Here is a 57671-nt window from a genome sequence, read left to right as displayed (position 1 = left end):
TGCTCGCGGTACATGCCATCGATGGTGTGTTTCTGCCCCAGCAGCGCCGCGCCGATTTCCAGGGTGGTGAAGTGCAGGGCCATCAGGATCACGCCCTTGCCTTCCAAGTGTGCCTGTTTGAGGTGTTCCAGCCCTTCGACATGGGCCAGTCGCGCCAGGCGCGGCTTGGGCCACCACCAACTCATGGCCATTTCAAAAAAGGCGATACCGGTGGAGGCAAAGTTTTCCTTGAGCAGGCGTTTGCGCTCCTGCACGGATTTTTCCGGGAAGCACAGCTCAAGGTTACGCGCCGCGATACGGCGGCGATCGCCAGCCACGCGGTACATGCCCGCACCCAGCAGGCGACCAATGGTCAACAACGCCCGGTACGGCAACTGGGTGACCAGCCACAGCAGGCCGAGCCCCAGCCATAGCAGCCAAAAACGCGGGTGAAGAAATACAGCTCGAAAACGCGGGCGATCCATTACAGATTCCGGTAAAGACAAGGGCCGCGCATTCTACAACGGTTCGACTCGGCTTGCGGCGGGTGAGTGTTCTCGTTATAAGTCTCGACACTTTTCGTGACAAGCCGCTTTCGCCGACCATGAGCCAAACCGAACCGCTAGACCAAGATCCCGTGTTCCAGCTAAAAGGCAGCATGCTCGCCATTACCGTGCTGGAACTGGCGCGCAATGACCTTGATGCCCTGGACCGCCAACTGGCCGCCAAGGTTGCCCTGGCGCCAAACTTTTTCAACAACGCCCCGCTGGTGCTGGCGCTGGACAAGCTGCCGGCCGGCCAGGGCGTGATTGATTTGCCCGGGCTGATGCGCGTGTGCCGCTCCCATGGCCTGCGCACCCTGGCGATTCGTGCCAGCCGCATCGAAGACATTGCCGCCGCCATCGCCATTGAACTGCCAGTACTGCCTCCGTCCGGTGCCCGCGAGCGTCCCTTGGAACCGCTGGTCGGTGAAGAGAAGAAAAAACCGGAAAAACCACCCGAGCCTGCGATCAAGCCGACAAAGATCATCACCTCGCCGGTACGCGGCGGGCAGCAGATTTACGCCCAGGGCGGCGACCTGGTGGTGATCTCCTCGGTCAGCCCGGGGGCGGAACTTCTCGCCGATGGCAACATCCATGTATACGGCCCGATGCGCGGGCGTGCCCTCGCCGGCATCAAGGGTGATACCAGAGCGCGGATTTTCTGCCAGCAGTTGACCGCTGAGCTGGTTTCCATCGCGGGTCAGTACAAGGTTTCCGAAGATTTGCGCCGTGATCCGCTGTGGGGGGCTTCGGTACAGGTCAACCTGTCGGGCGATGTGTTGAACATCATCCGGCTTTAACGGATACTGCCGCATTTTCCAAGCATCTCTAGACTCTGATAGCAAAGCGAAACCGGCAAGACTTGTGTAGGACTTTTTGGAAGTTGGTGTTTCTCCATGGAAACTCCTTCTTTTTCCTGCAAAGGCTGTCCGCCTGCAGCGAGTTTCAAGAGATGTTTTTCAGGGACCGAAAGTCCTTTTTCCTTAGGGGTGAAACACCTTGGCCAAGATTCTCGTGGTTACATCCGGCAAGGGTGGTGTGGGTAAGACCACCACCAGCGCCGCTATCGGTACCGGCCTCGCACTGCGCGGCCACAAGACAGTCATCGTCGACTTCGACGTCGGTTTGCGTAACCTCGACCTGATCATGGGCTGCGAACGCCGCGTGGTGTACGACTTCGTCAACGTGGTGAACGGCGAAGCCAACCTGCAACAGGCCCTGATCAAGGACAAGCGCCTTGAGAACCTGTATGTACTGGCCGCCAGCCAGACCCGCGACAAAGACGCGCTGACCAAGGAAGGCGTGGGCAAGGTTCTCGCCGAGCTCAAGGAAACCTTCGAATACGTGGTGTGCGATTCCCCGGCCGGTATCGAAACCGGTGCTCACCTGGCGATGTACTTCGCCGATGAAGCCATCGTGGTGACCAACCCGGAAGTTTCCTCGGTACGTGACTCGGACCGTATGCTGGGCCTCTTGGCCAGCAAGTCCAAGCGCGCTGAAGAAGGCCAGGACGCGATCAAGGAGCACCTGTTGCTCACCCGCTACAACCCGGAGCGCGTCAACAATGGCGAGATGCTCGGCGTTGAAGACGTGAAGGAAATCCTCGCCGTGACCCTGCTGGGCGTGATTCCGGAGTCCCAGGCCGTACTGAAGGCATCCAACCAGGGCGTGCCGGTGATTCTTGACGACCAGAGCGACGCCGGCCAGGCGTACAGCGATGCAGTCGATCGCTTGCTGGGCAAGACCGTGGAACACCGCTTCCTCGATGTTAAGAAGAAGGGATTCTTCGAGCGTATCTTTGGAGGCAACTAAACAATGAAATTTCTCGACTTCTTTCGCGCCAACAAAAAGCCAAGTACCGCGTCGGTAGCGAAAGAGCGTCTACAGATCATCGTGGCGCACGAACGCGGCCAACGCAGCACGCCGGATTACCTGCCAGCCTTGCAGAAGGAACTGGTCGAGGTGATCCGCAAGTACGTCAATATCGGCAACGATGACGTGCATGTCGCTCTGGAAAATGACGGCAGCTGCTCGATTCTGGAACTCAATATCACCCTGCCCGATCGTTGATCGAAAGGGCGGTCGCCACGGCGGCTCGATCACCTTGATCCTTCGGGAACCAGGTGGGCGAGCCGCCGTTGGCGTTTGTTACGAGGCTGTTTAATGCCGCTGTCCAATATACATATCCTGCATCAGGACGACGCTGTCCTAGTGGTGAACAAGCCGACCCTGCTGCTCTCGGTGCCTGGTCGCGCCGACGACAACAAGGATTGCCTGATTACCCGCCTGCAGGAAAACGGCTACCCCGAAGCCCGTATCGTCCATCGGCTTGACTGGGAAACCTCGGGGATCATCCTGCTGGCCCGGGATGCCGACACCCATCGCGAACTGTCCCGCCAGTTTCACGACCGCGAAACAGAAAAAGCCTACACCGCCCTGGCCTGGGGCCAGCCGGAACTGGACAGCGGCAGCATCGACCTGCCCCTGCGCTACGACCCGCCGACCAAGCCACGGCATGTGGTGGACCACGAGTTCGGCAAGCACGCCCTGACCTTCTGGAAGGTGTTGGAGCGTTGCGGCGACTGGTGCCGCGTGGAGCTGACGCCGATCACCGGGCGTTCGCACCAGTTGCGTGTGCATATGCTGTCCATCGGGCATCCGTTGCTGGGTGATGGTTTGTATGCTCATGAACAAGCCTTGGCTGCCTGGCCGCGGCTGTGCCTGCATGCAAGCATGCTCAGTTTCACCCATCCACAAAGCGGCGAGCGCTTGCGCTTCGAGTGCCCTGCCCCCTTTTAAGCTGCGAACACAGGTAAATGTGGGAGGAGGCTTGCCCCCGATGGCGGAGTGTCAGTCACTGTATTTGCTCACTGACACACCGCAATCGGGAGCAAGCCCCCTCCCGCATTTGTTCTGTGCACTTCTGGCCATCGAACGGTAAACTCCGCGCATTGCTGTCTGGAGCTATTTATGCGCGAAGCGTTGAATCAAGGCCTGATCGACTTCCTCAAGGCCTCCCCTACTCCTTTTCATGCCACTGCGGCCCTCGCCCAGCGCCTGGAAGCGGCTGGTTACCAGCGTCTCGACGAGCGCGACACCTGGGCCACCGAGGCCAACGGTCGCTACTACGTGACCCGCAACGACTCCTCGATCATCGCCTTCAAGCTCGGCCGCCACTCGCCGTTGCAGGGCGGCATCCGCCTGGTCGGCGCCCACACCGACAGCCCGTGCCTGCGGGTCAAACCCCAGCCTGAGCTGCAACGCCAGGGTTTCTGGCAGTTGGGCGTGGAAGTCTACGGCGGTGCGCTGCTCGCGCCGTGGTTCGACCGCGACCTATCCCTGGCTGGCCGCGTCACCTTCCGCCGCGACGGCAAGGTCGAAAGCCAATTGATCGACTTCAAGCTGCCGATCGCCATCATTCCCAACCTGGCCATTCACCTGAACCGTGAGGCCAACCAGGGTTGGGCGATCAATGCCCAGACCGAGCTGCCGCCGATCCTTGCGCAATTTGCCGGTGACGAACGCGTGGACTTTCGCGCCGTGCTCACCGAGCAGTTGGCCCGCGAGCATGGGCTTAACGCTGATGTGGTGCTCGACTACGAGCTGAGCTTCTACGACACCCAAAGCGCGGCGGTCATCGGCCTCAATGGCGATTTCATCGCCGGTGCGCGCCTGGACAATCTGCTGTCGTGCTACGCCGGCCTGCAAGCCTTGCTGACCAGCGAGACCGACGAAACCTGCGTGCTGGTATGCAACGATCACGAAGAAGTCGGCTCCTGCTCGGCCTGCGGCGCCGATGGCCCGATGCTGGAGCAGACCCTGCGCCGCCTGTTGCCTGAAGGTGATGAGTTCGTACGCACCATTCAGAAATCACTGCTGGTATCGGCGGACAACGCCCACGGCGTGCACCCCAACTACGCCGAGAAGCACGACGCCAACCACGGTCCGAAACTCAATGCCGGGCCGGTGATCAAGGTCAACAGCAACCAGCGCTACGCCACCAACAGCGAAACTGCCGGGTTCTTCCGTCACCTGTGCATGGCCGAGGAAGTGCCGGTACAAAGCTTTGTGGTGCGCAGTGACATGGGCTGCGGCTCGACCATCGGCCCGATCACCGCCAGCCACCTGGGTGTACGCACCGTGGATATCGGCTTGCCGACGTTTGCCATGCACTCCATTCGAGAGCTGTGCGGCAGCCATGACCTGGCGCACCTGGTGAAGGTGCTGGGGGCGTTTTACGCGAGCCGCGACCTGCCCTGATTTGACGGGCAAAATGTGATCGAAATGTGGGAGGGGGCTTGCTCCCTCCCACATTTGGTTCGATGTACTGCCAAACTGACTTGTATCACCTGCACTTCCTGCAATCGCGCCTAGACTTGTCAAAACTTCCACTGCGACAAGGCTATTGCTCCCATGATTTCAATGTCCTCATTCCACGCCATGCTCATCCCCATCGTGATCGGCATGATCATGCTCGCGGTCGGTTTCAATTTTCGCGACAAGCCCCTCGGCGTGTTCGGCATGTGGGTTGGTATGCTGCTGATCCTGGGCACCGTGGTCTACAAGATCCTCGCCAAACTGGCGCAATGACAAATGCGCTCGCATTGGGCATAGCGGCCTCGTACACTCGGTCAATTCGTTGCTTTGAAGGTTGACCGCCTCGTGCTTTCCCGTCTGTTTGCCCTGCCCTGCTACCTGTTGATCGCCCTGCTCACGCTGCTGCCGCTGTCATCCGCCCAAGCCGTAGGCTTGCCCGGAATGCTGGGTGGTTCCAGCAAGACCCAACCCCAGGCTGAAGTGCCCCTGGGGCAGTCGCTGGACGAGGTGATCAAGACTCTCGAAAACGACCAACAGCGCACCCAGTTGCTGAGCGACCTGAAAAAGCTGCGCGCCGCCACGCAAAAGGCCCAACCTGCTACTGAGCAAGGTGTGCTCGGGTTGATCGGCAGCACGCTATCGGGCTTTGAACAGCAGTTTTCCGGCGCCGACAGCCCATTGGGGCGCTGGTCCAATGAAGTCGACCTGGCCAAGGATGAACTGGGCGCGCTGATGCTGCCGGCCAACGAATGGCTGCCGATCATCTTTGGTTTTGCCGTGATCCTGGCAGTGTGGAGCCTGCTGGCCGCCGCGCTGATCTGGCTCAGCCACCGGGTACGCGAGCGTTTCGGCCTGCCCGAAGAGTTACCGCAACACCCGCGCACCTGGGACATGCTGCGCTTTGCCCTGCGCAAGCTGGGCCCCTGGTTGATCGCCCTGGTGATCACGGTTTACCTGAGCTACGCCCTGCCTTCCTCCCTGGGCAAATCCCTGGCGATGGTGCTGGCTTATGCCTTGGTGGTCGGCACCTGTTTTTCGGCAATCTGCGTAATTGCCTTCTCCGTACTCGACGGCCCGCACCGCCACCGCGCCCTGTATATCCTGCGCCATCAGGCGTTCCGCCCGCTGTGGTGGATCGGCAGCTTTGCCGCCTTCGGTGAAGCCTTGAGCGATCCGCGCCTGATCGAGGCGCTCGGCCAGCACCTGGCCCACACCGCCGCAACCGTAGCCAATGTAATGGCGGCGCTGTCCACCGGCGTGTTTATCCTGCGTTTCCGCCGACCGATTGCACACCTGATCCGCAACCAGCCGCTGTCGCGCCGCCTGACCCGCCGCGCCCTCACCGACACCCTGTCGATCATCGGTACCTTCTGGTACATCCCGGCCTTGCTGCTGGTAGGTATCTCACTGTTCGCGACCTTCCTGTCGGCCGGCGACACCAGCACCGCCCTGCGCCAGTCGCTGCTGTGCACGGTGCTGCTGGTGTTGTGCATGGTGATCAACGGCCTGGTGCGCCGCCACGCCCTCAAGCCACAGCGCGGGCACAAACGCCATGCGCTGTACTCCGAACGCCTTAAAGGGTTTGTCTACACCCTGGTGCACCTGGTGGTGTGGCTGGCGTTTATCGAGCTGGGGCTGCGGGTGTGGGGCCTGTCGATGATTCGCTTTACCGAAGGTGACGGCCATGAAATAGCCGTGAAGCTGTTTGGCCTAGGTGGGACCTTGCTGTTTGCCTGGCTGATCTGGATCCTCAGCGACACCGCCATCCACCACGCCCTGACCCGCTCACGCAAAGGCCTGGCCAACGCGCGTGCGCAAACCATGATGCCGCTGATCCGCAACGTGCTGTTCGTGACCATCTTCATCATCGCCGCCATCGTGGCGCTGGCGAACATGGGCATGAACGTCACCCCATTGCTGGCCGGTGCGGGTGTAATCGGTATCGCTATCGGCTTTGGTGCGCAGTCGCTGGTAGCGGACTTGATCACTGGCTTGTTCATCATCATCGAAGACTCCCTGGCCATCGACGACTACGTAGACGTTGGCGGCCACTTGGGTACGGTGGAGGGCCTGACCATCCGCACCGTGCGCCTGCGCGATATCGACGGCATCGTGCACACCATCCCGTTCAGCGAGATCAAGAGCATCAAGAACTACTCCCGAGAGTTCGGCTACGCGATCTTCCGGGTGGCAATCCCCTACAACATGGAAATCGACGACGCAATCAAGCTGATGCGCGATGTCGGCCACGCCATGCGCAATGACCCGCTGCAACGCCGCAATATCTGGTCGCCGCTGGAAATCCAGGGCGTGGAGAGTTTCGAATCCGGCAGCGCGATCCTGCGCGCACGCTTCAAGACCGCGCCGATCAAGCAGTGGGAAGTCTCGCGAGCGTTCAACCTGTCGCTCAAGCGGCACCTGGATGAAGCAGGGCTCGACCTGGCAACGCCGCGCTTGAGCGTGCAGGTGCTGACCGCCGGCAGCGTGCAGGAGAAAGATCCACAACAATAAGCAAGCAGAGGTTGGTATGCGAATGAACGGTCTGACACACCAATGGGTTTTGGGTTTGCTCTGCGCGGTCACGAGCAGTGCAGTGATTGCCGCCAGCAGCGGCCAGGACGGTGCCAGGGAAACCATTGCCTCCCAGGCAAAAATACTCGAACCCAGCCTGTTGGAAACCCGCCGCGACATCCACGCCCATCCGGAACTGGGCAATACCGAAACCCGCACCGCCGAGTTGGTCGCCAAACAATTGCGCGAACTCGGCCTTGAGGTGAAGACCGGGGTGGCCCGCACCGGCGTCGTTGCCATATTGAAAGGCGCGCTGCCCGGCCCGACCGTGGCCCTGCGCGCCGACATGGATGCGCTGCCGGTCAAGGAAGTCGCCGACCTGCCCTTCGCCTCCAAAGCCAAGGGCACCTACCTGGGCAAGGAAGTCGATGTGATGCACGCCTGCGGTCACGACGCCCATACCGCCATCCTGCTGAGCACTGCGAAGATTCTTACCGGGATGCGCGACCGCCTGCCCGGCACCGTGGTGTTTTATTTCCAACCGGCCGAAGAAGGCCCCAGCGATTTTATCCCCGACGGCAAGAACACCTGGGGCGCGAAGATGATGGTGCAGGAAGGCGTGATGAAAGCGCCCAAGCCTGACGCGGTGTTCGGCCTGCATGTGTGGGCCGGTGTGCCTGCCGGGCAAATCGCCTACCGCCCAGGCCCGACCCTGGCCAGCTCCGACGACCTGCGCATCAGGATCCTCGGCAAACAGACCCACGCCGGCCGCCCCTGGGACGGTATCGACCCGATCACCGTTGGCGCGCAAACCATTGTCGGCCTGCAGACCGTGGTCAGCCGCCGTACCGATATTTCGTCATTCCCCTCTGTCGTGAGCATCGGCACCATCAACGGTGGTACCCGCTACAACATCATCCCCGAGTCGGTAGACATGAGCGGCACCATTCGCTCCTACGACTACGGCATTCGCCAGAAGCTGCATGCAGACGTGCGTCAAACCGTAGAGAAAATCGCCGAAAGCGGTGGCGCCAAGGCCGAAGTGACGATCATCGAGAAGTACGACCCCACCATCAACAACCCGGCGCTGACCGAGAAAATGCTGCCGAGCCTGCGCTGGGCGGCTCAGGGTGATGTGGTGCAAGGCCCGTTGGTGGGTGGCGCCGAAGACTTCTCGTTCTATGCCAAAGAGGCACCGGGGCTGTTTGTCTTCCTGGGGGTGACACCGAGGGACCAGGACATGAGCAAGGCGGCGCCGAATCACAACCCTGGGTTCTTTGTGGATGAGTCGGCGTTGGTGGTGGGCGTGAGGACGCTGGCGTCGTTGGCGACGGATTACCTCTACACCCACACCCCGCACTAATGCTTGATGTGGGAGGGGGCTTGCTCCCGATAGCAGTGTTTCAGTTGAACATTGGCTGACTGATACACCGCTATCGGGAGCAAGCCCCCTCCCACAGTCGGGCCCAAGTGAATCAGTTGGCGAGGGCGGCGCCGTCCATCTTCTGGCGCAAGCTCAACGGACGCATATCCGTCCACACTTCCTCGATATACGCCAGGCACTCCTTCTTCATGCCACTCTTGCCCACGGTTCGCCAGCCTTCAGGCACAGCCTTGTAGTCAGGCCAGATCGAATACTGCTCTTCGTGGTTGACCACTACCTGAAACAGGATGTCGTCGCGGTCAAATACTGAGGTCATTGCTGTTCTCCATCGCTCAAAGGCTGGCTGCGCACCACGCGCAGCGCTGATATCTGTAGAAACGTACCAGGCACCGCAAAAATTAAACGCCGGCAACCGCCGCCGCCAAGGCGCGCCCGAAGATCTCGGCCACCTGGTCGACTTCGGCCGCGGTGATCACCAGCGGTGGCAGAAAGCGCACCACGCCGCCATGGCGCCCGCCCATCTCCAGGATCAGCCCGCGCTTGAGGCACTCACGCTGCACCAGCGGTGCCAACAGGCGATGCACCGGCGGGTGCCCCAGGCTATCAAGCGGGCCCGTCGGATCCACCAGCTCGACCCCCAGCATCAGCCCACGACCACGGATATCCCCCAACTGCGGAAAGTCGCGCTGCAGGATGCGCAGGTGCTCGCACAGACGCTCGCCCATGGCAGCCGCATGACTGGCCAAGTCGTGATCCTTGAGGTAGCGCATCACCGCCGAGCCCGCCGCCATCGCCATCTGGTTGCCGCGGAACGTCCCGGCATGGGCACCCGGCAGCCAGGTGTCGAGCCAGTCGCGATACACCACCACCGCCAGCGGCAGGCTGCCGCCAATGGCCTTGGACATCACCACCACATCCGGAATGATGCCGGCGTGTTCGAAGGCAAACATCTTGCCGGTACGCCCAAAGCCGCTCTGGATTTCATCGATGATCAGCGCCACCCCCGCTTGCGCGGTGATACGCCTTAAGCCACGCAACCAATCGAGGTCGGCAGGGATCACGCCGCCTTCACCCTGAATCACTTCGACAATCACCGCCGCCGGCAGCACCACCCCGGCTTCGGGATCGTTGAGCAGGTTTTCCAGGTAGTGCAGGTTGGCCCGCACACCCTGGGCGCCGCCCAGCCCGAACGGGCAGCGGTAGTCATACGGAAATGGCAGGAACTGCACGCCATTGCCCAACAACGCCCCCAGCGGCTTCTTCGGCCCCAGGCTGCCCATCAAACTCAACGCCCCCTGGCTCATGCCGTGATAAGCGCCCTGGAACGACAGCACAGTGCTGCGCCCGGTGGCGGTGCGCACCAGCTTCAACGCGGCTTCCACCGCATCGGTGCCAGTGGGGCCGCAGAACTGGATTTTCGCTTCCCGCGCCAGTTCCGATGGCAGCAAGCCGAACAGGTCCTGCACGAACTGATCCTTGACCGGTGTGGTCAGGTCCAGAGTGTGCAGCGGCAACTCGTCGCTCAAGACTTGCTGGATCGCCTGGATCACCACCGGATGGTTATGCCCCAGCGCCAGGGTGCCGGCGCCGGCCAGGCAGTCGATGAAACGCCGCCCCTCGACGTCTTCCACATACAGGCCCTTGGCGCGTTTGAGCGCCAGGGGGATACGCCGCGGGTAGCTGCGGGCGTTGGACTCCTGCTGGCGCTGGCGGGCCAGCAGCGGGGTTTCGTCAAACTGGTAGAGCGTTTCCGCAGGCGCCAGGGCGTCTTCGATACGGCTGGTAGCGACTGACATCTCTCGATCCCTCAATACGCTGATGATGACCAAACTGCCGATCCGTTGGCGGCTGGCCCAAGGGCATGCGCACGGATTTCCTGTTCTGGAAACGCATCAGCTAGAACAGGATTTAGGGGGCGGCGATCGATAACTGAAGAATGAAGATGCAAATGTGGGAGCAAGCCTCCTCCCACACTTCATAGCCCGCGGTATTTGTCGTTCAGTGCATACAAGATCGCGCAGCTCTCTGCATCCAGGAACCCGCAATAATCCCTAGCCCGAAAATGCATCTGGAACGCCCGGGTGCGCTGTTCAAAGGCTCGGCGATTCTGCGCGGGCTTGTAGCCAAAACGCTGAAACGCCCGCTCTACCTCAACCTCTGGTGGCAAGCCGACACAAAAGCGGCGCTGGTACATCGCCCGTGTTGGCTCATCAAACCAGGCCCCAATACCGGCCTCATTCAGAACACGCCAGGGCAGCCGCGGCCCCGGATCACTCTTGCGCCAATAGGCCACATCCGAATGCCCGATCAGGTCAGTCGGGCCGACCTGCGGATAACGTGCAAGCACGTCGCGGACTAATGCAATCAACGCATCGATCTGTGCCGGGGAGTATTCGGGAAAGGTAAATACCCCCGCGTCATCCCGCGCCAGGTTGACGATTTCAACGCCAATCGAGCGGCTGTTGAGGTCATCCCTCCCCGCCCAATGGCTCACTCCCGCGTGCCAGGCGCGTTTGTCCTCATCCACCAGGCGAAACACGCGCAACTCTTCATAACCCGCGGCGCGGTAGCTGGATTCATCGGGGTCGGGCAGCAGATAGTGGGCGCTGACGCCATGTTGCGTAAGGGTACGCAGGGACGAAGCAAAAGGCGCCGCGGTGTAGTGCAGAATAACCTGCTGCACGGATTCACCTTGGCGGTCGTTGAAATCCCTGGCTGGGAAACTGGTGTCGATAACCAACATAAGAACCGTCCTTTTCATTTCAGGCCGAATCATTCGGCCCGTTCAAGCGCAAAAAAATTACCGCCATCCTGAAGGGTTGAATGTCAGGCGGGCGGTAATTACTTGGCACATGAAAAGCAAGGGTCAGCGGCGCAGCGGCATACCCAGCTCAACCCGCAAGCCGTCCGGCTGGCTGTCGAACTCAAGCGAGCAGGCGCAGCGCTGCACAATCGCCTGCACGATCGCCAGGCCCAGGCCGCAGCCTTCGCTGTTGCCATTACGCCAGAAGCGCTGGGTAAGGTATTGCAGGTCTTCGCTGGAGATCTGCTTGCCATGGTCACGCACGCGGAACACCACGTTATCCGGGGTAGAAAACACGTGCAGTTCCACGCGGGTATCGGCGGGGGTATGGCGCAAGGCGTTGTCCAGCAGGTTACGCAAGGCCGCGACGGCGAGGCCTACGGGCATTTCTACCGGAACGTGGGAGAGGTCCGGCGCAAGAATAAGATCGATACGGGAATTGTCACCGGCATTGGCGTCCTGGATCGCCAACCTGGCGACTTCTTCGGCACTGGACTGCAAGCCATCGTCAAACGACAAGCTGCCCTCCACCCGCGCCAACAGCAACAATTGCTCCAGCGTGCGATGCAAGCGGTCGGCTCCCTCCTCGGCGTGCGCCAGCGACTGGTCGCGCGCCGCACCTTCGGTCATGCGCGCCACTTGCAGGTGGGTCTTGATTGCCGTCAACGGGCTGCGCAGTTCATGGGCCGCGTCACCGGTCAGGCGGCGCTCGCGCTCGATGGTCTTGGCGATGCGCTGCAACAGTTGGTTCTGGGTGTCGAGCAACGGCTTGAGCTCGCTGGGCAACGGGTGAATCTGCAAGGGTTCGAGAGAGTCGGCGCTGCGGCGCATCAAGGCGTCGCGCATACGATTGAGCGGCACCAGGCTCTGGCCGATGCCCAGCCACAACAGGCACAGGCAACCAAGCAATGCCACGCCGACCGGTACCGATGCTGCCAGCAGGATCGACAGGTTGAGTGCCTCACGCTCCACCTGGCGGTCTGCGGTGGTGATCAGCAGGTCGCCCCGGGACAGGGTGAAACTGCGCCAACCCACGCCATCGATCATCTGGTCACGAAAACCACTCCTGCGCGACTCCAGACCTTCATCCGGGGTCGTGTGGCTGCGTGCCAGGATCTCGCCGCGCAAGGAGCTGACCTGACAGGCCATGCCCCCCGGCACATTCAATTGTTCGGTGCGCAAATGTGCACCACCGCTGACGCTGGCCAAACCCGGCATCTGCTCGGTGAGCCCGGCTACCATGCGCGCCGAGGCCACCAGGCGCTGGTCGAGGGAGAACATCATCTGGTTGCGCAAATCGTTGAGCATCCAGGCGGCCGCCAGCACCCAGATCAGCACAAAAGCGGCGCCCAGCTTGAACGTCAGGCGCAGGCGCAAGCTCATCACTGAGTGTTCTCTCCTGCATCAGCCGGCCCCAGGCGATAGCCCAAGCCCCTGACGGTCTCGACGATGCCATTGCCCAACTTGCGCCGCAGGTGATGGATATGCACGTTGAGCGCGTTGCTTTCCAGCTCATCACTGAACCCGTAGATGCTGTCCTTGAGCTGCTCGCTGGACAACACACGGCCCTTGTTGTGCAGCAGCGCCTGCAACAGCGCCTGTTCGCGACGGGACAGGTCCACCGGCCGGCCATCCAGGAAGGTCTCGCGGCTGCTGGGGTCGTAGGCCAGGCGGCCGTGCTCGATCAGGTTGACACTGCGCCCCGCCACCCGGCGCAACAGGGTTTGCAGGCGGGCGGCGAGTTCGCGCAGGTCGAAGGGCTTGAGCAGGTAGTCATCGGCGCCAGCTTGCAGGCCGTCGACGCGGTTGGTCACCGAGTCCCGCGCGGTGAGGATCAGCACGGGAATTTCCAGGCCCTGGCTGCGCTGTTGTTGCAGCAGCTTGAGGCCATCTTCGTCAGGCAGGCCGAGGTCGAGCACCATGATGTCGAACGCTGCAGCCTTGAGCATCGCCCTGGCGGCTGCGGCCGTGGCCACGCGCTCGACCGTAAAGCCCTGGGCACCGAGGCCGGCCACGATACCGCTGGCGATCAGTTCGTCGTCTTCACAGACCAGTACGTGCATGCTGAACCCTTCATGAAAGATGGGGGTGATTAGAAAAGCGCCAGATTAAGCGCGCATTATGCCGCTAAAGTTCACAACATCAGATTATCCCTACACTCTAGAATAGCGTCCGGTTAATCATCGGTTAATCAGCGCCACACATTGTGTGCCTCACTTGCATCGAACTAAGGCTTGACCATGCGGCATCTGTTTACCTTTCTGCTGGTGTTGTTCGCAGGATTCGCCCAGGCAGCGCCGGGCAACCCCTTCGAAACCAAACCCGACTTTCTCCCGGTGGGCAAAGCCTTCACCTTTACCTCCGAACGTCTTGAAAGTGGCGAAACCCAACTGTATTGGCAGATAGCCGACGGTTACTACCTGTACCAGCAACGCATGAAGTTCGACGGCCTGGCCGAACAACCCGTGCTGCCCCAGGGTGAAGCCCATAGCGATGAGTTCTTCGGCGAACAGCAAGTGTATCGCCAGGGCCTGGAAGTGAAGATCCCGGCCGGCGCCACCGGCAAGGTCAAGCTGGGCTGGCAGGGCTGTGCCGATGCGGGCCTGTGTTATCCACCGCAGTCGATCACCGTGGACCTGGGCGGCAACCCGGCCGTAGCCGCTACCGCGCAGGCCCAGGACCAAAGCCTGGCCAGCGGCCTGCAACAACGCAGCCTGGGCTGGAGCCTGCTGATCTTCTTTGGCCTGGGCCTGTTGTTGGCGTTTGCGCCCTGCTCGCTGCCGATGCTGCCGATTCTCGCCGGCCTGGTAGTCGGCAGTGGCGCCAGCCCGCGCCGTGGTTTTGCCTTGGCCGGTAGCTACGTGGTGTGCATGGCACTGGTGTATGCGGGCCTGGGTGTGATGGCCGCGCTGCTTGGCGCCAACCTCGCCGCGCTGCTGCAAACCCCGTGGATCCTTGGCAGCTTTGCCGCGCTGTTCGTGCTGCTGGCCCTGCCGATGTTCGGCTTCTTTGAATTGCAGTTGCCCGCCTTCCTGCGCGACCGTCTCGATAACGTCAGCCGCCAGCAAAGCGGTGGCAGCCTGGTGGGTGCTGGTGTGCTCGGCGCGCTGTCCGGCCTGCTGGTGGGCCCGTGCATGACCGCGCCCCTGGCCGGCGCCCTGCTGTATATCGCCCAGAGCGGCAATGCGCTGCACGGTGGCCTGATCCTGTTCGCCATGGGCATCGGTATCGGCATTCCGCTATTGCTGCTGGTGACCGTGGGCAATCGCTTCCTGCCCAAGCCGGGCACCTGGATGAACGTGCTCAAGGGTATCTTCGGCTTCCTGTTCCTGGGCACCGCCGTGCTGATGATTCGCCCAGTGGTCGGCGACAGCCTGTGGATCGGCCTGTGGGGTGCGTTGGCGCTGGTGATGGCGTACTGCGGCTGGACACTGGCCCGTGAGTTCGGCCTGGCCGCCAAGGTGTTCGGCGCAGGTTCCCTGGTGCTGGGCCTGTGGGGCGCGATACTGGTGGTGGGCGCAGCCGGTGGCAGCGATGAGCTGTGGCAACCGTTGAAGGTTTACAGCGGCTCAAAGGTCGCCGGTGCACCGAGCGCTCACGATGCCTTCACCACCATCAATGACCCGGCCGTGCTGCAAAGCCAGCTCGACAGCGCCAAGGCCCAGGGCCAATGGGTGCTGCTGGATTACTACGCTGACTGGTGCGTGTCGTGCAAGATCATGGAAAAACAGGTGTTCGGCAAACCCGAGGTGATGGACGCGCTCAAAGACGTGCGCCTGCTACGCCTGGACGTCACCGCCGACAACGCTGCCAGCCGCGAACTGCTGGGCCGCTACAAGGTGCCGGGGCCACCGAGCTTCGTGTGGATCGGCCCGGACGGTGATGAACGTCGCGCCCAACGCATCACCGGCGAAGTGGATGCCGCCGCCTTCCTGCAACGCTGGACGCAAACCCGAGACGCGCGCTGATGTTGACCCTGACCATCGGCACATTCGCCATCGCCCTGAATCACATCCTGCTGATCAGCGCGCTGATTCTCGCCACCCTGGTGGGCTGGCGCGTGGCCAAGCGTGGCGGTGAGAACCCCGAATCGGTGCTGTTCAGCCTGTTCCTGCTGGGCATGTTGGCCGCCCGCGTCAGCTTCGTGCTGATGTACTGGAGTTATTACAGCAACGACTGGGTCGAGATGGTCGACCTGCGTGACGGTGGCTTCCTCGCCTGGCCCGGCATCATCGCACTGGTGCTCGGCGCGCTGGCGTATGGCTGGCGTCGCCCGGCCCTGCGCAAGCCGCTCAGCGCCGGGGTGATCACCGGTCTGTTGTTCTGGGGCATGGCCAGCCTGTCCCTCAGCCTGTATGAAAAAGGCACGCGCCTGCCGGACATCACCCTGCGCAACGCCAATGGCGAGGTGGTGCAACTGGCGGATTACCAGGGTGGCCCGCTGGTGATTAACCTGTGGGCCACCTGGTGCCCGCCGTGCCGGCGCGAAATGCCCGTGCTGGAAAACGCCCAGCGTATGCGCCCCGACGTGACCTTTCTGTTCGTCAACCAGGCCGAGAGCATGCAAAGCGTCAGCACCTACCTGGCCACCCAGGGCCTGAACCTGGACAACGTGCTGTTCGACGCCAGCGGCCGCCTCGGCCAGGCCGTGGGCTCCATGGCCCTGCCGACCACGCTGTTCTACCAAGCCGATGGGCGCCTGATCAACAGCCACCTGGGCGAACTCTCCGAAGCCAGCCTGGCCCGGGCCATGGAACCCTTCGATGACACCACGACAAGGAAACCGACATGCCTCGCCTCCGCCACCTGCTGACCCTGCTGCCCTTGACGCTCGCCGCCTCCCTGGCCCAGGCCGAAGACTGGCCGGCGCCGATCAAACAGATCGAAGCCAAGGGCGCCAGGATCATCGGTAAATTCGATGCCCCCAGCGGCCTCACCGGCTACGCCGCGCAATACCAGAACCGTGGCATGGCCCTGTACCTGACCGCCGACGGCAAAAACGTGATCGCCGGCAACCTGTACGACGCCCAGGGCAATGACCTGAGCACCGCGCCCCTGGAAAAACTGGTGTACGCACCCATGGCCAAGGAAGTCTGGGCCAAGATGGAAAAAAGCAGCTGGATCCAGGACGGTGATAAAAACGCCCCGCGCACCGTGTACCTGTTCAGCGACCCTAACTGCCCCTACTGCAACATGTTCTGGGAACAGGCGCGGCCGTGGGTCAAGGCCGGCAAGGTACAGTTGCGCCACATCATGGTCGGCATCATCCGCGAAGACAGCCCAGGCAAATCCGCCGCCCTGCTCGCCGCCAAAGACCCGCAAAAAGCCCTGCAAGAACACGAAGCCGCCGGCAAGGGCAGTAAGCTCAAGGCGCTGGAGAAGATCCCGGCCGAGGTCGAGGCCAAGCTCGATGCCAATATGAAGTTGATGGATGAACTGGAGTTGTCAGCAACGCCGGCGATTTTCTATCTGGATGACAAGGGTGGATTGCAGCAGCAACAGGGGGCGCCGTCGCCGGAGAAGTTGGTGAAGATTTTGGGGCCGAAGTAAGTTGATAAAAACGACGTGCATAAAGCGCCCACCCTAAGCAGGTGGGCGTTTAGTCAAGCTGACTGAAGCTACAACCAGAAGGTAAAGAAATCAAAGTACATCCAATCGCCAGACGATATCTCTATGTAGCCTATTACCGAACCTACCGGTGCAGAAAAATCGATCCAACTATTCAAAGGACTCCCATTTAAATTTACTGCACCTAAATATCCGCCAGACGGACTGTAAAAACTCACTGTCGTAGGATAGTGATTCCAGGTATATGCACACTTCACACGCTTACATGTAAAGGTTAAATCAAGGCGCACTCTTTGATGACTCGGTGCCTGGCCTAATCCATCAGCAAAAACAAGTGCCTGCCCCTCTAGCATCCCTGGTGTCGATGGATACGTTGAGATACCCATTTTTCCTGGCCCAGATAGAAAACGTATGTTCATCGTCGGGATGCTAATACTTGCGCCTGCAGAAATCAGTCGGGTCGGCTGACCAGTAAAGTTTTCATAGCGAATTTTGGGGGGCACAATGACTGTCAATTCCAATGATGGGAACCGCACTGCGCCCGTCGCACTTGAACTCCCGTCAGTCGTGACCTCGCAAAAAACAGTCAACGGGCTGTGATCTTTCAATTTTTCCAATTCAGATCGCAGCAGTACTGCCGATAACCCGTTATCGACTTCCTCTGAAATTACGCGTGGGTCCATACGCACGTTGATTGTATGGGGGGCACCGGATTCGAGAGTCCCGACAACACGTAGCCAAGCATTTTGCCCTTCAAAAGCAAACCACCACGCTTTGTCGAAGTTTGCGTCATACACGGTGATATGCGCATCACCGGTAAAAGTCTGCAGATCTAAAATCCCGCCTTGAGTAGCAGGTGGCGTAGCCTCTGGCACAACGGGTGTCGGCAACCGGGTCGGCACACTGATCTTCAGCCCAAGCGTCTTCGACGGCGCCAACTTACAAGTACTGGTCACTATGTAGTTGATCAGGATGGTTTTACCTGCGCCCTGAATCACCGCTTCACGCGGGATCGCAAAATCAACATAGCCCGGATCACTGTTGCCCGGTTTTGATTCCAACGGCAGGCTCGTACCGTCCGCCTTGATCCACTTTACCTGAATCGTCTGATGAGGGCTGATCCGCTCATACTCCACCCGCACCGTTACACCGTCCCGGCCATTCCAGATGGTCAGTTGATCATCCACTGCTTCACATACCCTGGGAGGGGGCAGTGTCAAAGCTTCCTGCTCGATGCTGAAAGTCCGAACCGGGAACTCGACGGCAGTCTCCCACGTACACTGGCCATCGAAGTTCGCGGCAAAATGCAGCTCAAACGCTTTGCAATCCGCCAGCTTTTGCAGCTTGGCCCTGGAGATCGGTGTATCGACCCCATCGTGTAACCAGGCGGCTTTAAGCGGCTCGGCCTCCAACACATAAAAACAATAGTCGCTGCCATCCTCAAGCGTACCGGTTACCCACATCCAGCAGCAGTCCAGCTCAATGGCATAACTCCAAATGGGCACCACGCCCTTTGCGTCGCCACGAAAGGTATTGAGGTCCAGACGGTTGCCTGTGGACTGTTCAATATTCGATTTTGGCAAGCCCGTGATGCCCAGCACTTTCACCCTGCGTTCGGGTGAAGACCATTGGCTGCCGTCGCAACGCGTGACGCCGTAAGTCAAGGTAATGGTTTGCTCAAAGTTGGCACGAATCGCTAAAGGCGATACTGCAAACACCAGGCTGGTTTCACCTTCAACCGGTTGGCGACACTCCAGCACCGGCGTTCCTGGCCCCGGCGTCCCGGAAGACTTCGGGCATACCGTATCACCGCTGCATATGCCCTCATACCCCACAGTGATATGCGCACCGTTAACCGTGTTTATGGGGTTGACCACCCAGCCGTCGAACTCGGTGTGTGCAGCTTCCTTGAGGTCAGGTGGCGACAGTTCCAGGTGAGGCTCGGTGAGCAATGTCAACACTAGCGAGGGGAACGATCTATAGGGAGTGGCCCGGCTGAAGCGCACGGAGGCCAAAACAAACAGTTCGCTGTCATGTTTAAGTTGTTGGAACAACTCCCGAGGGATTGCTCGACGCCAGCCCAGGCGTATGTCTTCGTCGGTAACCGGTTCATCCTCGAATGGGTAGAGTCTGGCCTTGGACCCATCGGGATAGATGCCGCCTATATAGCAGTCGATCGTCTGGATTGTGTCGGCAAATGCCCAGGATGGGATGTAAAGAATCGGATCTTTACAGCACAACAAAGAAAGATCCAGTTTGCCATCGGTTGCTTTGAGAATTTGCACCTGAGGCAGGTTCGAGGGCAGGCTGATCCATACTTGACCTTGTAAGGACGTTTGATCATCCCCGTTTCGGGTAACGGTGTAAGTGAACAACACGTAATTGTCCAACCATAGTGCTATGTATTCGGCAGGGATATAAATGTTGATACAACCAGCGTCGTTGCCATTCTGGGGTGGTATCGGCGGATAAGCGCTGCCCGCCAGTGGCCAATTCAGAGTGATGCTGTCAGTTGCCTGCATGTCGTCGTAGCAGACGCTGACATTGCCTCCGTCTAGCAGAGTGAGTGAATCGACACGGCCATTTTCGTCAGCCTCAACCAGCGTTGGCTCGGGCAGATCCAGCAATAATTTGGGCATGAGGAGAGGTCCTTTTTCAATTGGCAGGAAATGCCGAGGTACAGGTGTAAGTCCTGATCGACACCGTCCTATCACATCGAAAAAACGCCTCTTTTCCTACTGTCAGAATTCACAGTTCTCAGTTGGAGAACGTATTCTCCGACCATCGGACAGTACCCACTACGCCTGAAGATCCCTGCAACTCCACAGTAGGTGCAAAAACGCTCCCGCCAATGGCGGGAGCGTTTTCAATCGGCTGTTATCAAGGTCATGCGTCCTCGATCAAAAGGTCCGTCATCGCGAAATCATTACCGCTAGCTCCCGAAGCGAGGTGAGACACAACTTGCATCTGCATCGACGAGCTGGAAGCGACGAAGACCCCCTCTATTCTTTTCCACGCCATGGCTGTGAACAGCGTTGCCGCAGTAACGGCACCTGCATTCGTACGTAGCGACAACTGTGGGAACGGGGCAGCCCCGTTATAAGTACAGCCAAGCATACTGAAGCGATAACTACGCCCCACCTCAAGCCCAGTCACATTTTTGTATAGAATGACGCCAGCGGTGCCTGAACTGGCAGTACCGTTGGCGATGCAAGACTTTCCAAAAAACGAGGCGTATCTGTTTTCCCCCTGAGAGGCCGCCCCATCGAGCCAACCATTCCGACTGCCGCCTGTAAACGATGTGAAATCCCGGTACTCAGAACGGAAAATCAACCTTAACGATGGGAACATGACCTCGTAACCTTGGTCAGAACGCGGGTTGGGCCTGGCAAAAAATGTAAACGTCAGCGCAGAGTTATTCTTCAAAACCGCCAAGTCAGATCGCTTCACGATATCTGATAATCCTGCGCTGGTATCTGTCACTGGCTTTTTCAGATACACATCAAAGGCGTAGAGACCACCGTTTTGTCGAGTGCCTTCCGCCCGCATCCTGCCTTTCTGCTGCAGCAGGATAAACCACCACTTCTCTACGTCGATATCAGCGTTGCCGGCAAACGCACTTAGGTTCAGAACACCATCCTGAGTAGCGACCGGTGTCGCTTGCCGTACCACAGGAGTCGGTAAACGGTGGGGCACGAGGACTTTCAACAGCAGACTTTCGGACGTTTTAATCCCACAGCGGGTGGTCACTGTGTATTTGATTTCCACGGAGCTACCGATGGAAGCAATCACCGCTGGCGCTGGCAAACGGAAGGTGACAGAGCCTGTTCTGTCACCGGTTTGAGGATCCAACGGCCAACAATTGTCTTCATCATCCTTCCAGCAAAGCTCGATGGTTTGCCTGTCGCTCATACGTAGATAACTCACCACCACGTCTACGCCATCTCGCGCATTCCAGGGTTCCAATTCATCACCCTCAGCCTTGTCGACTTCGGGCGTGGGCAGCACCAGGTCTTCCTGGACGATATGGAAAGTCGCCGCCGGAGCCTCGATAGCTTCTGATCGGTCAGAGGCCTCGCAGAAACTCACGGCAAAATGCAGTTCAAAATCACTGCAATCAGCCAGTTGTTGCAGCTTGTCTCTCGAGATAAACGTCTCAACACCTTTATTCTTCCAGTCCTCAGTAACAGGCGCCTTCGTCAAAATTTCCGATTGGTAGCTACTTCCGTCCTCATGTTCACCGGTGATCCACATCCAGCAGAACGTTGAGCATGTGGCATAGTCGCCAATATGAACAAACGCCGATGCGTCCTCATCGAAAATATTGAGGTTAACCTTGCCGTGAGTGGCCTCTGCAATTTCCGACTTGGAAAGTCTAGGCTTCAGCACATCGACCACCCGCTCCGGCGACTGAGGCTCTGGACCCATCAGATTAGGAAATTGAACGGTATAGCTCAGCGTCATCGGCTTATTAAAGAAACAAGCAATCACACAGCGCGGTAACTTGACGGACGCCGGGTCCCCATCGCTTTCAATATCCACACAACCCAGTAACTTCGATCCGTAGCCGGGACCCCTTACGTAGAAGCAGATCTGATCACCGGCATAAGTGTCCAGCTCCGGCGCATCTATATCTCCCCCATTTTTAGTGAGCTCCGGATTGAGGCACCACTTATCATCGAAAAACGCAGACTGCCGCAAATGGGGAGGCAGCAAATTCTCCAGGCCTTGATCCCCAATGAAAGCAGCGGTACGACGATGTTGGATTTGAAGAGCGTTCCTGGGAAGACGGGTCTCTTCATCAGGGTTTTCAACTTCAGCCGGCGGTTGGGGCTCCTCGCCACTGGTGATCCAGGCAGCCTGACAAGTAATTGATTCGTAACGTGGCTTTTGACGTGCCAGCCAACCACGAGGAATCGGAAATTCAAGTTTTTCGCCTGATGCTATATCTTCGAGCGTTAATGCATACCCGTAAGCCACGATATAGAAAACGGGTTTTCCACTGAATTGCTCAATAACGACACTGCAATAAATTTTATCTCCAACCTGGGCAAGTGGAGGAATAGGTATTTCAACTATCTCATCGCCTTTGTGATCGTGCATGTCATAGGTTGGCGTATTTTGGAATATCTTTTCATCTCTTAATCGAGGCGCTAGCGCTTTACTTTGTTCTGCAGAGTAAAAAGTCACCCCCACTTCCTTGGTCAGTGAAACGGCTGGTTTACCGCTCACTGTGCCCTCGTACCATACGATCAGCGTGTACCCCATGGACATGGTCAGGTATTTCTGCGGAATCAGGATTTCCCTGGCACCCGGCTGCCCGCTTGAGTCAACAACATCATTCAAGCGGATCTCTGGCGCCTCCTTTATGCTGAACTTTACGGTAATGTCCAACCTGTCCATGCGCGAGTCGACAGTCAGGTATGAGTCCTTCTCCATCGCTTCTGCCGTAATCGTCCCGTACAGCTCACTGGAGATGATGGGCGCGTCGACTTCTAGCGCCTGCGGCTGTGGCGTAATTGAAGGCGTTGACGCATTGTCGGTATTTGAGGGGGTTTCAGGAATGGATGTTTGCTTGGCCACTTTCAGAACTCCGTGTTCAAGAGAGGTAGGTATCCTCGACCAGCCCAGTCCGGCCAAGGCACTCCCTTAAGTGAGTCCTATTTTTTCGCCCCCGCCTACTGTCAGAATTGACAGTTCGCGCTAAAAAAACGGCGCTGCCCGACCAACGGACAGCGCCCTTTGCGCCTTAGAGCCCCTCCAACTCCGCCATCAAATCACTCAACCGATCCACCTTCTCGGCACTGATTTCATTGGCGGCCAACCCGTGGATATACGCGGCCAACTCCGCCACCGTGCTGCACTCGAACATCGCCCGCAGCGGCACATCGCGCTGCAACGTTTTCTGCACCCGCGAAGCGATCTGCGTAGCCAGCAGCGAGTGCCCACCCAGTTCGAAGAAATTGTCCTGCACCCCTACCCGCTCGACTTTCAGCACTTCGGCCCAGATAGCCGTCAACGTGGCTTCCAGTTCAGTGCGCGGCGCCACATAGTCCTGGCTGTGCAACTGGCCGATCTCCAAAGCCGGCAGGGCCTTGCGGTCGAGTTTGCCGTTGGCATTCAGGGGCAGGCGATCAAGCCATAGCCAATGCAGCGGCACCATGTATTCGGGCAGTTCGGCACGCAGGCGTTGCTTGATGCGCTCCAAGTGTTCGCTCGGGTCCAGCGTGGCGTCGGCAGCCACCAGATAGCCAACCAGATGTTTGCCATTGACGTCCTCTTGCACACCCACCGCCGCGTCGCGCACCTGCGGTTGCTCGTGCAGGCGCGCTTCGATTTCACCCAGTTCGATGCGGTAGCCGCGAATCTTCACCTGGTGGTCAATACGACCGACATACTCCAGCACACCATCGCTGCGACGCCGCGCCAGGTCGCCGGTACGGTAGAGGCGCTCGCCGGGCGCGCCAAAGGGGTTGGGTACAAACACCTGGGCGGTGCGCAGCGGATCGCTGACGTAGCCGCGACCGACACCGGTGCCGGCGACGCACAATTCGCCGACAGCTCCTTGTGGCACCAACTCCAAGGCGCCATCGAGCAGGTATAAACGGTTGTTGTCGGTCGGCGTACCAATCGGCAGGTAAGTGCCACGGGTCGAGGCCAGGTCGACGCGGAAGAACGCCACATCATCCGAGCACTCCGCCGGGCCATAAGCGTTAACCAGACCAATCTGCGGATAGCGCAGTAACCACTGGTGCGCCAGTTCCGGAGGCATTGCCTCACCCGTCGGCAACATCCAGCGCAAACCATCCAGGCCGATACGCTCCTGGGCCAACATGCCCTGGATCAGCGACGGCACACTCTCCAGCACAGTGATGCCCTGTGCTTGAACGTGCGCCAGCAACCCCTGCGGATCATGGGCAATGGTGTTCGGCACAATATCTACCCGCGCACCAAACAGAGGCGCGGCGAGGAACTGCCAGACGGAAATATCAAAGCTTTGCGAAGCGGTCTGGGCGATCACATCCGCGTCGCTCAGACCCAGATACGGCACCTTGCTCAACTGGTTGTTGAGCATCCCGCGCTGTTCAACCATCACGCCCTTGGGCAAGCCGGTGGAGCCCGAGGTATAGATCACGTAGGCGAGGTTGTCCGGGCCACTGTAGGCACCTGGGTTTTCGCCACGGGCAGGGATTTCCTCCCACACCAGCAACTGGCAATCGACCCCTTCGAGCAGTTCGATGGCCTGTTCCCGGCACGCCTCGGTGCACACCAGCAAGGGCGTGCGGCTCAGGTCGATGATGCGGCTCAGGCGCGGACCCGGCAGCCCCGGATCCAGCGGCAGGTAGCCGGCACCGGCCTTGAAGCTGCCGATGATCATGCCCAGCAGGTCCAACCCACGTTCAGCCAGCAACGCCACCGGTTGGTCCAGGCCCACACCCGCCGCAATCAGCGCGTGGCCCAGGCCATTGCTGCGGCGGTTCAGCTCGTCATAGCTCCATTGCTGGTCGAGGCAACTGGCGGCGATACGCTGCGGATGTTGCGCCACCTGTTGCTCGAACAACTCGATGTAGCTGCGCTCCAGCGGGTAGGCATGTGCGCTCTGGTTACAGCCTTCCACTAGGAATTCACGTTCCTGCTCGCCCATCAGCGGCAGCTCGGCCATGTCGCCATGGAAGCCCTGCACCAGCGCCAGCAGCAGGCGCTTGAACTCACTGAGCATGCCTTGCACGGTGCTTTCGTCGAAATAACGCTGGTCGTAAGACAGGTGCAAACCGAGATCATCGCCCGGATAACACACGGCTGTCAGTGGGAAGTTGGTGTGGGTACGCCCGGAATCCGAGGTGGCATTCAGGCTTTGCGCACGGTCCAGCACCGAGACTTCCACCGGGGCGTTTTCGAACACAAACAGGCTGTCGAACAACGGCTGGCCCTTGGGCAATTCGCTGTGCTCCTGGATGGTCACCAGCGGCAGGTATTCGTACTCGCGCAGCTGCATATTGCTGTCGAGCAAGGCGCTCAACCACTGGCGCACGCTGCAAGGCTGGCCGTCCTCGGGCAGTTTCACCCGCAGTGCGATGCTGTTGATAAACAGGCCGACGGTACGTTGCATCTCGGGCATCTCTACCGGGCGCCCGGCCACGGTGACACCGAACAACACATCGCGATCGCCACTCAAGCGACGCAGCACCAATGCCCATGCCGCCTGGGCAAAGGTGTTGACGGTGAGCTGGTGCGCCTGCGCCAGTTCACGCAGTTGCGCACCGTCACGGGCATCGAGGCGGGTATAGCAGTCGCCCACCACCATGCCGCCGCTGCCGCCGGCATGTTCGCGCAGGAACGGGCGATCGCTCGGGATCGGCGTGGTGCGTTCGAAGCCTTGCAGGTTTTGTTGCCACCACTGGCGCGCTTCATTGAGGTTCTGGCGTTGCAGCCAGGCGATGTAGTCGCGGTAGCGCGGCGGCGTCGCCAGTTGCGCGTCGCGACCCTCGCCCAGGGCCATGTAGATATCGAAGAAGTCATTCATCAACAGCGAACGGCACCATGCATCGATGAGGATGTGGTGGTTGCTCATCATGAACCAGTAACGTGCCTCCCCCACGCGGATCAGGCGCAAGTGGAACGGGGCCTGGTTGAGCAGATCGAATCCTGCTTCACGCTCGGCCTTGAGCAACGCTTGCAGGCGCGGTTCCTGCTCATCCTGCGGGTCGGCGCTCCAGTCCAGGTATTCAATCGGCGTACTGCCGGGCTTGTGGATCACTTGCAGCATGTCTTCGCCGACGTTCCAGCAGAACGAAGCGCGCAAGGCTTCATGGCGGGCGATCACCGCTTGCCAGGCCTGGGCGAAACGCTCGGGGTCCAGGGCACTGTTGATGCGGTAACGGTCCTGCATGTAATACAGGCCGGTGCCCGGTTCCAGCAAGGTATGCAGCAACAGGCCCTCTTGCATCGGGGTCAGCGGGTAGACGTCTTCGATGGCGCTGGCCGGAACCGGCAAGGCATCCAGTTGCGCCTGGGTCAGGTGCGCCAAGGGGAAATCGGACGGTGTGAGGCCACCGGCATCGTCCTGCAGGCAATGGGCGATCAGGCTGCGCAGTTCGGCCAGGTAGGCGTCGGCCAGATTGCGGATGGTGTGCGCATCGTGGCGCTCACGGCTGAAGGTCCAGCGCAGCACCAGCTCACCGCCGTAGACCTGGCTGTCGACACTCAGCTCATTGGGCAGCGGTGCGTCCGGATCATGGGCCAGGCCGGCGGACTCATCCAGCGGGTGGAACAGCGCCTCGGCGCCAAAGCTCTGGTCGAACTGACCGAGGTAGTTGAAGGTGATGTCGGCGCCTGGCAATGCCGCCATGCTGCGTTTGCACAGGTCGTCCGCCAGGTAGCGCAGCACGCCGTAGCCCAAGCCCTTGTGCGGCACGCCGCGCAGTTGCTCCTTGATCGCCTTGATCGAGGCGCCCTGCTCGGCCAGCGGGGTCAGACGCAACGGGTAGGCGCTGGTGAACCAACCGACGCTGCGCGTCAGGTCGATCTCATCGAACAACGGTTCGCGGCCGTGGCCTTCCAGCTGAATCAACGCCGAGTCGTGGCCGCTCCAGCGGCACAGCACGCGGGCCAGGGCCGTCAACAACAAGTCGTTGACCTGGGTGCGGTAGGCGCTCGGCGCTTGCTGCAACAGTTGGCGCGTGGTCTCTGCGTCCAGGCGCACGCTGACCGTCTCGGCGTCACGATTGCGCAAGCTGCCTTGCGCGCGTGCCACCGGCAGTGTCACGGCCGGGCCGGCCAACTGGTCCTGCCACAGGCTTAACTCTTCGCGCAGGGATTCGCTGCCGGCGTACGCCTGCAAACGCGCGGCCCAATCGCGCAACGCGCTGGTCTTGGCCGGCAGGCTGACAGACTGGCCGTCACTGAGTTGGCGATAAACGTTTTGCAGATCCTCCAGCAATACACGCCACGACACGCCATCGACCACCAGGTGATGGATCGCGATCAGCAAGCGCTGCTGGCCCTGCGGCCCGTCCACCAGCAACGCACGCAACAGCGGCCCGCGCTCAAGGTCGAGGCTGCGCTGGGTATCGGTGAACAGCGCGGTGCATTGCTCCATGTCGCGCACCTGCGCCTGCATCAGCACGCCGCCTTCCGGCACGGCCAGGTGTTCGGCATGCCACTGCGCGTCGCGCCGGGTGAAGCTCAGGCGCAGCGCGTCGTGATGTTCCAGCACCGCCAGCAACGCTTGCTCCAGGCGATGGGGGTCGAGCAGTTGCAATGGCTTGAGCACCAGCGCCTGGTTCCAGTGCTGGCGCGCCGTAATATCGGTGTCGAAGAACCAATGCTGGATCGGCGTAAGCCCAGAGCTGCCGGTCAATACACCTTGCTCAGCGGTGACCTGCTGCGAACGGGTGGCGACAGCGGCCAGGGTTTGCACGGTCTGGTGCTGGAACAGGTCACGGGGGCTGAAATGGATCCCGGCCTGGCGCGCCCGGCTGACCACCTGGATCGACAGGATCGAGTCACCGCCCAGTTCAAAGAAGTTATCGTCGAGGCCGACTTGCTTCACATTCAACACCGCGCACCAGATGGCGGCCAGGCTGTGTTCCAGCGCATTGCGTGGCGCTACGTAGTGTTGGCGATTGGCCTCAGGGTCCGGCTCAGGCAAGGCGCGGCGGTCGAGCTTGCCGTTGGCGGTCAGCGGCATACTGTCCAGCACGATCAAATGCGCAGGCACCATGTAGTCCGGCAGTTGCGCCTTGAGGTGCGCCTTCAGCGCCTCGCGCAAGGCGACAGGCTCGGCATCGCTGACCAGGTACGCCACCAGTTGCTTGCCGCTCGGTGCATCCAGGGCCAGCACTACCGCTTCGCGCACGGCGGCATGTTCGAGCAAGCGCGTTTCAATCTCGCCCAACTCGATACGGAAACCGCGAATCTTCACCTGGTGGTCGATACGCCCCAGGTATTCCACCAGGCCATCGGCGCGTTGACGCACCAGGTCGCCGGTGCGGTACAGGCGCCCGCCCTTGGCGGCAAACGGATCAGCGACAAACCGCTCCGCCGTCATCCCTGGCCGGCGGTGGTAGCCCTGGGCCAGGCCGGCACCGCCGATATACAACTCACCACTGGCGCCTTGGGGCACCAGCGCCAGGTCGGCGTCGAGAATGTAGGCCACGCGCTCACCGATGATGCTGCCAATCGGCACGCTGCCGGCGCCCTCCTCCAACTGCTGCGGCGCCAGGCTGGCCAGCGGCATCACCACGGTTTCGGTGGGGCCATAGGCGTTGAAGAACACCTCAGGCATGAACGCCGCACGAATACGTTGCAGGTGCTCGCCGGTCAAGGCTTCGCCACCGGTGATGCACATGCGCACCGGCAAGGTCTGCTGCCGGGTCGCCAGCCACTGCGCCAACTGGCTGCCATAGCTGGGGGTAAAGCCAAGGACATTGATGCGATGGGTACGAATCAGCGCGCAGATTTCTTCGGCATCCCACTGGCCCTGGGCGCGCAATACCACGTGGGCACCGCTGAGCAGCGGCACCAGCAAACGCTCGGTGGCGGCGTCGAAGTTGATCGAATAAAAGTGCAGCTCGCAGTCATCCGGACGCATACCGAACCGTTCGATCACCGCCTGACAATGCATGGCGATTTCACCGTGGGACACCACCACGCCCTTGGGCTTGCCAGTGGAGCCGGAGGTATAGATCAGGTACGCCTGGTGTTGCGCCAGGCTCACAAACGGCAGCGCATCGGCAGGGTAATTCTCCAGCACCGGCAGGTCGTCTTCCAGGCACCAGCACGCCACGGTCGTCGGTAATTCGCCGAGGGCTTCGAACATCGCCGCATCGCTGAGCAGCAGGCCGATGTCGCTGTCCTCGATCATGTAATGCAGGCGGTCCAACGGGTATTCCGGGTCCAGCGGCACGTAGGCGCCACCGGCCTTGAGGATCGCCAGCAGGCCGATGACCATTTCCAGCGAGCGCGGCAGTGCCAGGCCGACCCGTACCTGCGGGCCCACCCCGCGCTCGCGCAGCATCCAGGCCAGGCGGTTGGCGCGGGCGTCCAGCTCTGCATAAGTGAGGGTCATACCGGCAAAGGTCAGCGCTGGGGCATCGGCACGCTGGCTGGCTTGATGGCTGAACAGCTGATGGATGCATTGGTCGAGGCGATGCTCGCCCTTCTCAACCCCGAGGCTGTCCTGCAATGCGCGCTGTTCATCTGCGCTCAACAACGGCAATTCGCTGAGACGCTGCTGCGGGTTGGCGATCAAGGCGTGCAACAGGTTGCGCCAATGTTCGGCCATGCGCGCAATGCGCGGTTCATCAAACAGGTCGGTGCTGTAGGTCAGGCAGCAACCCAGGCGATGGTCGAGGTCGGTGACTTCCAGGTTAAGGTCGAACTTGGTCGCCCGCGCATCGTTGGCCAGGTACTCGACGGTCATGCCCGCCAGTTGGCGGCTCTGCTGGAACTCCCAGCGCTGCACGTTGCACATCACCTGGAACAGTGGGTTATACGCGGCACTTCGCGCCGGTTGCAGGGCTTCCACCAGATGATCGAACGGCAGGTCCTGGTGAGACTGGCCCTCGATCACCGTATGACGGACTTGCTCGAACAGCTGGGCGACACTCATCTGCCCATCGAGCTGGCAACGCAGCACCTGGGTGTTGAGGAACGCGCCGATCAGCCCTTCGCTTTCCGGACGAATGCGGTTGGCGACCGGCGCGCCGATGCGCAGGTCGGTCTGGCCGCTGTAGCGGTAGAGCAACACGGCCAGGGTGGCGGTCATGGTCATGAACAGCGTGAGGCCGCGCTCGGCATTGAAGGCGCGCACGCGGGCCGCCAACTCATCGCTCAGGTCAAAGCGGTACAGCTCGCCCTGGTGGCTTTGTACCGCAGGCCGTGGGCGATCACCGGGCAGTTCCAGCAGAGGATGTTCAGTGCCCAGTTGCGCGGTCCAGTAATCCAGCTGGCGTTGGCGCTCGCCGGACTCCAGCCACTGGCGCTGCCACACGCTGTAGTCGAGGTACTGCACCGGCAGCGGCACCAGCGGCGAATCGCGTTCGTCGATAAAAGCTTCGTACAAGGCGCTGAGTTCACGGGCAAAGATGTCCATGGCCCAGCCTTCGGTGACGATATGGTGCAGGGTCAGCACCAGGTAGTGTTCCTGCTCGCCGGCCTTGACCAGGCAGGCCCGCAGCAGCGGCCCGGTTTCCAGGTTGAACGGCGTGTGCGCTTCTTGATCCGCCAGTTGCTGCAAACGCTGTTGGCGCTCGGTTTCGCTCAGCGCTGAGAAGTCCTGCCAGTCCATGCGCACGCCGGTCTGCGGTGCGACCTTCTGGCACGCCACGCCGTCAACGCTCGGGAAGGTGGTACGCAGGGTTTCGTGACGCATGATCAATGCCTGCAACGCCGCCTCGAAACGTTGCACATCCAGCACGCCGCGCAGGCGCGCCATGCCGCCGACGTTGTAGGCCGGGCTGTCCGGTTCCATCTGCCAGAGGAACCACATGCGCTGCTGGGAATAGGACAACGGCACCGGCGCGCTGCGGTCGACCTTGGCGATTGCGCTTTGTTGGTTGCGCTGCCCCGCCGCCTGGATCAGCCCGACCTGCTCGGCGAAGGCACCCAATTCACTGGCTTCGAACAGGGTGCGCAACGGCAGCTCTACGTCACACGCCTGGCGGGTGCGCGAGATGATTTGCGTGGCCAGCAACGAGTGCCCGCCCAAGGCGAAGAAGTCATCGCGCAGGCCAATGCGCGGCAGGCCCAAGACCTCGCGCCAGATCGCGGCGATTTGCAGCTGCAAAGGCGTGTGCGGTTCGACGTGTTCGCGGGTTTGCCAGACCGGCTCGGGCAAGGCGCGCCGGTCGAGCTTGCCGCTGGGGCTCAGCGGCATGGCGTCCAGGCGCATCAGCAGCGCGGGCACCATGTATTCCGGCAATTGGGCGGCCAGGGCGGTTTTGACCTGTTGCTCATCCAGTTCGGTGTGGGCGGTGTAATAGCCGATCAACTGCGCGTCGCGCACCAGCACCACGGCTTGGGCGATACCGTCCTGGGCCAGCAGGCGTGCTTCGATTTCTTCCGGTTCCACCCGGAACCCACGCAGTTTGACCTGCTGGTCCAGGCGCCCGAGGTATTCAAGCACGCCATCGGCACTCCAGCGCGCCCGGTCACCGGTGCGATACAGGCGTGCGCCCGCCGCACCCAAGGGGTCCGCAACAAAGCGTTCGGCCGTCAGCCCGGCACGACCAAGATAACCACGCGCCAGGCCGATGCCGCCGATGCACAACTCGCCCGGCACCCCGGCCGGCAGCGGGTTAAGCTGCTCGTCGAGCACGCGGCAGATCACATTGCCCAACGGCCGACCAATCGGCGAGCGCTCACCATCAGTGGCGGAGCAATGCCAATGGGTGACGTTGATTGCGGTTTCGGTCGGGCCATAACGGTTGTGCAACTGCACTGCCGGCAACTGCGCCAACACGCGGTTGCGCAACTCGGCGGGCAAGGCTTCGCCGCCGGAGAACATACGGCGCAGGCTGGTGCATTCGGCTGCCAGCGGTTCATCGATAAACAGTTGTAACAACGGTGGCACAAAGTGCAGCGTGGTCACGCCATGTTCCTGCACCAACTGCGCGATGCGGTGCGGGTCGCGGTGTTCACCCGGCCCCGCGAGCACCAGGCGGCAACCGGTGATCAGCGGCCAGAAACACTCCCACACCGACACGTCGAAACTGATCGGCGCCTTTTGCATCAGTACATCGGTTTCATTCAATTGATAGGTGGCCTGCATCCACTGCAAACGTTCTGCCAGCGCGCCATGGGTGTTGCCCACGCCCTTGGGTTGGCCGGTGGAACCGGAGGTATAAATCACGTAGGCAAGGTTGTCGCCATGCAGGTGCAAGCCCGGTGCCTGGGTTGGCCAGCTGTCGAGGTGCAGGCTGTCCATGGCGATCACGCACACGCCTTCGGCAGTCGGCAACTGCTCCAGCAACGCGGTTTGGGTCAGCAGCAGGTGTACGCCACTGTCCTTGAGCATGTAGGCCAGGCGCTCGGCAGGGTAATCCGGATCGAGCGGCACGTAGGCGCCACCGGCCTTGATGATGGCCAGCAGGCCGATCAGCAGTTGCGGCGAACGCTCGGCGGCGATGGCCACACACACGTCCGGGCCGACGCCTTTGTCGCGCAGGTAGTGAGCCAGGCGGTTGGCCTGGGTATGCAGTTGGGCGAAGGTCAGGCTGCCGTGCTGCCAGACCAGCGCAGTGGCGTCCGAATTCTGTTGGCTGAGCAACTCAGGCAACCACTGCCGGGCCGGCTCGCAGGGCGCTTCGCCCCAGGGTTGCTGCTGGCCGGGCGACATCAACGGCAGGTCGCCGATGGCCTGTTGCGGTTGCTCGCAGACCGCTTGCAACACGCTGACGTAGTGCTCGGCCAGGCGCTGGATAGTCGCGCTTTCGAACAGCTCATCGGCGTAGTCGAACGACAGGCTGAAGCGCCCGTTGTGATCTTCCTCGCTATGCAGTTGCAGGTCGAACTTGGCTTCGCGGCTGTGCCATGGCAGTTCATCGGCCAACAGCCCCGGCAAGCGGCGCAAGGCACTCAGGTCACGTTGCTGGTGGTTGAACATCACCTGGAACAGGCCCTGTTCACGGGCCTGGGGGAAGGCTTCCAGCAATTGTTCGAAGGGCAAGTCCTGATGGGCCTGGGCCCCCAACGCACTGTGGCGGGTGGCGGCCAGCAGTTGGTCGAACGGCAGGCGCCCGTCCAGCTCGGCACGCAGTACCAGGGTGTTGATAAAGAAACCGATCAGGCCCTGGGTTTCCTGGCGCGGGCGGTTGGCATTGGGCACGCCGATGCGAATATCGCGCTGGCCGCTGTAGCGATGAAGCAAGGTCTGGAACGCCGCCAGCAACAGCATGAACGGGGTCGACTCATGAGCCTGAGCGGTTTGGCGAATCGCGGCGCTGAGGCGTGTATCCAGACGCAGACTGTGGCGCGAGGCGCTGTGCCGATGCTGGGCCGAACGCGGATGATCGGTGGCCAGGTTCAAGGCCGGATGCTCCTCACCCAACTGCGCCGTCCAGTACGCCAACTGGCGCGAGCCTTCGCCTTCGGCCAGCCATTGGCGCTGCCAGCTGCCGTAGTCGGCGTAGTGCAGGGCCAGCGGCGGCAGCTCAAGGGGCTGCCCTCGGACGGCAGCGGCGTACAGGCGCGAGAACTCGTCGATCAGGATATTCAGCGACCAGCCGTCGGCAATGATGTGGTGCAGCGTCACCAGCAGTTGGTGGTCTTCATCGTCCAGGCGCACCAGGGTGACCCACAGCAGCGGGCCTTTCTCCAGGTCGAACTGGGTACGCGCTTCATCTTCGCGAATCTGCTGCGCACGCGCTTCGCGCTCGGCAGCGGGCAAGTCACTGAGGTCGATGACTTGCAGCGCAAAATCCGTCGCGGCCTCGACACGCTGAAAGCCCTGACCATCGCGCTCGTAAAAGCGCGTACGCAGGGCTTCGTGGCGTTGGATCAGTTGCTGGAAGCTTGCGCGCAACGCCTCTTCATCCAGCTCGCCACGCAGGTGCAAGGCGCCGGGAATGGTGTAGGCGCTGCTGTGCGGGTCCAACTGCCAGGTGATCCACAGGCGGTTCTGTGCCAGAGACTGGGGCAGCTCTTCCTGGCGCGACAACGCGTGAATCACGCCCTGGGCGACGCCGCCGTCCTGTTGCAGTTGCGCCACGCCCGCCGCGAAGGCAGACAGCGTCGGTGCCTCGAACAGCAGGCGCAGGTTCAGTTCCAGGCCCAGGGTTTCACGCAGGCGGGCGACCACTTGGGTGGCGCTGATGGAGTTGCCACCCAGCAGGAAGAAATGGTCATCGGCGGCCACGCTGGGCAGCTGCAATTGCTCGCACCAGATCGCCGCGATCTGTTGTTGCACATCAGACGCCAGCGCCGCGCCGCTCGCAGCCTCTTGTACTCCGGGGAATTGCGCATAGCTATCGAGGCTGCCATCGGCGTGGCGAATCGCGCAGGCTGCGCGCTGTACCTTACCGCTGGACGTCTTCGGCAGCGCACCGGGGTTAAGCAGCACCACCACGCTCGGGGCTTGCTGGCAGGACTCGGCCACCGCTTGGCGGATCGCTTTGATCAGTGCTTCTGGCGGCAGGATTTTCTGCACGCTGCGGCTGATTTCCGCAGCAATGCCGATGCCCTCCAGGCCCTGGTCATTCACGGCAAAGGCGGCGACGCGACCTTTGCGCACCACCTCCACTTCACGCTCGATGGTCTGTTCAATGTCCTGGGGGTAGAGGTTGTGGCCGCGCACGATCAGCAGGTCTTTGAGGCGACCGGTGATATACACCTCGCCGTCGCGGATGAAACCCAGGTCACCGGTGCGCAACCAGGTGCGGCCGGCGTGCTGGACGAAAGTCTTGGCGCTGGCTTCGGGGTTGCGCCAGTAACCGTGGGCGATACTCGGCCCCGTGGCCCAGAGTTCGCCGACACAATTGTCGGCAAGCTCGGTGAGGGTATGCGGGTCGGCGATCAGCACAGCGTGGTCCGGCTGGCTGGTGCCGCAACTCATGATCGCACTGCCCTGGCCCGGTTCGGCATGGTTGGCGGCCAGCGCTTGCTCGTCCATGTGCATCGCGGGAATCCCGCAACCACGGGTGCCGCCGGCAACAAACAGGGTCGCTTCGGCCAAACCGTAGGAGGCGAAGAAGTTGTTCGGCGTGAAACCGCAGACGGCGAATTTTTCCGCGAAGCGCTCCAGGGTATCGAGGCGAATCGGCTCGGAGCCGGAATAGGCCACGCGCCAGCGGCTCAAATCCAGGCGTTCGAGGGCCGACTCGCTGACCCGCTCGCTGCACAGGCGGTAGGCGAAATCCGGACCGCCACTGATGGTGCCGCTGTATTCGCTGATCGCTTGCAGCCAACGCAACGGTCGGGCGAGAAAATAGGCCGGCGACATCAACACACAGGGCACGCCGCTGAAAATCGGTTGCAGCAAACCACCGATCAGGCCCATGTCGTGGTACAGCGGCAACCAGCTGACGATCACATCATCGGGGTTGAGGTCGATACCGAAGCCACGACGGATCAGCACTTCGTTGGCCACCAGGTTGCCATGGCTGACTTGCACGCCCTTGGGCAAGGCGGTGGAGCCCGAGGTGTATTGCAGGAAGGCGATGTCGTCGGCCTGCAACTGGGGCTCGACCCAGTGCTCGGCAAGCTGCGCCTCCAGGGTGTCCACGCTCAGCACCGGCGGCGCATTTTCAATCTGCGCCAGGTCCTCGCTGAGGCTGGCAATCGTCAACAACAGGCGCGGCTCGGCATCGCTGATGATCGATAGCAGGCGCTCCTGGTGATGGCGGCGCGTGGACTCCGGCGGATACGCCGGCACCGCGATCACCCCGGCATACAGGCACCCAAAGAACGCTGCGACGTAGTCCGGGCCGCTGGGGAACAGCAGCACCGCCCGTTCGCCAAGGCCGGCATTGGCTTGCAAGGCGGCGGCGATGGTGCGGGCGCGTTGGTCCAGGTCGCGGTAGCTGAGTACCACACTGTGCTCGGCGCTGTCGGCGAGGAAGCGCAACGCGACCTGATCCGGTGTCTGCGCAGCGCGGCGTTGAAGGGACTGGACCAGGGTGCGGGGGAGTTCGAAGGCGTCCATCATGGGGTTCCTGCCTGAAATCGGCTTACGGGAAATTCGGGAAATCGGTGAGGTTCAGCCGGCGGCAAGTTGCCGTGCCGCGCCAATGCGCCAGCGCGCCAAGTGCTCGTCGGCATAGCGCCGCAGGCAGCGCAATACGGCGCTTTCGTGCTGTACGAGAAAGAAGTGATGGCCGTCGAACATATCCAGGGAGAAACCGCTGGCGGCGTCGAGTTGCCAGTCGAGCAACTGGTCGGCGCGTACGCTGTCCTGCTTGCCGCCAAACACATGGATTGGCAGGCCAAGCGGCTCGCGCTCGCCGTAGATGAAACTGCCGCACAGCAGAAAGTCGGCGCGCAGGATCGGCAACATCAACTGCATCAACTCGGGGCTGGCCAGGGCTTCTTCGGCAGTGCCCTGCAATTCGCGCAGGCGGGCGATGAGTTGGGCATCGGTCTTCTCGATAGCGTATTCGCTGACATCGCGCCGCGCCGGGCCAGCCGTGCCTGAAGCAAATAACGCCAGGGGCGCAGGCACATTGCGCGCGCTCAAGGCATGGGCCAACTCAAACGCCAACAGCCCACCCAGGCTGTGACCGAACAAGGCATAAGGACCGTCGAGATCACGGCTGATTTCCTCAGCCAATTGCGCCGCCAGAGCCTTGATATCGCGCTGCAACGGCTCGTCCATGCGCCTGCCGCGCCCGGGTAATTCCAGCGGGCATACCTGCAACCAATCCGGCAGGACGCGGCGCCAGCGAGCATAGACCGAGGCGCTGGCGCCTGAGTGGGGCAGGCAAAACAGACGCAGCCGGGCGGGCGTATTCATCACGCAAGCACTCCAAACTGACACATGCCCAATGCACGATAAAAACCCATCTGCTCCTCCTGCGGGTGCTGATCCTTGGCCGTTTGTTAACAAGCCTGTCACCCAGAAGAACGGACGGCCCCGGCAAATAATTAGTCGCAGGCGGCGAGCGAGACGTAGTTCACACCTTCCACAAAGGCATAAGATTAGTTCGCCTTCTCATTTGACAATCATTATCATTCAGCATAATTTGTTGCCCGATGTGTAGGAGGCCTCAGCAAGGACGCCCTCCCCTAACCTCTTTTGCGACAAGGTGATTTCCATGACGGAACAAGTATCCACAGGCAGGTGCGACTCACCCCTTCTGCAGGCGTTCGTCGATAATCGACTGATATTGGTAAAGATCGCCGCACGCATTACCGGGTGCCGCTCCCGTGCCGAAGACGTGGTACAGGACGCCTACTTCCGATTGCAGTCAGCGCCGACGATCACTTCATCGTTCAAAGCCCAACTGAGTTACCTGTTCCAGATCGTGCGTAACCTGGCGATCGATCATTACCGCAAGCAGGCCCTGGAGCTCAAATACTCCGGGACCGAAGAGGAAGGCTTGAATGTGGTTATTCACGGCGCTTCACCGGAAACGTCGCACATCAATTTCAACACCCTGGAAAACATCGCCGACGCCCTGACGGAATTGCCCCAGCGCACTCGCTATGCGTTCGAGATGTACCGCCTGCATGGCGTGCCTCAAAAGGATATCGCCAAGGAGTTGGGGGTTTCGCCGACATTGGTGAACTTCATGATTCGCGATGCGCTGGTGCATTGCCGCAAGGTGTCGGGCAGCCACAGCGATACGTTTGCACGCAGGGTTTGAGCGCGGCATAAACATATAGTGTGGAAGGAGCGGCGCGGGCAATCGGTAACCACGATGCGAAGCGAGCCGCTCTTGATCTGCTTTTGATCTTGATCTTAGGCGCCCCGTCAAACCACGCTGGCCGTAATCCGCCATCGGGGGCAAGCCCCCTCCCACATTTGGATCTTGGCGTGTCAGGTAGATATGCGCCAGCTATCCGACCGTCACGGGAGCCAGCTCCCTCGCGCCCCATCAAAAAGGTTTCAAATCCCCCTCAGGGCACTGGCGTCAGATCAATACGATACGGCTCGAAAATCTTCAGCATCTGCCCATTGTCCCGCAAGCCCTTGAGCAATGCGGAAAACGCCTCTGCCGTGATCGGTGCCTTGGGCCGCAGCAACGCGTAATGGTGATACACCTGGTCAATGCGCTCGGACACCAGAAATTGCCCGGCCATGTCCACATTGCGCACCAGAAAATCACTCAGGTACGAACGCGTCACCAAGGCAATATCAGCCCGCCCACGCGCGACCATCAACAGGTTGCTGTCATGGGAATAAGTCAAGGTGGCGTTGAAGTGCTGGGCCATGTTCCTGGGATCCGGGTTGAAACCCGCAAAGGCATAGTGATAGCCGCTGAACACTGCCAGGCGCTTGCCGGCAAGGTCGGCAAAATAGCTTTCGTCGCGACCTGGCTGACGTTGGGCGACGAAGATTTCTGCGTCTTCCAGGCCCATGTCGACGCTGGTATGGGCAATATCCCGCCAGCCCCAGGACGGGTTTTCGAAGATCGCCATGTCGACCCGGCCTTGCTCGAAATCACGGAAACGCCGGGGAATAGATGTGGGTACCAAGACAAACTGGTAGTCGGTTTGCGCAGCGTTCAGGGCCTCGATCAATTGCGGCAGCAAACCGGTATCGGCACCTTGTTCAGGACGTACGGTGTAAGGCGGAAAGTGCGCCGCGCCGATCCTCACCAATTGCGCAGCGCCCGCCTGCGTCCACGCGGCGCTGCCCAGTGCCCATAATGCAAGTCCTGCAGCCAGCCGCCATGGCGAAAACATCGAGGCACACACCGTTGAATATTCTGATGGCGCTAAGCTAGGCGTTTTTATCGGGGGAGACAACGTTCGCCCTAAAATTAATAACGTGCACCTCAATCCGCCTTTAACACCATCAGCAGGGCCTCTTCGGCCAATTCTTCAAGGGTCAGGCTGCCCTGGGTACGGAACCAGGTAGTGGTCCAGGACAACGCGCCCGTCAGGAAGCGCCGAGTAATAAACACGTCACCGCGGATATACCCGGCGGTCTTGGCCTCACCCAATACCTGCAACCAGATATCTTCATAAACGTCGCGCAAGGCCAGCACCTGGGCCTGGCCCTCGGCCGACAGCGAACGCCATTCGTAGACCAGCACCGCCATGGCCTCGCCGCTGCCGCCCATGATCGACTGCAACTCGCAGCGAATCAGCGCCAGCACACGCTCGCGCACAGTGCTCGCCTCTTCCAGCGCGGCGCGCATCATTGCGGTGTTGTAGTGGATGGTTTCTTCCATCACCGCCCGCAGAATCTCGTCCTTGCTCTTGAAATGATGAAAGATGCTCCCCGACTGTATGCCCACGGCGCTGGCGAGGTCACGCACGGTCGTGCGCTCAAAACCCTTGTTGCGAAACAGGTGAGCCGCGGTTTGCAGCAATTTGCCCCGGGCGCTCTCGGGGTCGGTCAATCGGCCACCGGCGACCATGGCGCGCATCACCCCCAGGGCTTTGTGCTCATCCATGCTGCTCTCCTTCACTTGTGCTGACATCTTGGGCGGCAATTTAGGCCGTGGCCGCCACCCAAGCAAGCGCTTGGGTAAAACTTGTGCGCACAGTTTACAAACCAAGCGCTTGCTTGGTAGTCTCGACGCCAGCCCCTGGAGGACGGATTTCTCATGAGCAAAACGGTTCGTATCGGCTGCGCCAGCGCCTTCTGGGGCGACACCTGCACGGCGGCCGCTCAATTGGTGCACGGCGGCGCCCTGGATTACCTGGTGTTCGACTACCTGGCGGAAGTCACCATGTCGATTCTCGCCGGAGCACGCATGAAAGACTCCAAGGCCGGTTACGCCACGGACTTTGTCGAGGTCCTCACGCCCTTGCTGGCGGATCTCCAACGCCAGGGCATCCGCGTGATCAGCAATGCCGGCGGCATCAATCCCCAGGCCTGCGCCGCCGCCCTGCAAGCGGCCTGCGACCAGGCCGGCATTGCGCTGAAAATCGCGGTGCTGCTCGGCGATGACCTGCACCCCCAACTCAAACACCTGCCCAACGTCACCGACATGTTCAATGGCGCCCCGCTGCCACCTTTGTGCGTGTCCGCCAATGCCTACCTTGGCGCGCCGGGGATTGCCCAGGCCCTGGGGCTTGGCGCCGATATCATCATCACCGGCCGAGTGGTCGACAGCGCGGTGGTCAGCGCGGCCTTGGTGCACGAGTTCAACTGGTCATGGCAAAACTACGATCATCTGGCCCAGGCCGCCCTGGCCGGGCATATCATCGAATGCGGTGCCCAGTGCACCGGCGGCAATTTCACCGATTGGCGCGACGTACCGGACTACGAGCACATCGGCTTCCCCATCGTCGAAGTCAGCGCCGACGGCCAGTTCACCGTCAACAAAGTCGAAGGCAGCGGCGGCCTGATCAGTGAACTCAGCGTGGCCGAACAGCTGCTGTATGAAATCGCTGATCCGCGCGCCTATCTGCTGCCGGATGTGATCTGCGATTTCAGCCAGGTCAAGTTGCAGCAGCAAGGCAAGCATTCAGTGCGTGTGCACGGCGCCAAGGGGCTACCACCCACCGATCAGTACAAGGTCAGCGCCACCTATCCTGATGGTTTCCGCTGTACCGCCAGTTGTCTGCTTGCCGGGATCGACGCGGTGGCCAAGGCCGAGCGGGTCAGCCAGGCGATCATCAACAAGACCGAGCAACTGTTCAGCCAACGCGGTTGGGCGCCCTACACCGACGTGAACATTGAGCTGCTGGGCAGCGAAGCCACCTACGGCGCCCATGCCCGGCGTGAGGATTGCCGCGAAGTGGTGATGAAACTGGCCGTGAGGCACCCGAGCAAACAGGCCCTGGTGCTGTTCGCCCGCGAGATCGCGCAAGCGGCCACCGGCATGGCGCCGGGGCTCACCGGCATCGTCGGCGGGCGGCCTACGGTCTACCCGTTGATTCGGCTGTTTTCGTTTCTGATCGACAAGGCGGCCTGTGCACTGAGCATCGATTATCAAGGCCAACGCCATGCCGTCGAACTGCCCGCCGCGCTCCCCCTACGCACGCCCGCTGCCCCCATCGAACCGCCCAAACCCCAAGGCCGCGCCGACGCCAGCGTGCCCCTGGTGAAACTTGCCGTGGCGCGCTCCGGTGACAAGGGCAACCACAGCAATATCGGCGTGATCGCCCGCCACCCCGACTACCTGCCATGGATCGCCGAAACGCTGACCCGGGAGGTGATCGTCGATTGGATGAGCCACGTGCTCGACCCCCTTCACGGCCGCGTCGAGCGCTGGTATCTACCCGGCAGCCACAGCCTGAATTTCCTGCTGGAAAATGCCCTGGGCGGCGGTGGTATCGCCAGCCTGCGCATCGACCCGCAAGGCAAAGCCTTTGCCCAGCAACTGCTGGAAATCCCCATCGCCGTGCCGCAACACATTGCCGACCAACTCACCTAAAGGACCGTCGCCGTGGCCTTCGACTCGATCTTCAAAGCCGACCTGTTCCAGGGGCAAACCGTGATTGTCACCGGAGGCGGCAGTGGCATTGGCCGCTGCACCGCCCATGAGCTGGCGGCCTTGGGCGCTCGCGTGATCCTGGTGGGTCGCAAGCCGGAAAAACTGCAGAAGGTCGCAGCGGAAATTGTCGAAGATGGCGGCGTCGCCCATTGGCATGTCTGTGATATTCGTGATGAAGAGGCGGTGAAGGCGCTGGTCACGCAGATTCTGCACGACCATGGCCCCATCCATGGCCTGGTCAATAACGCCGGCGGCCAATACCCCTCGCCCCTGGCCGCCATCAACCAAAAGGGCTTTGAAACCGTACTGCGCACCAACCTGGTGGGTGGTTTCCTGGTGGCGCGGGAAGTGTTCAACCAGTCGATGAGCAAGCACGGTGGATCAATCGTCAACATGCTCGCCGACATGTGGGGCGGTATGCCCGGCATGGGCCATTCCGGCGCAGCGCGCGCGGGCATGGATAATTTCACCAAGACCGCCGCGTTTGAATGGGGCTATGCCGGGGTGCGCGTCAACGCCGTGGCGCCCGGCTGGATTGCCTCCAGCGGCATGGACACCTATGAAGGCGCGTTCAAGGCCGTGATCCCCACCTTGCGCGAGCATGTGCCGCTCAAACGCATCGGCACCGAGTCGGAAGTCAGCGCGGCCATCGTTTTTCTACTCAGCCCGGCCGCGGCCTTTGTCAGCGGCAGCACGCTGCGCATCGACGGTGCCGCCAGCCTGGGCAGTCGGGCATGGCCGCTGCACAAGGCGCAGGCGCCGAGCCAACCCTTCAATGGGTTCCACCGCGCCTATCTGCCGGATGTGCTCAAGACGGAGCAATAACACGATGCCGACGATTGAAACCCTGGTCGATCCCCACAGCCCACAGTTCGCACAGAATCGCGCCGCCATGCTGGCCGCCATTGCCCAGTTGCACCAACTGGAACACAACCTGCTGGCCAAGGCTGAGGAGGCCAGGCCCAAGTTCGACAAGCGCGGCCAATTGCTGCCCCGCGAGCGCCTCAACCTGCTGCTCGACCCGGGCGCGCCGTTTCTGGAACTGGCCAGCCTGGCCGGCTACAAACTCCACGACGACAAGGACGGCAGCGCCGCCGGTGGCGGGCTGATCGCCGGCATCGGCTATGTCAGCGGCGTGCGTATGTTGGTGGTGGCCAACAACAGCGCGATCAAGGGCGGCACCATTTCCCCCTCGGGCCTGAAGAAATCCCTGCGCCTGCAACAGATCGCCATGGAGAACAAACTGCCGGTGGTGACCCTCGCCGAAAGCGGCGGCGCCAACCTTAATTATGCCGCCGAGATTTTCGTCGAAGGCGCGCGCAGCTTTGCCAACCAGGCGCGCATGTCGGCGATGGGCCTGCCGCAGATCACCGTGGTGCATGGCTCGGCCACGGCAGGCGGTGCCTATCAGCCGGGCTTGTCGGATTACGTGGTGGTGGTGCGCGGCAAGGCCAAGCTGTTCCTTGCCGGGCCACCACTGCTCAAGGCCGCCACCGGCGAAGTAGCCAGCGACGAAGATTTGGGCGGTGCGCAGATGCACGCCCAAACCGCCGGCACCGCTGAATACCTGGCGGAAAATGATGCCGATGGCGTGCGTATCGTGCGAGAAATTGTCGGCCTGCTGCCGTGGAATGACCGGCAGCCGCCAGCGGTAAAAAACGCCTATACCGAGCCGCTGTACCCCATCGACGAGTTGCTGGGGCTGATCCCCGATGATCCGAAAAAGCCCTACGACGTGCGCGAAATCCTTGCGCGCCTGGCCGACGCCTCTCATTTCCTGGAGTTCAAAAGCGAGTTCGACGCCCATACCGTCTGCGGCCATCTGCATATCCAGGGCCGTGCCGTTGGTGTGATCGGCAACAACGGCCCCATCACGCCGAAAGGCGCCAGCAAGGCCGCGCAGTTTATCCAGCTGTGTGATCAGAGCCGTACGCCGCTGCTGTTCCTGCACAACACCACCGGCTTCATGGTTGGCACCGAGTCCGAACAGCAAGGGGTGATCAAGCACGGTGCAAAGATGATTCAGGCGGTGGCCAACGCCCGCGTGCCCAAGCTCACGGTGGTGGTCGGTGGCTCCTACGGTGCCGGTAACTATGCGATGTGCGGGCGCGGCCTTGACCCCCGCTTTATATTCGCCTGGCCCAACAGCCGCACAGCGGTAATGGGTGGCGCGCAAGCCGGCAAGGTGCTGCGCATCGTCACCGAGGCCAAGCAGTTGAAGGACGGCCTGGTGCCCGACCCAAAGGTGCTGGACATGCTCGAACAGGTCACCGCGCAGAAGCTCGACAGCCAGTCCACGGCGCTCTACGGCAGCGCCAATCTGTGGGATGACGGGTTGATCGATCCACGGGATACCCGCACCTTGCTTGGGTTCCTGCTGGATATCTGCCATGAGGCTGAACTAAGGCAACTGCAACCGAACAGCTTTGGTGTGGCGCGATTCTAATCAGGAGAACAATAAAAATGATCTTCACCCAGGAACACCAGGAACTGCGCCGCACCGTGCGCGCCTTCGTCGACCGCGAGATCAACCCCCATGTCGACGAGTGGGAAAAAGCCGGGCGCTTTCCCATCCACGAGATCTTCCGCAAGGCCGGCGACCTGGGCCTGCTGGGCATTTCCAAGCCGCAGCAGTTCGGCGGCATGGGCCTGGACTACAGCTACTCCATCGTCGCCGCCGAAGCGTTCGGCAGCATCCGCTGTGGCGGCATCCCCATGTCCATCGGCGTGCAGACCGACATGTGCACCCCGGCCCTGGCCCGCTTCGGCTCCGATGAATTGCGCGAGGAGTTCCTGCGCCCGGCCATCAGCGGTGAACAGGTCGGCTGCATCGGCGTGTCGGAAACCGGCGCCGGCTCCGACGTGGCCGGGCTCAAGACCCATGCGCGTAAAGACGGCGACGACTATGTGATCAACGGCAGCAAGATGTGGATCACCAACTCGCCCAGCGCTGACTTTATCTGCCTGCTCGCCAACACCTCCGATGACAAGCCGCATATCAACAAGTCGCTGATCATGGTGCCGATGAACACCCCGGGCATCAGCGTCAGCCCGCCCCTGGAAAAGCTCGGCATGCACAGCTCCGAAACCGCGCAGGTGTTCTTCGACGGCGTGCGTGTGCCGCAGCGCAACCGCATCGGCCATGAAGGAGCAGGCTTCATGATGCAGATGCTGCAGTTCCAGGAAGAACGCCTATTTGGCGCGGCCAATATGATCAAGGGCCTGGAGTACTGCATCGACAGCACCATCGAATACTGCAAAGAGCGCCAGACCTTCGGCAAGGCGCTGATCGACAACCAGGTAATCCACTTCCGCCTGGCCGAACTGGCCACCGAAATCGAGTGTCTGCGTGCGTTGGTCTACCAGGCTACCGAGCAGTACATCAAGGGCCAGGACGTGACTCGCCTGGCGTCCATGGCCAAGCTCAAGGCCGGACGCCTGGGCCGTGAGGTCAGCGACAGTTGCCTGCAATATTGGGGCGGCATGGGCTTCATGTGGGACAACCCGGTGGCCCGCGCCTACCGCGACGTGCGCCTGGTATCGATTGGCGGCGGTGCCGACGAAATCATGCTGGGCATCATCTGCAAACTGATGGGCACCCTGCCCGGTAAAAAGCCATGAGTACCCTGCTGCTGGAAGCCCATAACGGCGTGCTGCATATCACCCTCAACCGGCCCGAATGCCGCAATGCAATGAGCCTGGCCATGGTCAGGGAACTGCGTGCAGTACTGGCGCAATTGGACAGACAGGTACGCGCCGTGGTGATCAGCGGTGCGGGGGGGCATTTCTGCGCGGGGGCCGATGTGAAGGACCTGGTCGGCGCGGGGGATCAGTTACACGCGTTGAACCGCGCGTTTGGCACCTTGCTGCAAGAGGTGCAAGCGCTGCCGCAGGTGGTAATCGTAGTGCTGCAGGGCGCGGTGCTGGGCGGTGGGTTTGGGTTGGCCTGTGTGAGCGATATTGCGATCGCCGAACACAAGGCGCAGTTCGGCTTGCCGGAGACCACCCTGGGGTTGTTGCCGGCGCAGATAGCGCCGTTTGTGGTCAAGCGCATCGGCTTGACCCAGGCACGGCGGCTGGCGCTGACGGCGGCGCGGTTTGATGGGATCGAGGCTGGCCGTTTGGGCGTGGTGCATTTTGTCGAGCACGATGCCCAGGCACTGGCGCAGCGGCTGGATGAAGTGTTGGGGCAGGTATTGCAGTGCGCGCCGGGGGCCAATGCGCGAACCAAATCCCTGTTGCTGGCAAGCGTGGATGAGCCGCTTGATGCTGTACTGGACCGCGGGGCGCAGTGGTTTGCCGAGGCGGTGAGAGGCGAGGAAGGGATTGAGGGGACGCAGGCGTTTGTGCAGAAGCGAAAGCCGGGTTGGTCTCGATGACGCCATCGCAGGCAAGCCAGCTCCCACAGGGGAACACATTTCAAATGTGGGAGCTGGCCTGCGAAGAGGCCCCAACACACGCCACATCCAGTAAGGGATAACCCAATGCCCGCCTTCACCAAAATCCTGATCGCCAACCGCGGCGAAATCGCCTGTCGTATCCAGCGCACTGCCCAAGCCCTGGGCTACCGCACCGTGGCCGTGTACAGCGACGCCGACACCCATGCCCTGCACGTGCAGATGGCCGACGAAGCCGTGAATATCGGCCCGGCTCCCGTACAACAGTCATACCTGAACATCGCCGCCATCCTCGACGCCGCCCGACGCACCGGCGCCGACGCCATCCACCCCGGCTACGGCTTCCTTTCGGAAAACCCCGACTTCGCCCGCGCCTGTCAGAACGCCCGTATCGTTTTCATCGGCCCCAGCAGCGAAGCCATCGAGCTGATGGGCAGCAAGCGCCTGTCGAAGATCGCCATGCTCGACGCCGGTGTGCCCTGTATCGCCGGTTACCAAGGCAGCGCCCAGGACGACGCCACGCTGCAACAGGAAGCCGAGCGCATCGGCTTCCCGCTGATGATCAAGGCCAGCGCCGGTGGCGGCGGGCGTGGCATGCGCCTGGTACACCAACCTGAACAGCTGCTGGAGCAATTGCGCACTGCGCGCTCCGAGGCAATGAACGCTTTTGGCAGCGACGAACTGATTCTTGAGCAGGCCCTGATCGACCCGCGCCACGTTGAGGTGCAAGTGTTCGGCGACCGCCATGGCAACCTGATCTACCTGGGCGAGCGCGACTGCTCGATCCAGCGCCGCCATCAGAAAGTCATCGAAGAAGCGCCCTGCCCCGTGATGACGCCCGAACTGCGCCAGGCCATGGGCGACGCGGCGCTCAAGGCCGGGCGGGCGGTGAGCTACGTCGGCGCCGGTACCGTGGAGTTTCTGCTCGACCGCAATGGCCGGTTTTATTTCCTGGAAATGAACACGCGCCTGCAAGTCGAACACCCGGTGACCGAGCTGATCACCGGCCTCGATCTGGTGGCCTGGCAACTGCACATCGCCGCCGGCCAGCCGCTGCCGCTGGCACAAGCCGATGTGGTGCTGAGCGGCCACGCCATGGAAGTGCGCCTGTACGCCGAAGACCCGGCCCAGGGCTTCCTGCCGCAAACCGGTGACGTGCTGCGCTGGGAGCCTGCCGCCTGCGTGCGCATCGACCATGGCCTACGCGAAGGCGAAACCATCAGCCCGTTCTACGACCCGATGCTGGGCAAGATCATCGCCCACGGCGCCACTCGCGAAGAAGCTCGCCGAAAGTTGCTGCGGGCAGTGGAAGACACCGTGCTACTGGGTGTCACCACCAATCAGCGGTTTTTGGTTGATTTGCTCAAGCAGCCGGATTTTATCGCCGGCGAGTTCAGCACCGCCTTTATCGCCGAACGCTTCGGCCAGCTACCGCCCCAGGCGCCATCGACTGAACAGCTCAGCCTGGCCGCAGCGCTGTTTTACCGGCACAGCGCCGACCAGCATCCCCAAGGCCTGGCGGGATGGCGCAACACCGCCAATGTGCCGTGCACCTACCGCCTGGAGGTCAATGGCCAAACCCACACCGTGAGTGCCGACGACCTGCAACTCACCATCGACGGTCGCTGGGCCACCTCGGTGCTCAACGGCATCCGGCGGCGTACCGCCTACTACATCGACGATACCCAACTGTGGCTGCCCGGCGTGAAGGTGACCAACCGCACCCAGCAGGTCGCCAGCCGCCAGGTGGATGCCAGCAGTGGCACGGTCAAGGCGCCGATGGATGGCGCCATTGTCGATATCCAGGTCAGCGTCGGCGACACAGTCACCAAAGGCCAACTGTTGCTGGTGCTCGAAGCGATGAAAATGGAGCACCCGTTGAAGGCCGGGATCGACGGCATCGTCAAGGCGGTGCAGGTCATGGCGGGCGATCAGGTGCGCAATCGTCAGGTTTTGCTACAGATCGAATAACGCCCTAGGCGGAACTACAGGGCCGGGCTACGCTCTATCCCCATCAGAAAGGGACGAGTACGGGAACCTGCACCATGCCTCATTGGCTGATTATTGACCTTGAAGCCACAACGGATGACGGCGGTTGGCCCGTGACGGAGATGGAAGTCATCGAGATCGGCGCCAGCCTGGTCAACCGCCAGGGCCGCGAACTGGATCACTTTCAGCGCTTTGTGCGGCCACTGCGACGGCCGTTGCTGACGCCCTTTTGCCGCAAGCTGACCCATATCACCCAAGCCAATATCGACGCAGCCACACCGATCACCGAGGTGTGGCCGCTGTTCGAGCGCTGGCTGGGCCAGCACCAGGCACGCCTGGAAGGCTGGGCCAGCTGGGGTGATTACGATCGCGTGCAACTTGAACTCGAATGGCAGCGCCATGGCCTGTCCAGCGCCCTGGGGCAAACGCCCCATGTGAACCTCAAGCAACGCTTTGCCAAGGCCCGGCGCCTGGACAAACCACTGGGGCTCAATGGTGCGCTGCAATTGGCGGGGATGCAGTTCAATGGCCAACAGCATCGCGCCCTGGAAGACGCGCGTAACACCGCACGCCTGTTACCGTTGATTTTGCCGGTCTAGGCAGCTCCCGTGGGCTTGGGCATACTGGCCGACCTTTCCAGACCCTTTTTCCGAGGATTCACCCATGTTCAAAGTCAACGAGTACTTCGACGGCACCGTCAAGTCGATCGCTTTCGGCACTGCAGAAGGTCCGGCGACCATCGGCGTGATGGCTCCGGGTGAATACGAATTCGGTACCGCCCAGCGTGAAATCATGCATGTGGTCTGCGGCGCACTGATTGTCAAACTGCCCGACGCCGAGTGGGAAACCTTCGCCGCCGGCAGCCAGTTCAACGTACCGGCCAACAGCAAGTTCCAGTTGAAGGTCGCCGTAGACACCGCTTACCTGTGTGAATACCGCGGCTAAGTATCACAGGTAAACAAAAATGCCCGTCTCCAGCGAGACGGGCATTTTTTATTCCAGGACCGTCACCGGCATCCCGACTTCCAAGTGGCCGATGCCATCGTTGACCAGGTTCTGGCCGAACATCGCGCCCTTCTCGGTCTTGCGATAGGTCTCCAGCGTCGCGAAGGGTTCGCGGTCGGGGCTGCGCTCGCCGGTGCGGGGATCAATGGTGGTGAGGATGCAACGCGAGCACGGCTTGACCACCCGGAACTCCACATCGCCGATGCGCAAGCGCTTCCAGCCATCCTCGGCAAAGGCTTGGGCGCCTTCGATCACCAGGTTGGGACGAAAACGCAGCATCTCCATCGGGCGGCCGATCTTCTCACACAAGTCATCCAGGGAGCCTTGGCCGATCAGCAACAGCGGGTAGCCGTCGGCAAAGCCGACCTTGTCGTCATCCTTGCCGTAGCCGGCTTCGGTGGTGCGCGCACGTTCCAGGGGAAGCTGCACCAGGCGCGTAGGCTTGCCGATAAACTCGCTGACCCAGGCGGCCGCCTCATCGCCAGCATCGGGTACGCGCAGGGTGTCGCGCCAGATGGTCACGCCGCGCAGTTCACTGGCACCCTCCGGCAACGCCACCTCCAACGATGAGTAGCCCGGCGAACTCAAGGTCAGGCCGCCCGCGTCGCTCCACAGCGCCGACAGTTGGCTCATCTTCGCCACCGCCCGCTGCGTCAGGAACCGCCCACTGGCTTCGTCCACCAGCATCCAACGTCGATCCCCTTGCAGGCCGAGTTTATCCAGGCCGATGTGCTGCAAGGCTTCGGCCTTGCCGGATTTGAGGGGGTAACGGTACAACGCGCTGAGACGAAGCATGGGCCTGCCTTCCTGGGAAACAAAGTGTCATCCTAAAGTCAGGCGGGCACTTCGTCCAACATCAGTCGCTCGCGCACCACATCCACCAGCTTGTCCGGCTGGAATTTGGAGAGGAAATTGTCGCAGCCGACCTTTTTCACCATTGACTCATTGAAGCTGCCCGACAGCGAGGTGTGCAGCACCACATAGAGGCCGCGCAGGCGCGGGTCGTTGCGGATTTCGGTGGTGAGGCGGTAGCCGTCCATCTCGGGCATTTCGGCGTCGGTGAAGATCATCAGCAGCTTGTCGGTCATCACCTGGCCGCTGTCGGCCCAGGCTTTGAGCATGTTCAACGCCTTGAGACCGTCGCTGGCGATGTGCATCTTCACCCCCAACTGTCCCAGGGTATCGCGCAACTGCGACAGGGCCACGTTGGAGTCGTCCACCAACAGCACTTCGCGACCACGGGCACGTTCGAGCACCGGGTCTTCGAGTTTTTCCCGCGAGACCTTGGCGTTATAGGGCACGATCTCGGCGAGGACTTTTTCCACGTCGATGATTTCCACCAACTGGTCATCGACCTTGCTGATGGCAGTAAGGTAGTGCTGGCGACCGGCGCTGGTCGGCGGCGGCAGGATGGCTTCCCAGTTCATGTTGACGATGCGGTCAACGCCGCCCACCAGAAACGCCTGCACCGAACGGTTGTATTCGGTGACGATGATGGTGCTGTTGGGCCCCGGCACCAAAGGGCGCATACCGATGGCCTGGGACAAGTCGATCACCGGCAAGGTCTGGCCCCGCAGGTTGACCACCCCGCACACGAATGGGTGGCGCTGGGGCATCAGGGTCAGCTTGGGTAACTGCAGCACTTCCTGCACTTTGAACACGTTGATCGCGAACAACTGCCGACCGAAGAGGCGGAACATGAGAATTTCCAGGCGATTCTCACCCACCAATTGCGTGCGTTGATCTACCGTGTCGAGAATGCCGGCCATTAAAAGCTCCTGGTGTACACGCCGCAGGCGCGTTGAGAGGGTGTGCAGTCGTATAGGTACATTATCGGCGGCAAGCGCCGGACCTTGACCCCAATAAAATGCCATGTAAATCCATTGATATCACACTGACATCATGCTTTACTGCTTCGGCCCTTAATACTGTTTCAAGGCGCCGTGCGCGACAGTCGAACCGACGTGCAGTTCCACCATATAGGGGGTTCCCCTATACGCAATCAGGCCCAACCTGATATTCGCGATATCTAATAGCCATTAATGTGACGCCATTCTCATTGCATGAATGGAGTCAGGCTTTTGTTTGCCATCCCCAGCCCTTGGCCCACGGGCCTTTCAGGCACTCACGTATCGGCAACTGAAGTCGTGTCATCCCGCACCCCAGGGGCTACATACGACTTTCGTGAGCATTTCAATAAACGTCCTACTGAAACATCGGAAGCGACCTACAAGTCCAAGTCGTATTTCAGCGCTAGTTTTAAGCCATTCACCCGGTGCGACATCTCATCACCCGACCTTACGTTGCGGAGACTTGCATGATGAATAGCGCAAACGAATGGCAAACAGCACTTCTCGCGTTTCTGGGCGAGGCTCAACTGCTTCTGGGCAAATCCGAAGAGTGTTTGAGCCATCTGCATTTGATCCGCAACGACAGCGACGCCATCGACTGCATGAAAGCCAGCTTGGCCAAACTGGCTGAAAAAGCCGATGGCCTGGCGCTGCAGGCAATCAGCGAGTTCTCGGGGCATCTGCAAAATCTGATCGCCAATGCCCAAAGCCCTCTGCAGTTGCATGACGAGGCGCTGGACGCGCTGCATGACTGCCTGACCCTGCTGGCCTGGCAACTGGAACTGATCGACACCCGCACCGGTGAACTGAGCCTGGATGACAGCGAGCAAACTTCATTGATCGCAACGGTTGCCTTGCAGATCCCGCAAAAGGATTTGAGCCGTACACCGCCGCAGCATCTGCATCATGGGTCGTGAGCGTCGTGCAGGTCGTATTTAACTGCCGAGTTATCTAAAAACGACCGGCTTGGACGCAATGGGAAAATATCAATTAGCCATCAATGTAATAATTATACAAACTAACTTCGTTAATACAACTTTCCGCTTTCAACTCTGGGATTAACGGCCAGAGTATTTGTGTGGGCCATAAACCAATCAGGCGACCAACGGTAAGCGGGGTGGTACTATGCCCCGCTCGAAGTGATTTAACTTCAACATGCTTAAAGACGATTTGGCAGCGCACTCCAAACAGAGCCCGGTCAACCGGCCTCACCGCAGTGAACCCTCATTGGCTCCATCCGCTATGTACGCGAGTTTCAAGTCACTTATCGCCAGGTCCGTGTCCCGCAGCCATGTGCGCCGACTCACCCTTGCGCTGTGCCTGTGCTCATTGCTGGGCAGCCTGTGGGCCTATCTGCAGGACGCACCGCTGCCGTTGCCGATCCTGCTGCTCAACTTCGCCACGCTGGTGGTGGTGGGGCTGCAACAGTGGAATTCGCGCAAAGCCATCAAGTTCGAGCCCCAGGAGCTGGCCGACCGCTTGCTGCAAGTGCAGGAGAACGAACGCCACCGGCTCAGCCGCGAACTGCATGACGATATCGGCCAACTGCTGACCGCCGCCAAACTGCAAAGCGAATGGTTGCAGCGCCGCCTGCCCCCGGACCTGAACACACATTGCACGGTGCTGTGCAATACGCTCAATGAAACCCTGGCCAAGGTGCGCGACGTCTGCGCCATCCTCAACCCCCGCCAACTGACCAGCCTGGGCCTGGAAGCCAGCCTGCGCGCGCACCTGCTCAAGACCCTGGAAAACACCCAGGTGTGCTGGAGCCTGGAGTGTCAGCAACGGCTCACCGGCATCCCCGAAGAAGTGGCCGTGGCGGCCTTTCGCATCACCCAGGAAGCGGTGACCAACATGCTTCGCCATGCAAAGGCGCGCAACCTGCTGGTGCGCCTGCAACGCCTGCCTGAAGGCCTGTCGCTGATGATCTGCGATGACGGCCAGGGGTTCTCGCCTGCCCCCGACCCGGGCCGGGAAGGCCAACGGGGCATGGCCGGTATGTGCGAACGGACACACCAGCTGGGGGGCACCTTTTCCATCAGCAGCCAGCCTGGCAACGGCACCCGTATCAACGCACTTTTCCCCTGGGCGCCCCGCGCTCTCGAACGGGCCAGCGCCCCTAAGGTTCTCGAGTGACCTGCAATTTACTCCTGGTGGATGACCACGCACTGATTCGCGCCGGTGTGCGTGCGCTGATTCTGGATATTCCCGGCTACAGCGTCATCGGCGAAGCCAGCGATGGCGCACAACTGCTGGCGCAATACAGCGCCTTGCAGCCGGATATCGTGCTGCTCGATCTGTCGATGCGGCACACCGGTGGGCTGGATGCCTTGCAGCAACTCAAGCGCTTTTACCCCAACTGCAAGGTGCTGATTCTGTCGATGCACACTGAACCAGACCTGATCATGCGCGCGCTGGAGTCCGGAGCCCACGGCTACCTGCTCAAGGACACCACCGCCAACGAGCTGGAACATGCCCTGCTGGCCCTGCGTAACAACGAACGCTACCTGAGCCCCGCCATCGCCCACACGGTGATCAACCAGGCGCTGATCCGCAGCCAGAGCCCCAGCACCCCCGTTGCCCACAGCCATAATCTGACGGCGCGGCAACTGGAGATTTTGCGTTTGATCGTACGTGGCAAGTCCACCCGGGAAATTGCCCATGGCCTGGGCTTGAGCATCAAGACAGTGGAGGCCCATCGCTCGCAGATCATGAAGCGCTTGCAGATTTTCGACGTGGCGGGCCTGGTGTTATTCGCCGTGCGTGAGCAAATCATCAGCCTGGACGACTAACGGCGAACCCAGCGGCAGATGCACGCGAAGCGCCTTGGGCAACGCTTCGAAATGCAGGTCGTCGCCTTCCAGCGGCTCGCCATCGAGGTTGATGTACAAGCCTTGGGCGACCTTGATATTGACCCATGGCAGACGTGCGCGAACGAACATGGTGTCCAGCCCCCAGCCATTGTTCATTAACTCGCGCAGGGTGCCGACCACTTCCTGGGGGGCTGGCAGGATGCTGACGTCGAGCAATCCATCATCGGCCAATGCGCCGGGGCACAGGACATGCCCGCCACCGGCCTGGCGACCGTTGCCGATACCCAGCGCGAGCAGCTCGCCTTTCCAGTGGAAATCCGGGCCTTCCAGCTCCCCGTAGGCGGCCTTCAATTCACTGAAGCGCGACAAACCGGTGAACAGGTAGGCGGCGCCGCCTAGGACTTTCTTCAGGTCTTCGGAGGTGTTGGCCGTGACCTGGCTACCGAAACCGCCGGTGGCCATGTTCAGGAAGATCTGCCCGCCCACCTGGCCGAGGTCGATGGCCTTGGGCTCGACGTCAAGCAACGCCAGGGCGCCGGCCGGTTCCAACGGCACGCCCGCGGCCTTGGCAAAGTCATTGGCGGTGCCCAGGGGCATCAACACCAGGCTGGCGTCGGCCTTGGCCAGCGCCATGGCCTCGGCCACATCGCGCAGCGTACCGTCGCCGCCGCCGGCGATGATATGGGTGTAGCCGTCAGCCAGGGCTTCATCGACCAGCCGCTGGGCATCACCACCCTCCCACGTCACCCGCACCGCCAACTCCCAACCCTGCTCACGTCGGGCCAGCACGGCGGCACGCACGTCCTCGTTCAGGGCTTGTTTGCCGTGAAGGATCAACAGGGCTTTGGGGGTGGTCATTTGAGGGTATCTCCTGGGTCAAGGTGCTTGAAGGATGTTGACCCTTGGAGAACGGGAAAAGTCTGTGGATGGAGAAAAATTGACTGATGATCAAAAGGTGGGAGGGTGCTTGCCCCCTCCCACCTTTTGATCATCAGTCAGCCGAATCAGCTCTTGTGCAATTTGCTCATCAACTGCGCCTCGGCCTGGGTCAAGCCGCACGACTGGGTCAGTTCGTCCACCGTCGCCCCCATCCCCACCAGCTTGGCCGCCTGGGCAAAGGACAGGTTCGAAGGGTCGCGCTGTTCCAATTGCACCAGTTTATCCGGCAAAGGCCCGAGAATCGCGCGCAGTTCATGCACTTCATCGCCGACCCGCACCGCACTCTGCTGGTAATGATCCACGCGCTTGACCAGCTCCAGAATGCGCCGATCACGCACGGCATCGCGTTCGGCCTGTTGCAAGGCCAATTCCCGTTGCTGACGCATATAGCGCAGTACAAACGCCAAGGTCCCGGCCCACAACAGGGCCAGGACAATCACCGCTGCCTCAAGGAACAATCAGATGCTCTCCAGTTCCGACCACTCTTCTTCGCTCATCATCTTGTCCAGCTCAACCAGGATCAGCAGTTCGTTGTTCTTGTTGCACACGCCCTGGATGAACTTGGCCGATTCTTCGTTACCGACATTCGGTGCGGTTTCCACTTCCGATTGGCGCAGGTAAACCACTTCGGCCACGCTGTCGACCATGATCCCGACCACTTGCTTGTCGGCTTCGATGATCACAATACGGGTGTTGTCGCTGACTTCAACCGTGTCCAGGCCAAAACGCTGGCGGGTGTCGATGACTGTCACCACATTGCCACGCAGATTGATGATGCCCAGCACATAGCTCGGTGCACCCGGTACCGGAGCGATCTCGGTGTAGCGCAGCACTTCCTGCACGCGCATCACGTTGATGCCGTAGGTCTCGTTGTCGAGTTTGAAGGTAACCCATTGCAGGATCGGATCATCCAAACCTTGTGCGGACGCTGACTTGTTCATTCGTGTAACCCCTTCAAATGCCGCTATCGACGGCGTGTATGCTATTGCGCCGCGCAACCGCACGGCCCTTATTGTTCAATCAACTACGTTTGTTCTGTGGCATCGCCTTGACCGCACCGCTGGCAATCAACTCGGCCAGTTCAGCGACATCCAGCAATGCGCACATGTGCTCAATCACGGTGCCCGCCAGCCAGGGGCGCTGGCCGCGGTGGCTGCGCCATTTGATTTCATTGGGGTCCAGGCGCAACGAGCGGCTGACTTGATGCACCGCCAGCCCCCATTCGTAGCCCTGCACCGAAATCACGTATTGCAGGCCCTGGCGGAAATCGTCGCGGTAGCGGTCGGGCATCACCCAGCGCGCGGTGTCCAGCACCTTGAGGTTGCCGGCCTGGCTGGGCAGGATGCCGAGAAACCACTCCGGCTGACCAAACAGCGGTGTCAGCTCCTGGCCTTCCAAAGAATAGATCGAGCCCAGGCACACCAGCGGCACTGCCAGGGTCAAGCCGGCGACGTCGAACAGCAGGCACTCGAACGGCTCGGCCGCCCACGCCGGGCGGCCGTCACCGGTTACCGGCGGTGGCGTGATACTCGGCGGCAGGTGCACGTCCACCACCGGTTCGACCACCATCGGCGCCACCACCGCAGGGGTGATCGGCACCACGACTGGAGCCTCCACCACCTGCGCATCGCGCGCCTGCTCTTCCATGACGGCCTGCTGGAAATCGTCCAGCGTAGTGTCAGGCTCGACAGCAGGCTCAAGTACCAGAATCGGCTCCGGCAGCGCTTCGTCAGTCGCATCCTGCAGCAGCGCGTCCAGGTAGGATTCCAGCGCCAGCTGCGGCCGGGTCTTGTATTCAACAGGACGGTTCATCACGCCACCTGCGCCACAAGCTGCTGCGACAGCAGATGCTTGAGCAACGCACGGTAGGCCAGCACACCCCGGCTCTTGCCATCGAACTGCGACGGCGTGAGCCCCGCACGGCTGGCATCACGCAGGCGCGTATCCACGGGGATGTAGCCGTTCCAGATGGTGTCCGGATAGGCATCGCGCAATACACGCAAAGTGCTGAGGGATGCCTGGGTACGGCGGTCGAACAACGTCGGCACGATGCTGAACGGCAGCGCCTGTTTGCGCGAACGGTTGATCATCGCCAGGGTGCTGACCATGCGTTCCAGGCCCTTGACCGCCAGGTGCTCGGTTTGTACCGGGATCACCAATTGTTGGCTGGCCGCCAGGGCGTTGACCATCAGCACGCCCAGCAACGGCGGGCTGTCGATGATCGCGTAGTCGAAATCCTGCCACAGCTGCGCCAGGGTCTTGGCGATCACCAGGCCCAGGCCGCTCTGCCCCGGCGACTGGCGCTCAAGGGTGGCCAGCGCGGTGCTCGACGGCAACAGCGAAATGCTCTCGTTGCTGGTGGGCAGCAGCAATTGCCCGGGCAAATCCGCCGGCACGCTGCCCTTGTGCAGGAACAGGTCATAGCAGCTGTGTTCCAGCGCATCCGGGTCGTAACCGAAATAGCTGGTCATGGAACCGTGGGGGTCGAGGTCGACCACGACCACACGCTTGCCCGCTTCGGCCAGCAAGCCGGCTAAGGCGATGGAGGTGGTGGTCTTGCCGACTCCACCCTTTTGATTGGCAACTGCCCAGACTCTCATTCGGTTGGTTCCTCCCGGTGGGCACAGGCGCGACCGAGACATGGCATAAGGTTATTGAGCCGGTGACGGAGAATTGACGGCGCTTGCCCGAACCGGCGACTTTACAGGGGCCGGTGCAGTTTGTGTGCCAGCGCGCTTCAACGCCGCATCCGGTGTTGCATTGGCCGTGCCGGTGCCGGTCAGGCTGCGACGTACATCCAGGTTGCGCGACACCACCAGCACCACCCGGCGGTTGCGTGCCCGCCCTTCCACCGTGGCGTTATTGGCCACCGGCTGGAATTCACCATAGCCCACCGACGCCAGTCGCTGAGGGTTCACACCCTGCATGGCCAACATGCGCACGATGCTCGATGCACGGGCCGATGACAGTTCCCAGTTGGTCGGGTACTGCGCGGTGCTGATGGGAAAATTGTCGGTGAAGCCTTCCACATGGATCGGGTTTTCAAACGGTTTAAGGATCGCCGCCACCTTGTCGATGATGGTGAACGCCTGGTCACTGGGCAACGCATCGGCACTGGCAAACAACAGGCTGGAGTTGAGTTCGATCTCCACCCACAACTCGTTGCCGCGTACGGTCATCTGATTGGAACTGATCAGGTCACCAAAGGCGGCACTGATGTCATCGGCGATGCTTTTGAGCGGGTCACTGGTGCCGCCGACACCGGCAGCGATCTCATCGCTGTCGTTAACCAGCGGCTTGGCCGGGGTGACGGTCTTGGGCCGCTCGTCACCGATGGGAATCGGCTTGAGCGCACGCTCGGTATCGTTGAACACGCCCACCAGCGCCTGGGAAATGATCTTGTACTTGCCTTCGTTGACCGACGAAATCGAATACATCACCACGAAAAACGCAAACAACAAGGTGATGAAGTCCGCGTAGGACACCAGCCAGCGCTCGTGGTTGACATGTTCTTCAGGCTC

43 protein-coding genes (2 of these 43 running past the window's edge) are annotated in these 57671 nt (G+C 61.2%); 23 read left to right on the top strand and 20 right to left on the bottom strand.

Annotated elements, in window-relative coordinates:
* On the bottom strand, positions 1 to 464 hold the start of the coding sequence (locus tag TK42_RS04855) for a lipid A biosynthesis lauroyl acyltransferase (protein WP_005789961.1). Its footprint begins 472 nt before the window's first position; the window shows 464 of its 936 coding nt (coding positions 1-464); its start codon is at positions 462 to 464; its stop codon lies off the left edge, out of view.
* A gap of 119 nt (positions 465 to 583) precedes the next feature.
* Between TK42_RS04855 and minC the strand changes: the two genes are divergently transcribed.
* The 8 genes from minC (at position 584) to TK42_RS04820 (ending at position 8712) form a co-directional block, all read left to right on the top strand.
* On the top strand, positions 584 to 1321 hold the full coding sequence (gene minC, locus TK42_RS04850; RefSeq protein WP_005789962.1) for a septum site-determining protein MinC: 738 nt from the start codon (positions 584 to 586) through the stop codon (positions 1319 to 1321).
* 199 nt (positions 1322 to 1520) lie between these two features.
* Positions 1521 to 2333 (top strand): septum site-determining protein MinD, encoded by an 813-nt coding sequence (gene minD / locus TK42_RS04845; protein ID WP_103733707.1) that lies wholly within the window; start codon positions 1521 to 1523, stop codon positions 2331 to 2333.
* Positions 2334 to 2336: 3 nt separating this feature from the next.
* Positions 2337 to 2591, top strand: coding sequence for a cell division topological specificity factor MinE (gene minE / locus TK42_RS04840; protein WP_003175252.1), 255 nt, complete (start codon positions 2337 to 2339; stop codon positions 2589 to 2591).
* A gap of 93 nt (positions 2592 to 2684) precedes the next feature.
* Positions 2685 to 3320 carry an RluA family pseudouridine synthase gene (locus TK42_RS04835; RefSeq protein WP_005789965.1) on the top strand — a complete coding sequence of 212 codons (636 nt, stop codon included), beginning with the start codon at positions 2685 to 2687 and terminating at the stop codon, positions 3318 to 3320.
* 171 nt (positions 3321 to 3491) lie between these two features.
* On the top strand, positions 3492 to 4781 hold the full coding sequence (locus TK42_RS04830; protein ID WP_005789967.1) for a M18 family aminopeptidase: 1290 nt from the start codon (positions 3492 to 3494) through the stop codon (positions 4779 to 4781).
* A 162-nt stretch (positions 4782 to 4943) separates the two neighbouring features.
* Positions 4944 to 5111 (top strand): hypothetical protein, encoded by a 168-nt coding sequence (locus TK42_RS26945; RefSeq protein WP_177464419.1) that lies wholly within the window; start codon positions 4944 to 4946, stop codon positions 5109 to 5111.
* Between the two features lie 72 nt (positions 5112 to 5183).
* Positions 5184 to 7349, top strand: coding sequence for a mechanosensitive ion channel family protein (locus TK42_RS04825; protein ID WP_103733706.1), 2166 nt, complete (start codon positions 5184 to 5186; stop codon positions 7347 to 7349).
* A gap of 16 nt (positions 7350 to 7365) precedes the next feature.
* Positions 7366 to 8712, top strand: coding sequence for an amidohydrolase (locus tag TK42_RS04820; RefSeq protein ID WP_032880106.1), 1347 nt, complete (start codon positions 7366 to 7368; stop codon positions 8710 to 8712).
* A 112-nt stretch (positions 8713 to 8824) separates the two neighbouring features.
* Here TK42_RS04820 and TK42_RS04815 read toward each other — a convergent pair whose 3' ends face one another.
* The 5 genes from TK42_RS04815 to TK42_RS04795 all read right to left on the bottom strand — a co-directional run bounded on the left by TK42_RS04815 (position 8825) and on the right by TK42_RS04795 (position 13599).
* The gene (locus TK42_RS04815) at positions 8825 to 9049 is read right to left on the bottom strand and encodes an MbtH family protein (protein WP_003192847.1); all 225 of its coding nucleotides are present in this window, start codon (positions 9047 to 9049) and stop codon (positions 8825 to 8827) included.
* Positions 9050 to 9131: 82 nt separating this feature from the next.
* Positions 9132 to 10529 (bottom strand): aspartate aminotransferase family protein, encoded by a 1398-nt coding sequence (locus TK42_RS04810; protein ID WP_103733705.1) that lies wholly within the window; start codon positions 10527 to 10529, stop codon positions 9132 to 9134.
* 179 nt (positions 10530 to 10708) lie between these two features.
* Positions 10709 to 11476 (bottom strand): N-acetylmuramoyl-L-alanine amidase, encoded by a 768-nt coding sequence (locus TK42_RS04805; RefSeq protein ID WP_103733704.1) that lies wholly within the window; start codon positions 11474 to 11476, stop codon positions 10709 to 10711.
* A gap of 123 nt (positions 11477 to 11599) precedes the next feature.
* Positions 11600 to 12919, bottom strand: coding sequence for an ATP-binding protein (locus tag TK42_RS04800; RefSeq protein WP_078821947.1), 1320 nt, complete (start codon positions 12917 to 12919; stop codon positions 11600 to 11602).
* The gene (locus tag TK42_RS04795; protein WP_103733703.1) at positions 12919 to 13599 is read right to left on the bottom strand and encodes a response regulator; all 681 of its coding nucleotides are present in this window, start codon (positions 13597 to 13599) and stop codon (positions 12919 to 12921) included. The genes TK42_RS04800 and TK42_RS04795 overlap by 1 nt, the downstream gene beginning before the upstream one ends.
* Before the next feature lie 177 nt (positions 13600 to 13776).
* On the opposite strand from TK42_RS04795, the gene dsbD reads away from it, so the two are divergent.
* The 3 genes from dsbD to dsbG are packed head-to-tail and all read left to right on the top strand — an operon-like array spanning position 13777 to position 17086.
* The gene (dsbD, locus tag TK42_RS04790; protein ID WP_005789981.1) at positions 13777 to 15504 is read left to right on the top strand and encodes a protein-disulfide reductase DsbD; all 1728 of its coding nucleotides are present in this window, start codon (positions 13777 to 13779) and stop codon (positions 15502 to 15504) included.
* A complete protein-coding gene (locus TK42_RS04785; protein ID WP_032880099.1) occupies positions 15504 to 16349 on the top strand; it encodes a TlpA disulfide reductase family protein in 846 nt (281 codons plus the stop codon). Before dsbD ends, TK42_RS04785 begins: the two co-directional genes overlap by 1 nt.
* Positions 16325 to 17086, top strand: coding sequence for a thiol:disulfide interchange protein DsbG (gene dsbG, locus TK42_RS04780; protein ID WP_032880097.1), 762 nt, complete (start codon positions 16325 to 16327; stop codon positions 17084 to 17086). Before TK42_RS04785 ends, dsbG begins: the two co-directional genes overlap by 25 nt.
* A gap of 68 nt (positions 17087 to 17154) precedes the next feature.
* Here the strand turns inward: dsbG and TK42_RS04775 are convergent, their stop codons facing one another.
* The 4 genes from TK42_RS04775 to TK42_RS04760 form a co-directional block, all read right to left on the bottom strand.
* Entirely contained in the window at positions 17155 to 19743 is a 2589-nt protein-coding gene (locus TK42_RS04775; RefSeq protein WP_103733702.1) for a hypothetical protein, read from the bottom strand.
* Positions 19744 to 19990: 247 nt separating this feature from the next.
* Entirely contained in the window at positions 19991 to 22687 is a 2697-nt protein-coding gene (locus TK42_RS04770) for a hypothetical protein (protein WP_103733701.1), read from the bottom strand.
* A gap of 166 nt (positions 22688 to 22853) precedes the next feature.
* Positions 22854 to 35750, bottom strand: a complete 12897-nt coding sequence (locus TK42_RS04765) for a non-ribosomal peptide synthetase (protein ID WP_103733700.1) — start codon at positions 35748 to 35750, stop codon at positions 22854 to 22856.
* 51 nt (positions 35751 to 35801) lie between these two features.
* Positions 35802 to 36554 (bottom strand): thioesterase II family protein, encoded by a 753-nt coding sequence (locus TK42_RS04760; protein ID WP_032880094.1) that lies wholly within the window; start codon positions 36552 to 36554, stop codon positions 35802 to 35804.
* Between the two features lie 301 nt (positions 36555 to 36855).
* Between TK42_RS04760 and TK42_RS04755 the strand changes: the two genes are divergently transcribed.
* The gene (locus TK42_RS04755) at positions 36856 to 37407 is read left to right on the top strand and encodes an RNA polymerase factor sigma-70 (RefSeq protein WP_005789991.1); all 552 of its coding nucleotides are present in this window, start codon (positions 36856 to 36858) and stop codon (positions 37405 to 37407) included.
* 253 nt (positions 37408 to 37660) lie between these two features.
* Here TK42_RS04755 and TK42_RS04750 read toward each other — a convergent pair whose 3' ends face one another.
* Entirely contained in the window at positions 37661 to 38449 is a 789-nt protein-coding gene (locus TK42_RS04750; protein WP_078821952.1) for an ABC transporter substrate-binding protein, read from the bottom strand.
* A gap of 92 nt (positions 38450 to 38541) precedes the next feature.
* Complete coding sequence (locus TK42_RS04745; RefSeq protein WP_005789994.1) at positions 38542 to 39165, bottom strand: TetR/AcrR family transcriptional regulator; 624 nt, start codon at positions 39163 to 39165, stop codon at positions 38542 to 38544.
* 153 nt (positions 39166 to 39318) lie between these two features.
* Here TK42_RS04745 and TK42_RS04740 point away from each other — a divergent pair, with 153 nt between their 5' ends.
* The 8 genes from TK42_RS04740 (at position 39319) to TK42_RS04705 (ending at position 48488) form a co-directional block, all read left to right on the top strand.
* Positions 39319 to 41097, top strand: a complete 1779-nt coding sequence (locus TK42_RS04740) for an acyclic terpene utilization AtuA family protein (RefSeq protein ID WP_103733699.1) — start codon at positions 39319 to 39321, stop codon at positions 41095 to 41097.
* A 12-nt stretch (positions 41098 to 41109) separates the two neighbouring features.
* Complete coding sequence (locus TK42_RS04735) at positions 41110 to 41982, top strand: SDR family oxidoreductase (protein WP_103733698.1); 873 nt, start codon at positions 41110 to 41112, stop codon at positions 41980 to 41982.
* Between the two features lie 4 nt (positions 41983 to 41986).
* Complete coding sequence (atuC, locus tag TK42_RS04730) at positions 41987 to 43603, top strand: geranyl-CoA carboxylase subunit beta (RefSeq protein WP_103733697.1); 1617 nt, start codon at positions 41987 to 41989, stop codon at positions 43601 to 43603.
* A gap of 17 nt (positions 43604 to 43620) precedes the next feature.
* Entirely contained in the window at positions 43621 to 44778 is a 1158-nt protein-coding gene (gene atuD / locus TK42_RS04725; RefSeq protein ID WP_103733696.1) for a citronellyl-CoA dehydrogenase, read from the top strand.
* Complete coding sequence (locus TK42_RS04720; protein ID WP_103733695.1) at positions 44775 to 45536, top strand: enoyl-CoA hydratase/isomerase family protein; 762 nt, start codon at positions 44775 to 44777, stop codon at positions 45534 to 45536. The genes atuD and TK42_RS04720 overlap by 4 nt, the downstream gene beginning before the upstream one ends.
* A 105-nt stretch (positions 45537 to 45641) precedes the next feature.
* On the top strand, positions 45642 to 47525 hold the full coding sequence (locus TK42_RS04715) for an acetyl/propionyl/methylcrotonyl-CoA carboxylase subunit alpha (RefSeq protein ID WP_103733694.1): 1884 nt from the start codon (positions 45642 to 45644) through the stop codon (positions 47523 to 47525).
* 74 nt (positions 47526 to 47599) lie between these two features.
* Complete coding sequence (locus TK42_RS04710) at positions 47600 to 48142, top strand: exonuclease domain-containing protein (RefSeq protein ID WP_005790007.1); 543 nt, start codon at positions 47600 to 47602, stop codon at positions 48140 to 48142.
* A 64-nt stretch (positions 48143 to 48206) separates the two neighbouring features.
* Positions 48207 to 48488, top strand: coding sequence for a pyrimidine/purine nucleoside phosphorylase (locus TK42_RS04705; protein WP_032880083.1), 282 nt, complete (start codon positions 48207 to 48209; stop codon positions 48486 to 48488).
* Between the two features lie 48 nt (positions 48489 to 48536).
* Here the strand turns inward: TK42_RS04705 and TK42_RS04700 are convergent, their stop codons facing one another.
* Both TK42_RS04700 and TK42_RS04695 read right to left on the bottom strand, forming a co-directional pair.
* Positions 48537 to 49343 (bottom strand): MOSC domain-containing protein, encoded by an 807-nt coding sequence (locus TK42_RS04700; protein ID WP_103733693.1) that lies wholly within the window; start codon positions 49341 to 49343, stop codon positions 48537 to 48539.
* Between the two features lie 38 nt (positions 49344 to 49381).
* The gene (locus TK42_RS04695; protein WP_005790014.1) at positions 49382 to 50317 is read right to left on the bottom strand and encodes a chemotaxis protein CheV; all 936 of its coding nucleotides are present in this window, start codon (positions 50315 to 50317) and stop codon (positions 49382 to 49384) included.
* Positions 50318 to 50865: 548 nt separating this feature from the next.
* Here TK42_RS04695 and TK42_RS04690 point away from each other — a divergent pair.
* From TK42_RS04690 to TK42_RS04680, 3 genes are all read left to right on the top strand, one after another.
* Positions 50866 to 51315, top strand: coding sequence for a hypothetical protein (locus TK42_RS04690; RefSeq protein ID WP_103733692.1), 450 nt, complete (start codon positions 50866 to 50868; stop codon positions 51313 to 51315).
* Between the two features lie 325 nt (positions 51316 to 51640).
* Positions 51641 to 52534 carry a sensor histidine kinase gene (locus tag TK42_RS04685; RefSeq protein ID WP_032880081.1) on the top strand — a complete coding sequence of 298 codons (894 nt, stop codon included), beginning with the start codon at positions 51641 to 51643 and terminating at the stop codon, positions 52532 to 52534.
* Positions 52531 to 53190, top strand: coding sequence for a response regulator transcription factor (locus TK42_RS04680; RefSeq protein WP_032880079.1), 660 nt, complete (start codon positions 52531 to 52533; stop codon positions 53188 to 53190). Before TK42_RS04685 ends, TK42_RS04680 begins: the two co-directional genes overlap by 4 nt.
* Here TK42_RS04680 and yegS read toward each other — a convergent pair.
* The 6 genes from yegS to motD form a co-directional block, all read right to left on the bottom strand.
* Positions 53149 to 54069: a lipid kinase YegS gene (gene yegS / locus TK42_RS04675; RefSeq protein WP_032880078.1), complete on the bottom strand. Its 921-nt coding sequence runs from the start codon at positions 54067 to 54069 to the stop codon at positions 53149 to 53151. The genes TK42_RS04680 and yegS overlap by 42 nt on opposite strands.
* Before the next feature lie 146 nt (positions 54070 to 54215).
* Positions 54216 to 54608, bottom strand: a complete 393-nt coding sequence (locus tag TK42_RS04670; RefSeq protein WP_005790023.1) for a DUF2802 domain-containing protein — start codon at positions 54606 to 54608, stop codon at positions 54216 to 54218.
* A complete protein-coding gene (locus TK42_RS04665) occupies positions 54609 to 55091 on the bottom strand; it encodes a chemotaxis protein CheW (RefSeq protein ID WP_005790025.1) in 483 nt (160 codons plus the stop codon).
* Positions 55092 to 55170: 79 nt separating this feature from the next.
* The gene (locus tag TK42_RS04660; RefSeq protein WP_032880075.1) at positions 55171 to 55962 is read right to left on the bottom strand and encodes a CheW domain-containing protein; all 792 of its coding nucleotides are present in this window, start codon (positions 55960 to 55962) and stop codon (positions 55171 to 55173) included.
* A complete protein-coding gene (locus TK42_RS04655; RefSeq protein ID WP_005790028.1) occupies positions 55962 to 56750 on the bottom strand; it encodes a ParA family protein in 789 nt (262 codons plus the stop codon). Before TK42_RS04655 ends, TK42_RS04660 begins: the two co-directional genes overlap by 1 nt.
* A gap of 51 nt (positions 56751 to 56801) precedes the next feature.
* A protein-coding gene (gene motD, locus TK42_RS04650) for a flagellar motor protein MotD (protein WP_032880074.1) crosses the window boundary here: on the bottom strand, positions 56802 to 57671 show its 3' portion. The gene runs 18 nt beyond the window's last position; the window shows 870 of its 888 coding nt (coding positions 19-888); the start codon falls outside the window, past its right edge — the gene reads right to left on this strand; it ends in the stop codon at positions 56802 to 56804.

It is taken from the genome of Pseudomonas sp. GZJR-8, from assembly GCF_002916705.1.
GTDB lineage: Bacteria > Pseudomonadota > Gammaproteobacteria > Pseudomonadales > Pseudomonadaceae > Aquipseudomonas > Aquipseudomonas synxantha_A.
This window is presented reverse-complemented; position numbering and strand designations above follow the sequence as displayed.

What these genes read in the sequence shown, in the direction of transcription:
- minC (WP_005789962.1), top strand. Translation starts at nt 584, where the DNA reads ATGAGCCAAACCGAACCGCTAGACCAAGATCCCGTGTTCCAGCTAAAA.
- minE (WP_003175252.1), top strand. Translation starts at nt 2,337, where the DNA reads ATGAAATTTCTCGACTTCTTTCGCGCCAACAAAAAGCCAAGTACCGCG.
- TK42_RS04835 (WP_005789965.1), top strand. Translation starts at nt 2,685, where the DNA reads ATGCCGCTGTCCAATATACATATCCTGCATCAGGACGACGCTGTCCTA.
- TK42_RS04830 (WP_005789967.1), top strand. Translation starts at nt 3,492, where the DNA reads ATGCGCGAAGCGTTGAATCAAGGCCTGATCGACTTCCTCAAGGCCTCC.
- TK42_RS26945 (WP_177464419.1), top strand. Translation starts at nt 4,944, where the DNA reads ATGTCCTCATTCCACGCCATGCTCATCCCCATCGTGATCGGCATGATC.
- TK42_RS04820 (WP_032880106.1), top strand. Translation starts at nt 7,366, where the DNA reads ATGCGAATGAACGGTCTGACACACCAATGGGTTTTGGGTTTGCTCTGC.
- TK42_RS04815 (WP_003192847.1), bottom strand. Translation starts at nt 9,049, where the DNA reads ATGACCTCAGTATTTGACCGCGACGACATCCTGTTTCAGGTAGTGGTC.
- TK42_RS04810 (WP_103733705.1), bottom strand. Translation starts at nt 10,529, where the DNA reads ATGTCAGTCGCTACCAGCCGTATCGAAGACGCCCTGGCGCCTGCGGAA.
- TK42_RS04805 (WP_103733704.1), bottom strand. Translation starts at nt 11,476, where the DNA reads ATGTTGGTTATCGACACCAGTTTCCCAGCCAGGGATTTCAACGACCGC.
- TK42_RS04800 (WP_078821947.1), bottom strand. Translation starts at nt 12,919, where the DNA reads ATGAGCTTGCGCCTGCGCCTGACGTTCAAGCTGGGCGCCGCTTTTGTG.
- TK42_RS04795 (WP_103733703.1), bottom strand. Translation starts at nt 13,599, where the DNA reads ATGCACGTACTGGTCTGTGAAGACGACGAACTGATCGCCAGCGGTATC.
- dsbD (WP_005789981.1), top strand. Translation starts at nt 13,777, where the DNA reads ATGCGGCATCTGTTTACCTTTCTGCTGGTGTTGTTCGCAGGATTCGCC.
- TK42_RS04785 (WP_032880099.1), top strand. Translation starts at nt 15,504, where the DNA reads ATGTTGACCCTGACCATCGGCACATTCGCCATCGCCCTGAATCACATC.
- dsbG (WP_032880097.1), top strand. Translation starts at nt 16,325, where the DNA reads ATGCCTCGCCTCCGCCACCTGCTGACCCTGCTGCCCTTGACGCTCGCC.
- TK42_RS04775 (WP_103733702.1), bottom strand. Translation starts at nt 19,743, where the DNA reads ATGCCCAAATTATTGCTGGATCTGCCCGAGCCAACGCTGGTTGAGGCT.
- TK42_RS04765 (WP_103733700.1), bottom strand. Translation starts at nt 35,750, where the DNA reads ATGATGGACGCCTTCGAACTCCCCCGCACCCTGGTCCAGTCCCTTCAA.
- TK42_RS04760 (WP_032880094.1), bottom strand. Translation starts at nt 36,554, where the DNA reads ATGAATACGCCCGCCCGGCTGCGTCTGTTTTGCCTGCCCCACTCAGGC.
- TK42_RS04755 (WP_005789991.1), top strand. Translation starts at nt 36,856, where the DNA reads ATGACGGAACAAGTATCCACAGGCAGGTGCGACTCACCCCTTCTGCAG.
- TK42_RS04750 (WP_078821952.1), bottom strand. Translation starts at nt 38,449, where the DNA reads ATGTTTTCGCCATGGCGGCTGGCTGCAGGACTTGCATTATGGGCACTG.
- TK42_RS04745 (WP_005789994.1), bottom strand. Translation starts at nt 39,165, where the DNA reads ATGGATGAGCACAAAGCCCTGGGGGTGATGCGCGCCATGGTCGCCGGT.
- TK42_RS04740 (WP_103733699.1), top strand. Translation starts at nt 39,319, where the DNA reads ATGAGCAAAACGGTTCGTATCGGCTGCGCCAGCGCCTTCTGGGGCGAC.
- atuC (WP_103733697.1), top strand. Translation starts at nt 41,987, where the DNA reads ATGCCGACGATTGAAACCCTGGTCGATCCCCACAGCCCACAGTTCGCA.
- atuD (WP_103733696.1), top strand. Translation starts at nt 43,621, where the DNA reads ATGATCTTCACCCAGGAACACCAGGAACTGCGCCGCACCGTGCGCGCC.
- TK42_RS04720 (WP_103733695.1), top strand. Translation starts at nt 44,775, where the DNA reads ATGAGTACCCTGCTGCTGGAAGCCCATAACGGCGTGCTGCATATCACC.
- TK42_RS04715 (WP_103733694.1), top strand. Translation starts at nt 45,642, where the DNA reads ATGCCCGCCTTCACCAAAATCCTGATCGCCAACCGCGGCGAAATCGCC.
- TK42_RS04710 (WP_005790007.1), top strand. Translation starts at nt 47,600, where the DNA reads ATGCCTCATTGGCTGATTATTGACCTTGAAGCCACAACGGATGACGGC.
- TK42_RS04705 (WP_032880083.1), top strand. Translation starts at nt 48,207, where the DNA reads ATGTTCAAAGTCAACGAGTACTTCGACGGCACCGTCAAGTCGATCGCT.
- TK42_RS04700 (WP_103733693.1), bottom strand. Translation starts at nt 49,343, where the DNA reads ATGCTTCGTCTCAGCGCGTTGTACCGTTACCCCCTCAAATCCGGCAAG.
- TK42_RS04695 (WP_005790014.1), bottom strand. Translation starts at nt 50,317, where the DNA reads ATGGCCGGCATTCTCGACACGGTAGATCAACGCACGCAATTGGTGGGT.
- TK42_RS04690 (WP_103733692.1), top strand. Translation starts at nt 50,866, where the DNA reads ATGATGAATAGCGCAAACGAATGGCAAACAGCACTTCTCGCGTTTCTG.
- TK42_RS04685 (WP_032880081.1), top strand. Translation starts at nt 51,641, where the DNA reads ATGTACGCGAGTTTCAAGTCACTTATCGCCAGGTCCGTGTCCCGCAGC.
- yegS (WP_032880078.1), bottom strand. Translation starts at nt 54,069, where the DNA reads ATGACCACCCCCAAAGCCCTGTTGATCCTTCACGGCAAACAAGCCCTG.
- TK42_RS04665 (WP_005790025.1), bottom strand. Translation starts at nt 55,091, where the DNA reads ATGAACAAGTCAGCGTCCGCACAAGGTTTGGATGATCCGATCCTGCAA.
- TK42_RS04660 (WP_032880075.1), bottom strand. Translation starts at nt 55,962, where the DNA reads ATGAACCGTCCTGTTGAATACAAGACCCGGCCGCAGCTGGCGCTGGAA.
- TK42_RS04655 (WP_005790028.1), bottom strand. Translation starts at nt 56,750, where the DNA reads ATGAGAGTCTGGGCAGTTGCCAATCAAAAGGGTGGAGTCGGCAAGACC.